Source organism: Mycobacterium sp. MFM001 (assembly GCF_003402475.1).
Lineage (GTDB): Bacteria > Actinomycetota > Actinomycetes > Mycobacteriales > Mycobacteriaceae > Mycobacterium.
On sequence record NZ_BFAB01000002.1, the window covers coordinates 374,594 to 430,697 of the forward strand.

General features: G+C 66.9%; 56 protein-coding genes, 1 tRNA gene and 1 pseudogene (1 of these 58 only partly in view). 33 read left to right on the forward strand and 25 right to left on the reverse strand.

Annotated elements, in window-relative coordinates; genetic code table 11:
• Window positions 1–41 precede the first annotated feature (41 nt).
• The 4 genes from MFM001_RS05280 to MFM001_RS05295 all read left to right on the forward strand — a co-directional run bounded on the left by MFM001_RS05280 (window position 42) and on the right by MFM001_RS05295 (window position 1,516).
• Window positions 42–326, forward strand: a complete 285-nt coding sequence (locus MFM001_RS05280) for a WXG100 family type VII secretion target (RefSeq protein ID WP_045384667.1) — start codon at window positions 42–44, stop codon at window positions 324–326.
• 180 nt (window positions 327–506) lie between these two features.
• Entirely contained in the window at window positions 507–806 is a 300-nt protein-coding gene (locus MFM001_RS05285) for a PE family protein (RefSeq protein WP_116374199.1), read from the forward strand.
• A 117-nt stretch (window positions 807–923) separates the two neighbouring features.
• Complete coding sequence (locus MFM001_RS05290; protein WP_116374200.1) at window positions 924–1,220, forward strand: WXG100 family type VII secretion target; 297 nt, start codon at window positions 924–926, stop codon at window positions 1,218–1,220.
• A gap of 11 nt (window positions 1,221–1,231) precedes the next feature.
• Window positions 1,232–1,516, forward strand: coding sequence for a WXG100 family type VII secretion target (locus tag MFM001_RS05295; RefSeq protein WP_045384667.1), 285 nt, complete (start codon window positions 1,232–1,234; stop codon window positions 1,514–1,516).
• Window positions 1,517–1,577: 61 nt separating this feature from the next.
• On the opposite strand, the gene MFM001_RS05300 is transcribed toward MFM001_RS05295, so the two are convergent.
• Both MFM001_RS05300 and MFM001_RS05305 read right to left on the reverse strand, forming a co-directional pair.
• Complete coding sequence (locus MFM001_RS05300) at window positions 1,578–2,921, reverse strand: PPE family protein (RefSeq protein WP_116374201.1); 1,344 nt, start codon at window positions 2,919–2,921, stop codon at window positions 1,578–1,580.
• 32 nt (window positions 2,922–2,953) lie between these two features.
• Window positions 2,954–3,259, reverse strand: coding sequence for a PE family protein (locus MFM001_RS05305; RefSeq protein WP_116374202.1), 306 nt, complete (start codon window positions 3,257–3,259; stop codon window positions 2,954–2,956).
• A gap of 337 nt (window positions 3,260–3,596) precedes the next feature.
• Here MFM001_RS05305 and MFM001_RS05310 point away from each other — a divergent pair, with 337 nt between their 5' ends.
• The 3 genes and pseudogenes from MFM001_RS05310 to MFM001_RS24755 all read left to right on the forward strand — a co-directional run.
• Window positions 3,597–4,370 carry a response regulator transcription factor gene (locus tag MFM001_RS05310; RefSeq protein WP_116374203.1) on the forward strand — a complete coding sequence of 258 codons (774 nt, stop codon included), beginning with the start codon at window positions 3,597–3,599 and terminating at the stop codon, window positions 4,368–4,370.
• A complete protein-coding gene (locus MFM001_RS05315; RefSeq protein WP_116374204.1) occupies window positions 4,367–5,869 on the forward strand; it encodes a cell wall metabolism sensor histidine kinase WalK in 1,503 nt (500 codons plus the stop codon). Before MFM001_RS05310 ends, MFM001_RS05315 begins: the two co-directional genes overlap by 4 nt.
• A 52-nt stretch (window positions 5,870–5,921) precedes the next feature.
• Window positions 5,922–6,299, forward strand: a pseudogene (locus tag MFM001_RS24755) (DNA-binding protein); the annotation flags it as partial.
• Between the two features lie 19 nt (window positions 6,300–6,318).
• Here MFM001_RS24755 and MFM001_RS05325 read toward each other — a convergent pair.
• Window positions 6,319–6,762, reverse strand: coding sequence for a CBS domain-containing protein (locus MFM001_RS05325; protein WP_116374205.1), 444 nt, complete (start codon window positions 6,760–6,762; stop codon window positions 6,319–6,321).
• Window positions 6,763–7,056: 294 nt separating this feature from the next.
• Between MFM001_RS05325 and MFM001_RS24760 the strand changes: the two genes are divergently transcribed.
• The 7 genes from MFM001_RS24760 (at window position 7,057) to MFM001_RS05360 (ending at window position 15,742) form a co-directional block, all read left to right on the forward strand.
• Window positions 7,057–7,146, forward strand: a complete 90-nt coding sequence (locus MFM001_RS24760) for a potassium-transporting ATPase subunit F (protein WP_116374206.1) — start codon at window positions 7,057–7,059, stop codon at window positions 7,144–7,146.
• Complete coding sequence (kdpA, locus tag MFM001_RS05335) at window positions 7,146–8,816, forward strand: potassium-transporting ATPase subunit KdpA (RefSeq protein WP_116374207.1); 1,671 nt, start codon at window positions 7,146–7,148, stop codon at window positions 8,814–8,816. The genes MFM001_RS24760 and kdpA overlap by 1 nt, the downstream gene beginning before the upstream one ends.
• A 1-nt stretch (window position 8,817) precedes the next feature.
• Window positions 8,818–10,971 (forward strand): potassium-transporting ATPase subunit KdpB, encoded by a 2,154-nt coding sequence (gene kdpB / locus MFM001_RS05340; RefSeq protein ID WP_116374208.1) that lies wholly within the window; start codon window positions 8,818–8,820, stop codon window positions 10,969–10,971.
• A gap of 1 nt (window position 10,972) precedes the next feature.
• Window positions 10,973–11,848 carry a potassium-transporting ATPase subunit C gene (locus MFM001_RS05345; RefSeq protein ID WP_116374209.1) on the forward strand — a complete coding sequence of 292 codons (876 nt, stop codon included), beginning with the start codon at window positions 10,973–10,975 and terminating at the stop codon, window positions 11,846–11,848.
• On the forward strand, window positions 11,845–14,412 hold the full coding sequence (locus MFM001_RS05350; RefSeq protein WP_116374210.1) for a sensor histidine kinase KdpD: 2,568 nt from the start codon (window positions 11,845–11,847) through the stop codon (window positions 14,410–14,412). The genes MFM001_RS05345 and MFM001_RS05350 overlap by 4 nt, the downstream gene beginning before the upstream one ends.
• Window positions 14,409–15,086 (forward strand): response regulator, encoded by a 678-nt coding sequence (locus tag MFM001_RS05355; protein WP_116374211.1) that lies wholly within the window; start codon window positions 14,409–14,411, stop codon window positions 15,084–15,086. Before MFM001_RS05350 ends, MFM001_RS05355 begins: the two co-directional genes overlap by 4 nt.
• A gap of 200 nt (window positions 15,087–15,286) precedes the next feature.
• Window positions 15,287–15,742 (forward strand): DUF1942 domain-containing protein, encoded by a 456-nt coding sequence (locus MFM001_RS05360; protein WP_116374212.1) that lies wholly within the window; start codon window positions 15,287–15,289, stop codon window positions 15,740–15,742.
• Window positions 15,743–15,748: 6 nt separating this feature from the next.
• Here MFM001_RS05360 and MFM001_RS05365 read toward each other — a convergent pair whose 3' ends face one another.
• The 3 genes from MFM001_RS05365 to MFM001_RS05375 are packed head-to-tail and all read right to left on the reverse strand — an operon-like array spanning window position 15,749 to window position 18,210.
• Window positions 15,749–16,558, reverse strand: a complete 810-nt coding sequence (locus MFM001_RS05365) for an alpha/beta fold hydrolase (protein WP_116374213.1) — start codon at window positions 16,556–16,558, stop codon at window positions 15,749–15,751.
• Window positions 16,559–16,582: 24 nt separating this feature from the next.
• Window positions 16,583–17,440 carry an LLM class flavin-dependent oxidoreductase gene (locus MFM001_RS05370; protein WP_116374214.1) on the reverse strand — a complete coding sequence of 286 codons (858 nt, stop codon included), beginning with the start codon at window positions 17,438–17,440 and terminating at the stop codon, window positions 16,583–16,585.
• A 23-nt stretch (window positions 17,441–17,463) separates the two neighbouring features.
• Window positions 17,464–18,210 (reverse strand): SDR family oxidoreductase, encoded by a 747-nt coding sequence (locus MFM001_RS05375; RefSeq protein ID WP_116374388.1) that lies wholly within the window; start codon window positions 18,208–18,210, stop codon window positions 17,464–17,466.
• A gap of 122 nt (window positions 18,211–18,332) precedes the next feature.
• Between MFM001_RS05375 and MFM001_RS05380 the strand changes: the two genes are divergently transcribed.
• On the forward strand, window positions 18,333–19,331 hold the full coding sequence (locus MFM001_RS05380) for an Lrp/AsnC family transcriptional regulator (RefSeq protein ID WP_116374215.1): 999 nt from the start codon (window positions 18,333–18,335) through the stop codon (window positions 19,329–19,331).
• A gap of 81 nt (window positions 19,332–19,412) precedes the next feature.
• Here the strand turns inward: MFM001_RS05380 and MFM001_RS05385 are convergent, their stop codons facing one another.
• The 6 genes from MFM001_RS05385 to MFM001_RS05410 form a co-directional block, all read right to left on the reverse strand.
• Entirely contained in the window at window positions 19,413–20,333 is a 921-nt protein-coding gene (locus MFM001_RS05385; RefSeq protein WP_116374216.1) for a Ppx/GppA phosphatase family protein, read from the reverse strand.
• Entirely contained in the window at window positions 20,330–20,821 is a 492-nt protein-coding gene (locus tag MFM001_RS05390) for a DUF501 domain-containing protein (RefSeq protein WP_116374217.1), read from the reverse strand. The genes MFM001_RS05385 and MFM001_RS05390 overlap by 4 nt, the downstream gene beginning before the upstream one ends.
• On the reverse strand, window positions 20,814–21,446 hold the full coding sequence (locus MFM001_RS05395; RefSeq protein WP_116374218.1) for a septum formation initiator family protein: 633 nt from the start codon (window positions 21,444–21,446) through the stop codon (window positions 20,814–20,816). The genes MFM001_RS05390 and MFM001_RS05395 overlap by 8 nt, the downstream gene beginning before the upstream one ends.
• Before the next feature lie 9 nt (window positions 21,447–21,455).
• Entirely contained in the window at window positions 21,456–22,745 is a 1,290-nt protein-coding gene (gene eno / locus MFM001_RS05400; RefSeq protein WP_116374219.1) for a phosphopyruvate hydratase, read from the reverse strand.
• A gap of 153 nt (window positions 22,746–22,898) precedes the next feature.
• Window positions 22,899–23,630 (reverse strand): lytic transglycosylase domain-containing protein, encoded by a 732-nt coding sequence (locus MFM001_RS05405; RefSeq protein ID WP_116374220.1) that lies wholly within the window; start codon window positions 23,628–23,630, stop codon window positions 22,899–22,901.
• Window positions 23,631–23,857: 227 nt separating this feature from the next.
• Window positions 23,858–24,256, reverse strand: a complete 399-nt coding sequence (locus tag MFM001_RS05410) for a VOC family protein (RefSeq protein ID WP_116374221.1) — start codon at window positions 24,254–24,256, stop codon at window positions 23,858–23,860.
• 219 nt (window positions 24,257–24,475) lie between these two features.
• Between MFM001_RS05410 and MFM001_RS05415 the strand changes: the two genes are divergently transcribed.
• On the forward strand, window positions 24,476–25,723 hold the full coding sequence (locus MFM001_RS05415) for an HNH endonuclease signature motif containing protein (protein ID WP_116374222.1): 1,248 nt from the start codon (window positions 24,476–24,478) through the stop codon (window positions 25,721–25,723).
• A 68-nt stretch (window positions 25,724–25,791) separates the two neighbouring features.
• Here MFM001_RS05415 and MFM001_RS05420 read toward each other — a convergent pair whose 3' ends face one another.
• Both MFM001_RS05420 and mfd read right to left on the reverse strand, forming a co-directional pair.
• Entirely contained in the window at window positions 25,792–26,835 is a 1,044-nt protein-coding gene (locus MFM001_RS05420) for a nucleoside triphosphate pyrophosphohydrolase (RefSeq protein WP_116374223.1), read from the reverse strand.
• Window positions 26,832–30,446: a transcription-repair coupling factor gene (gene mfd / locus MFM001_RS05425; RefSeq protein ID WP_116374224.1), complete on the reverse strand. Its 3,615-nt coding sequence runs from the start codon at window positions 30,444–30,446 to the stop codon at window positions 26,832–26,834. Before mfd ends, MFM001_RS05420 begins: the two co-directional genes overlap by 4 nt.
• Window positions 30,447–30,606: 160 nt before the next feature.
• Here mfd and lysA point away from each other — a divergent pair, with 160 nt between their 5' ends.
• A complete protein-coding gene (gene lysA / locus MFM001_RS05430) occupies window positions 30,607–31,953 on the forward strand; it encodes a diaminopimelate decarboxylase (RefSeq protein ID WP_116374389.1) in 1,347 nt (448 codons plus the stop codon).
• Between the two features lie 24 nt (window positions 31,954–31,977).
• Here the strand turns inward: lysA and MFM001_RS05435 are convergent, their stop codons facing one another.
• Window positions 31,978–32,571, reverse strand: coding sequence for a TetR/AcrR family transcriptional regulator (locus MFM001_RS05435; protein WP_139799488.1), 594 nt, complete (start codon window positions 32,569–32,571; stop codon window positions 31,978–31,980).
• A gap of 145 nt (window positions 32,572–32,716) precedes the next feature.
• Here MFM001_RS05435 and MFM001_RS05440 point away from each other — a divergent pair.
• A tRNA-Gln gene (locus tag MFM001_RS05440) sits at window positions 32,717–32,788 on the forward strand.
• On the opposite strand, the gene MFM001_RS05445 is transcribed toward MFM001_RS05440, so the two are convergent.
• The gene (locus MFM001_RS05445) at window positions 32,764–33,459 is read right to left on the reverse strand and encodes a class I SAM-dependent methyltransferase (protein ID WP_116374226.1); all 696 of its coding nucleotides are present in this window, start codon (window positions 33,457–33,459) and stop codon (window positions 32,764–32,766) included. The genes MFM001_RS05440 and MFM001_RS05445 overlap by 25 nt on opposite strands.
• A gap of 90 nt (window positions 33,460–33,549) precedes the next feature.
• On the opposite strand from MFM001_RS05445, the gene glmU reads away from it, so the two are divergent.
• From glmU to pth, 7 genes are all read left to right on the forward strand, one after another.
• Entirely contained in the window at window positions 33,550–35,007 is a 1,458-nt protein-coding gene (gene glmU / locus MFM001_RS05450; protein WP_116374227.1) for a bifunctional UDP-N-acetylglucosamine diphosphorylase/glucosamine-1-phosphate N-acetyltransferase GlmU, read from the forward strand.
• A 108-nt stretch (window positions 35,008–35,115) separates the two neighbouring features.
• Window positions 35,116–36,096: a ribose-phosphate diphosphokinase gene (locus MFM001_RS05455; RefSeq protein ID WP_116374228.1), complete on the forward strand. Its 981-nt coding sequence runs from the start codon at window positions 35,116–35,118 to the stop codon at window positions 36,094–36,096.
• Window positions 36,097–36,441, forward strand: a complete 345-nt coding sequence (gene arsC / locus MFM001_RS05460; RefSeq protein WP_116374229.1) for an arsenate reductase (glutaredoxin) — start codon at window positions 36,097–36,099, stop codon at window positions 36,439–36,441.
• Window positions 36,438–37,076 carry an LpqN/LpqT family lipoprotein gene (locus tag MFM001_RS05465; protein WP_116374230.1) on the forward strand — a complete coding sequence of 213 codons (639 nt, stop codon included), beginning with the start codon at window positions 36,438–36,440 and terminating at the stop codon, window positions 37,074–37,076. The genes arsC and MFM001_RS05465 overlap by 4 nt, the downstream gene beginning before the upstream one ends.
• A 26-nt stretch (window positions 37,077–37,102) precedes the next feature.
• Window positions 37,103–37,969, forward strand: a complete 867-nt coding sequence (locus MFM001_RS05470; protein WP_116374231.1) for an oxidoreductase — start codon at window positions 37,103–37,105, stop codon at window positions 37,967–37,969.
• Between the two features lie 125 nt (window positions 37,970–38,094).
• Window positions 38,095–38,769 (forward strand): 50S ribosomal protein L25/general stress protein Ctc, encoded by a 675-nt coding sequence (locus MFM001_RS05475; protein WP_116374232.1) that lies wholly within the window; start codon window positions 38,095–38,097, stop codon window positions 38,767–38,769.
• Between the two features lie 3 nt (window positions 38,770–38,772).
• Window positions 38,773–39,348 (forward strand): aminoacyl-tRNA hydrolase, encoded by a 576-nt coding sequence (gene pth, locus MFM001_RS05480; protein WP_116374233.1) that lies wholly within the window; start codon window positions 38,773–38,775, stop codon window positions 39,346–39,348.
• On the opposite strand, the gene MFM001_RS05485 is transcribed toward pth, so the two are convergent.
• From MFM001_RS05485 to MFM001_RS05495, 3 genes are all read right to left on the reverse strand, one after another.
• A complete protein-coding gene (locus MFM001_RS05485; RefSeq protein WP_142760674.1) occupies window positions 39,295–40,500 on the reverse strand; it encodes a sensor domain-containing diguanylate cyclase in 1,206 nt (401 codons plus the stop codon). The genes pth and MFM001_RS05485 overlap by 54 nt on opposite strands.
• 97 nt (window positions 40,501–40,597) lie before the next feature.
• Window positions 40,598–42,232: a fatty acyl-AMP ligase gene (locus MFM001_RS05490; protein ID WP_116374235.1), complete on the reverse strand. Its 1,635-nt coding sequence runs from the start codon at window positions 42,230–42,232 to the stop codon at window positions 40,598–40,600.
• 303 nt (window positions 42,233–42,535) lie between these two features.
• A complete protein-coding gene (locus MFM001_RS05495; protein WP_192886851.1) occupies window positions 42,536–43,492 on the reverse strand; it encodes a 4-(cytidine 5'-diphospho)-2-C-methyl-D-erythritol kinase in 957 nt (318 codons plus the stop codon).
• A 48-nt stretch (window positions 43,493–43,540) separates the two neighbouring features.
• Here MFM001_RS05495 and MFM001_RS05500 point away from each other — a divergent pair, with 48 nt between their 5' ends.
• The gene (locus MFM001_RS05500; RefSeq protein ID WP_116374236.1) at window positions 43,541–44,341 is read left to right on the forward strand and encodes a serine/threonine-protein kinase; all 801 of its coding nucleotides are present in this window, start codon (window positions 43,541–43,543) and stop codon (window positions 44,339–44,341) included.
• Here the strand turns inward: MFM001_RS05500 and rsmA are convergent.
• The 3 genes from rsmA to MFM001_RS05515 form a co-directional block, all read right to left on the reverse strand.
• Complete coding sequence (gene rsmA, locus MFM001_RS05505) at window positions 44,338–45,258, reverse strand: 16S rRNA (adenine(1518)-N(6)/adenine(1519)-N(6))-dimethyltransferase RsmA (RefSeq protein WP_371685251.1); 921 nt, start codon at window positions 45,256–45,258, stop codon at window positions 44,338–44,340. The genes MFM001_RS05500 and rsmA overlap by 4 nt on opposite strands.
• Window positions 45,222–46,349 (reverse strand): resuscitation-promoting factor, encoded by a 1,128-nt coding sequence (locus MFM001_RS05510; RefSeq protein WP_202864130.1) that lies wholly within the window; start codon window positions 46,347–46,349, stop codon window positions 45,222–45,224. Before MFM001_RS05510 ends, rsmA begins: the two co-directional genes overlap by 37 nt.
• A 149-nt stretch (window positions 46,350–46,498) precedes the next feature.
• Window positions 46,499–47,344: a TatD family hydrolase gene (locus MFM001_RS05515; RefSeq protein WP_116374237.1), complete on the reverse strand. Its 846-nt coding sequence runs from the start codon at window positions 47,342–47,344 to the stop codon at window positions 46,499–46,501.
• Between the two features lie 18 nt (window positions 47,345–47,362).
• Here MFM001_RS05515 and metG point away from each other — a divergent pair, with 18 nt between their 5' ends.
• The 5 genes from metG (at window position 47,363) to MFM001_RS05540 (ending at window position 51,139) form a co-directional block, all read left to right on the forward strand.
• Window positions 47,363–48,913 (forward strand): methionine--tRNA ligase, encoded by a 1,551-nt coding sequence (gene metG / locus MFM001_RS05520; RefSeq protein ID WP_116374238.1) that lies wholly within the window; start codon window positions 47,363–47,365, stop codon window positions 48,911–48,913.
• Between the two features lie 189 nt (window positions 48,914–49,102).
• A complete protein-coding gene (locus MFM001_RS05525; RefSeq protein WP_116374239.1) occupies window positions 49,103–49,408 on the forward strand; it encodes a hypothetical protein in 306 nt (101 codons plus the stop codon).
• 134 nt (window positions 49,409–49,542) lie between these two features.
• Window positions 49,543–49,905: a PAS domain S-box protein gene (locus MFM001_RS05530; protein WP_116374393.1), complete on the forward strand. Its 363-nt coding sequence runs from the start codon at window positions 49,543–49,545 to the stop codon at window positions 49,903–49,905.
• Between the two features lie 61 nt (window positions 49,906–49,966).
• Entirely contained in the window at window positions 49,967–50,521 is a 555-nt protein-coding gene (locus tag MFM001_RS05535; protein WP_116374240.1) for a serine acetyltransferase, read from the forward strand.
• 66 nt (window positions 50,522–50,587) lie between these two features.
• Window positions 50,588–51,139 (forward strand): serine acetyltransferase, encoded by a 552-nt coding sequence (locus MFM001_RS05540; protein WP_116374241.1) that lies wholly within the window; start codon window positions 50,588–50,590, stop codon window positions 51,137–51,139.
• A 142-nt stretch (window positions 51,140–51,281) separates the two neighbouring features.
• Here MFM001_RS05540 and MFM001_RS05550 read toward each other — a convergent pair whose 3' ends face one another.
• Window positions 51,282–52,475 carry an alkane 1-monooxygenase gene (locus MFM001_RS05550; RefSeq protein WP_238158925.1) on the reverse strand — a complete coding sequence of 398 codons (1,194 nt, stop codon included), beginning with the start codon at window positions 52,473–52,475 and terminating at the stop codon, window positions 51,282–51,284.
• 205 nt (window positions 52,476–52,680) lie between these two features.
• On the opposite strand from MFM001_RS05550, the gene MFM001_RS05555 reads away from it, so the two are divergent.
• The gene (locus tag MFM001_RS05555) at window positions 52,681–54,303 is read left to right on the forward strand and encodes a GMC oxidoreductase (protein ID WP_116374242.1); all 1,623 of its coding nucleotides are present in this window, start codon (window positions 52,681–52,683) and stop codon (window positions 54,301–54,303) included.
• Here the strand turns inward: MFM001_RS05555 and MFM001_RS05560 are convergent.
• Both MFM001_RS05560 and MFM001_RS05565 read right to left on the reverse strand, forming a co-directional pair.
• Window positions 54,297–54,956, reverse strand: a complete 660-nt coding sequence (locus MFM001_RS05560; protein WP_116374395.1) for a TetR/AcrR family transcriptional regulator — start codon at window positions 54,954–54,956, stop codon at window positions 54,297–54,299. The genes MFM001_RS05555 and MFM001_RS05560 overlap by 7 nt on opposite strands.
• 81 nt (window positions 54,957–55,037) lie before the next feature.
• On the reverse strand, window positions 55,038–55,703 hold the full coding sequence (locus MFM001_RS05565) for a TetR/AcrR family transcriptional regulator (RefSeq protein ID WP_116374243.1): 666 nt from the start codon (window positions 55,701–55,703) through the stop codon (window positions 55,038–55,040).
• A 274-nt stretch (window positions 55,704–55,977) separates the two neighbouring features.
• Here MFM001_RS05565 and MFM001_RS05570 point away from each other — a divergent pair, with 274 nt between their 5' ends.
• A protein-coding gene (locus MFM001_RS05570) for a PE family protein (protein WP_116374244.1) crosses the window boundary here: on the forward strand, window positions 55,978–56,104 show its 5' end (the start). It continues 173 nt past the right edge of the window; only the first 127 of its 300 coding nucleotides appear in the window; its start codon is at window positions 55,978–55,980; its stop codon lies off the right edge, out of view.

Here is a 56,104-nt window from a genome sequence, read left to right on the forward strand (position 1 = left end):
GCCTCCCAGCAGATCCTGTCGAGCTAGAAGGAGCACCGACGATGACGATCAACTACCAGTTTGGCGACGTCGACGCCCACGGCGCACTGATCCGCGCCCAAGCCGCCTCCCTGGAGGCCGAGCACCAGGCCATCATCCGCGATGTGCTTGCCGCCGGCGACTTTTGGGGCGGCGCCGGCTCGACGGCCTGCCAAGAGTTCATCACCCAGTTAGGCCGCAACTTCCAGGTCATCTACGAACAGGCCAACGCGCATGGCCAAAAGGTGCAAACCGCCGGCTCCAACATGGCCTCCACCGACTCCGCCGTCGGCTCCAGCTGGGCCTAACCCACACCCCAACAACGTGGCCCGCACACCCCCCGGTGTGCGGGCCACAACACGTTCGCGGCATCAAAGCATCAAGAAATGGGGCTTCGGCGTTAGGAAACCGTTAAGGGCGTTCTACTCGGCCTTTGTGCGGGGCACTGTGGGATGAGTGGAATCGGTAGTGCGACATCAGGAGAAGCCATGTCTTTCGTGACCACACAGCCCGAGGACCTGACGGCTGCAGCCGCCAGCCTGCAAGGCATCGGCTCGGTGATGGCGTCACAGAACGCCGCCGCGGCGGCACCCACCACCGGTGTGGTTCCCGCGGCCGCCGACGAGGTTTCGGCGCTCACGGCAACACAGTTCGCCGCGCACGCCGCCATGTATCAGTCGGTCAGTGCCCAAGCCGAGGCGATTCACGAGATGTTCGTCAACACACTGGGCACCAGCGCCGGGTCGTATGCGGCCACCGAGGCCGCCAATGCGATCGCGGCCGGCTAGGCGGACAACGGAGACAACTTGTCACATGTTTGAAGCCGGCTGTTAAAACGCAGGTCGTAACCTGTACCCCAGGACGACCAGCGCAGCACCCACCCGTCAACCACAAAGGAGAATTTCATGCCTACCCGGTTTATGACCGACCCGCACGCCATGCGGGACATGGCGGGCCGTTTTGACGTGCACGCCCAAACCGTCGAAGACGAAGCCCGCAAGATGTGGGCCTCAAGCCAAAACATCGCCGGAGCCGGCTGGAGCGGAACCGCCCAGGCCACCTCCTACGACACCATGGGCCAGATGAACACCGCGTTTCGCAACATCGTCAACATGCTCCACGGTGTGCGCGACGGGCTGATCCGCGACGCCAACAACTACGAGGCCCAAGAACAAGCCTCCCAGCAGATCCTGTCCAGCTAGGAGAACCAGAAATGACCATCAACTACCAGTTCGGCGATGTCGACGCCCACGGCGCTTTGATCCGCGCCCAAGCCGCCTCCCTGGAGGCCGAGCACCAGGCCATCATCCGCGATGTGCTTGCCGCCGGCGACTTTTGGGGCGGCGCCGGCTCAACGGCCTGCCAAGAGTTCATCACCCAGTTAGGCCGCAACTTCCAGGTCATCTACGAACAGGCCAACGCGCACGGCCAAAAGGTGCAAACCGCCGGCTCCAACATGGCCTCCACCGACTCCGCCGTCGGCTCCAGCTGGGCCTAACCCACACCCCAACAACGTGGCCCGCACACCCCCCGGTGTGCGGGCCACTACATGTTGACGGCTATCCGGCCATCGGTGAGTGCGGCACCACGCTGGTGCGCAACCCGATCGACCTGACGGCCCCGTCGGCCTCACGTCCAGCCATGCTCGGGAAGGTGACCTTGGGCATCCCCGAGACGCCGGTCGTCGAAACCGCCGGGGCGGCACCGAGATTGGTGCCGGGCAACGGCATTGCGCTGGCCGGGGTCATCGATGCGGCCCAGCTCTGCGGCACGGAGAGCCCGCCGAGCGACGCCGCTTGGCCGATGCTGGCGGAGGCCCCTGCGCCACCGATACCACCCATGTGGCCCGCGCCGCCCAGACCCCCCAGCGGTGACAAGCCACCCAGGCCGCCGAGCGGACCCAGTCCCCCGGACTCGGTCAGCTCGTCGGCACCCAGGAAATCCAGACCCACGCCGAGCACGTCCAAGCCGACGCCACCGCCGTCCAGACCGACCAGCCCGACGCCGTCCATTTCGAGGCCGACGGTGTCCTCGATCAGACCCAGCGATTCGCTACCGCCGAACGCGCCGGCCAAGCCGGACAGCGCCCCGCCGCCGACGTCGGCGGTCTTGCTGGCGCCCTTGATGGCCCCCTTGCCCGATGCGCCGGTCAGGGCGGTGAGTGCGCTTGCCGGGGCCGAGGCCGCGGACGTCGCCGCCGACGTCCCGCTGCCCATCACCATCTGCGACATCCCGGTCCCCGACCCGGTGGGCGACGCCAGTGTCTGCAGTGTCTGCGGGACCGCCGACAGCGACGACGTCATGGTCTGGGCGTGGGTGCCCGCCGAGCTGCCGGCGGACTGGGCCACCGCGGCCGACTGGCCGGCCAGCCCGGCCGGGTTGGTGTTGTGCGGCGGCGGCGTGAACGGGGCCAGCGTGGAGGCGGCCGCCGAACTGGCGGCGTAGCCGTACATCGCTGCGGCGTCCTGCGCCCACATTTCGCCGTAGTGCGCCTCGGTGGCCATGATCGCCGGGGTGTTCTGCCCCAGAAAGTTTGTGGCGACCAGGGCCATCAGCTGCGCGCGGTTGGCGGCGATCACCGGGGGCGGCACCGTCATCGCGAACGCGGCCTCATAGGCGCTCACCGCCGCCCTGGCCTGGTTGGCCACCTGTTCGCATTGGGCGGCGGTCGCGCTCATCCACACCACGTACGGCGCGGCCGCCGCGCCCATCGCCGCCGATGCGGGTCCTTGCCACGGCCCGGCGGTCAGCCCGCTCACGACCGATTGGTACGACGTCGCCGTCGAGTGCAGTTCGCTTGCGAGCCCGTCCCAGCCAGCGGCGGCAGCCAGCATCGGCCCCGGGCCTGCGCCGGCGTACATGCGAGCGGAGTTGATTTCCGGTGGCAAGAGGCCGAAATCCATCGGGAGTGCCTTTCGTCTGTTAGCTGGGCCACTCAGATTCGGGCCGCATTGGCGGCTTCGGTGGCCGCATACGAACCGGCGCTGGTCGCCAACGTGGTGACAAACTGCTGGTGAACCGCCGCCGCCTGGGCGCTGATCGCCTGATACCTGCCGGCGTGGGCGGCGAACTGCGCGGCGGTCAAGGCCGACACCGGGTCGGCGGCGGCCGGAAGGACGCCGCCGGTCGGTGCGGCTGCCGCTGCGTTACCGGCGGACATCGCCGACCCGATGCCGGTCAGATCGCCGGCCGCCGCGCTCAGCAGCTCCGGATGTGTGGTGACAAATGCCGTGAAATGCACTGACTTCTCCTAACTTCCTCTCACCGCAAGCACGCCACGGCCTGGGCTCGGGCCCGTTCGCAAATGTCGTTGGCGATTGGCCAGGCGCAGGCGGCGGCCGCAAAGTAGTTTGCGCGCAATCAGTTTGAGGAGTGCACTCCTCATCTGCAGCGCCGTGCCGATCAACGGCTAAGCACCACAGTATTTTTCGGGCCAGCGCCAGATCAAGCCGACTGATGACATGCATAGAAAACGCATATCTGGCCGAGTCGGGCACCACCTCGGGTGATGCCCGCAACATTTGAGAACGATATGAACTTCGTGACAGAGCGATGTGCGCCCGGGAGAATGTAGGAATATGACGGCTGTGTCGGGTTACGCGCGCGAACAGCGGCCGCGCCAGGCCATCCTCGGGCAGCTGCCGCGGATCAACCGGGCCGACGGATCACCGATCCGGGTTTTGCTGGTCGACGACGAGCCGGCGCTGACCAACCTGGTCAAGATGGCGCTGCACTACGAAGGCTGGATTGTCGACGTCGCGCACAACGGCCGGGAGGCCGTCGCCAAGTTCGACAAGGTCGGCCCCGACGTGCTGGTGCTCGACATCATGCTGCCCGACATGGACGGGCTGCAGATTCTGCAGCGGGTGCGCGAATCAGACGCCTACACCCCGACGCTGTTTCTCACCGCCCGCGATTCGGTGATGGACCGGGTCACCGGCTTGACCGCCGGCGCCGACGACTACATGACCAAGCCGTTCAGCCTAGAGGAGCTGGTGGCCCGGCTGCGCGGGCTGCTTCGCCGCTCCACTCACCTGGCGCCCCCGGCCGAGGAGGAACTGCGGGTCGGCGACCTCACCCTCGACGGCGCCAGCCGGGAAGTCACCCGCGGGGGAACGCCGCTGTCGCTGACGTCGACCGAGTTCGAGCTGCTGCGCTTCCTGATGCGCAACCCGCGCCGGGCGCTGACCCGCACCGAAATACTGGACCGCGTCTGGAATTACGACTTCGCGGGGCGCACCAGCATTGTCGACCTCTACATCTCGTATCTGCGGAAGAAGATCGACGCGGGCCGCGACCCGATGATCCACACCGTGCGAGGTGTCGGATACATGCTGCGACCGCCGGAATGAGCCCGCGCCGCCGAGCCGCGCGGCGGTGGTGGCCGCGATCCCTGCGCCGGCAGTTGGTGCTGGGCGTTTGCGCGGTGGTCTGTGCGGTATTAGTGGCGGTCGACGTGGTGTCGGTGCTGAGCCTGCGCGCGTATGTCACCACGATGAACGACGCCGAAGTCGCCGAATCCCTGCAGGCACTGGAACATTCGTATAGCCGTTACCGCAGCGGCGAAAGTTCGCACAGCGCCTTGCCGATCCAGCAGGCGATGCTGGAGTTCACCGGCCAGACACCGGGTAACCTCATCGCGGTCCTGCACGACGGTGTGGTGGTGGGCTCGGCGGTGTTCTCCGAGGACGAGGCGCAGCCCGCTGCCCCCGACGTGGTCCGGGCCATCGAAGCGCGATCGTGGACCGACGGCCCGCCGCGCACCGACGTGCTGGGCAGCCTGGGCTCCTACCGGGTGGACAGCCGCGCCGAGGGACCGGACCGCCTGCTGGTCGGGGTTTCGCTGAAGCTCGCGAATCGGACCATCGCTCGCCGAACAGTCACCGCCACAGCGCTTTTGGTGGCTGCGCTGCTGCTGACGGCGGCGCTCACGATTACGGTGGTGGGCTATGCGTTGCGTCCATTGCGCCGCGTCGCAGCGACCGCCGCCGAGGTGGCAAGCATGCCGCTCGTGGGCGACGAGCACCGGATCACCACCCGGGTACGGCCCGACGACACCGATCCCGACAACGAGGTCGGCATCGTCGGGCACACGCTGAATCGGTTGCTGGACAACGTCGACAGCGCGCTGGCGCACCGCACCGAATCCGACCGCCGGATGCGGCAATTCCTCACCGACGCCAGCCACGAACTGCGCACCCCGTTGGCCGCGATTCAGGGCTATGCCGAACTCACCCGTCAGGACAGCTCGGCGCTGCCGCCGACGACGGAGTACGCGCTGGCCCGAATCGAGTCCGAGGCGTTGCGGATGACGTCGCTTGTCGACGAGTTGCTGCTGCTGTCGCGGTTGGGTGAAGGCGAGGATCTCGACACCGAGGACGTCGATCTGGCCGATGTGGTGATCCACGCGGTCAACGACGCGGCCGTGGCGGCGCCTACCCACAATTGGGTCAACGACCTGCCGGAGGACCCGGTGTGGGTGCGCGGCGACCGCGACCGGCTGCACCAACTGGTCAGCAACCTGCTGAGCAACGCGCACGTGCACACCCCGCCGGGCGTCACCGTGACAACCGCGATCTCGCGTCACCCGGCCGGCCACGACGGCCCTTATGCGGAGCTGACCGTGACCGACGACGGTCCCGACATCGAGCCGGATCTGCTGCCGCACTTGTTCGAACGATTCGTGCGCGGTGACACGTCGCGATCCAACGGCTCGGGCAACGGATTGGGCTTGCCGATCGTCGACTCGATCGTCAAGGCGCATCACGGCTCGGTCAGCGCGGAGTCCGCCGACGGGCGAACGGTGTTCCGCGTGCGTTTGCCGCTGCTCGAACAGCCGGCCGAAGGGTAATTGCAAGCTTGGAGGCTGGCGGTGCAGTGCGCATCCGGCACATCATCTCCTAGCCAACCTGCGCGGAGTGCGGGAAGCGGGCCGGATATTCGCCGTGCCCGTCTACTCGCCATGCTCACGGTGATGATCGTGACCGGTGTCGTTCGCGAAACCTTCTGGGGCTTACCGCAATACGATCCAGAGCACATTCCGGAAGCGGTGCCGGTGCATCAGGGCAACGGTCTGGTCATGGGTGCGACGATTCTGGTGTTGCTCCGCGCATTCGCCAACGGTGGCACGTCGCTGACCGGAGTGGAAGCGATCGCCGACGCGGTCAACGTCTTTCGTAAGCCCCAGGGCCCCAACGCTCGTCGGGTTCTGACCGCAATGGCCGGTATTCTGGGCTTCTTGCTGCGTCATCTACCTCGTGCACGTCACACACGCCACTCCGCCGCCCAGCTTGCGGGCGATCAAGACTTGAGCACCGCAGCCAGCAGACGTGATGCGGTGATCACACCAAGCAATTTGCCACTCTTGGTGACCGGGATCAGCGGACTTCGCAGCCGCGCCATCACCGCGGCTACCTCGATGATGGTGTCGTCGAAGTTGGCCGGCGGCACGTCGGAAAGGTGCGCGGGCAGCATGTCACCGACCGTCTTGCCTTCCAACCTCTCCGCAATGTGGTCGGCCATCGATTCCTCGAGCACGCCCGACAACAACGGGTCGTCCTGCACGTAACCGGGCACGATGAAGCGGACCACTTGCGAGGCCGGCAGCACCGCGTACGGGCTGCCGGATGCGTCGACGACCAAAACTCCGGGTAGGCGTCGCTCCGCGAGCATGCGGACAGCCTCCAGTGCGGCAGAGTCGGTGGTCAAAACCGGGAAGTCCTCGGCCATGTCCTGGGCACGCATACGGCGAACGGTACTACCGCGGCAAGGCGCACGCAGCGCAGGCGTGCGCGCCGGCCCGACCGTAACGGGCACCGCCACCGTAAAGAAAGCGTTAATGACTGCTGCCCTGGATACCGAACGGGCTTAGCGTCATTGCAGCCCTCATCCCCGAGGGCCCAGTGGGTGCTGCGCGACCGACCGAGCATGACTTGGGCGGTCGTGAAACGGAGGATCAATGTCGGTGCTTGCGTACATCCTGCTGACCGCGGGAGTATTCGCCGTGCTCGGCATGGTGCTGAAGCTGGTCGAGGGGCTGTGAGCGCCGCCAACGGCATCGGTCTGGCACTGGCCGTCCTCATCGCGGTGCTACTCGTTGCGGCCCTGCTCTTTCCGGAACGTTTCTGATGAGCACCACGACAGCCGGGCTGCTGTTCGTTGCGCTCCTAGTGGCAGCACTGGTGATCGTCCATGTGCCGTTGGGTGACTACATGTTCCGGGTCTACAGCACTGAAAAGCACTGGGGTGTAGAGCGATTCATTTACCGCCTGATCGGTGCCAGCCCGCGCTCCGAGCAATCCTGGGCAGCGTATGCGCGCAGCGTCCTCGCCTTCTCCGCGGTCAGCATCCTGTTCTTGTTCTCGCTGCAGCTGATCCAGGGCAAGCTGCCGCTGCACCTGCATGGTCCTGCGTCCCCGATGACTCCGGCTCTGGCCTGGAACACCGCGGTCAGCTTCGTCACAAACACCAACTGGCAGGCCTACTCCGGTGAGTCGACCCAAGGACACCTGGTGCAGATGGCCGGTTTGGCGGTGCAGAACTTCGTGTCCGCCGCCGTCGGGATGGCGGTCGCGGTCGCATTCGTGCGCGGATTCGTCCGCACCCGCACCGGCGAACTCGGCAACTTCTGGGTGGACCTCGTCCGCGGCACGCTGCGCATACTGCTGCCGATCGCCATCCTCGGCGCGGTGGTGCTGGTCGCCGGCGGCGTCATCCAGAACTTCCACCTGCACGACCAGCTGGTCACCACGCTGGCCGGCTCGCAGCAGACCATCCCCGGCGGCCCGGTGGCCAGCCAGGAGGTGATCAAAGAACTCGGCACCAACGGCGGCGGCTTCTACAACGCCAACTCCGCCCACCCGTTCGAGAACCCGACCACGTGGACCAACTGGGTGGAGATCTTTTTGCTGTTGGTGATCAGCTTTTCACTGCCGCGCACCTTCGGCCGGTTGGTGGGCAGCAAGAAGCAGGGCTATGCGATCGTCGCCGTGATGGGCGTGATCGCCGCGATCAGCGTCACCGTGACGATGCTGGTTCAGTTGCAGCACCACGGCACCGTGCCCAGCGCGGTGGGCGCCGCGTCGGAGGGGGTCGAGCAGCGATTCGGCGTCGCCGACTCCGCGATCTTCGCCAACGCCACGACGTTGACGTCAACTGGCGCCGTCGATTCCGCGCACGACTCGTATACCAGCCTCGGCGGCATGATGACGATGTTCAACATGCAGCTCGGCGAGGTCGCACCCGGCGGCACCGGCTCGGGCCTGTACGGCATCCTCGTCCTGGCCGTGATCACCGTGTTCGTCGCGGGGCTGATGGTCGGCCGCACCCCCGAATACCTGGGCAAGAAGATCACTCCGCGCGAGATCAAGTTCGCGGCCAGCTACTTCTTGGTGACCCCGCTCATCGTGCTGCTCGGCACCGCGATCGCGATGGCGCTGCCGCCAGAGCGCGCCGGGATGGCCAACACCGGACCACACGGCCTGTCCGAGGTGCTGTATGCGTTCACCTCGGCGGCCAACAACAACGGCTCGGCATTCGCCGGGCTGTCGGCCAACACCACCTGGTACAACACGGCTTTGGGGCTGGCGATGGCCTTCGGCAGGTTCCTGCCGATGATCCTGTTGCTCGCGCTGGCCGGCTCACTGGCCCGGCAGGGTACGACGCCGGAGTCCGCCGGCACGCTGCCCACCCACAAGCCTCAATTTGTCGGCCTGGTCGTGGGAGTGACCGTCATTCTGGTTGCCCTCACCTTCCTGCCCGCGCTGGCGCTGGGGCCCCTCGCGGAGGGGATCCACTGAAATGGTCTCGTCCACAATGGATTTCGCCAAGGCGCCGCACACCGCGCCGGTGGAGCGGGTTCAGGGCGGCCTGCTCGACCCCAAGATGCTGGCCAAGTCGCTGCCCGGCGCGCTGAAAAAACTCGATCCCCGCACGCTGTGGCGCAACCCGGTGATGTTCATCGTCGAAATCGGCGCCGCGTGGTCCACGGTGCTGGCGATCGGCGATCCGAGCTGGTTCGGCAGGCTGATCGTGTTCTGGCTCTGGCTCACAGTGTTGTTCGCAAACCTGGCCGAGGCCGTCGCCGAGGGGCGCGGCAAGGCGCAGGCCGATGCGTTGCGAAAATCCAAGGCGGACACCATCGCCCGCCGGCTGCGCGATTGGGCACCCGGCGCACGCGCCGTCGAGGAGAAGGTGCCGGCGCCGCTGCTGCAACAAGGCGACATCGTCGTCGTCGAAGCTGGCCAGACCATCCCCGGCGACGGCGACGTCGTGGAAGGCATTGCGTCCGTGGATGAATCGGCCATTACCGGCGAATCCGCACCGGTGATCCGGGAATCCGGCGGCGACCGCTCGGCGGTGACCGGCGGCACCACCGTCCTGTCGGATCGCATCGTCGTCAAGATCACCCAGAAGCCCGGCCAAAGCTTCGTGGACCGGATGATCGCACTGGTCGAGGGCGCCAACCGCCAGAAGACACCGAACGAGCTCGCGCTGAACATCCTGCTGGCGGCGCTGACCATCATCTTTGTGTTCGCGGTGGCCACGCTGCAGCCGCTGGCCGTCTACTCCAAGGCCAACAATCCCGGCGTGCCGGACACCCAGGCGCTGGACAGCAACGGGGTCACCGGCATCGTCCTGGTCGCGCTCTTGGTGTGCCTGATTCCCACCACCATCGGCGCGCTGCTGTCGGCCATCGGGATCGCCGGGATGGACCGGCTGGTGCAGCGCAATGTGCTGGCCATGTCCGGGCGTGCGGTCGAGGCGGCAGGCGACGTCAACACCCTGCTGCTGGACAAGACCGGAACGATCACGCTCGGCAATCGCGAGGCCGCAGAGTTCATTCCGGTCAGCGGAGTGAGCGAGCGGGAGCTTGCGGACGCCGCTCAGCTGTCCAGCCTCGCCGACGAGACGCCCGAGGGTCGCTCCGTCGTCGTCTACGCCAAAGATGCCTACGGATTGCGTGCGCGGACACCCGGCGAACTCGCCAACGCATCCTGGGTGGAATTCACTGCGGTGACCCGGATGTCCGGGGTGGACATCAACGGACGGCAACTGCGCAAGGGCGCGGCGAACTCCGTGGCGGAGTGGATCCGGCTCAACGGCGGGACACCGCCGACCATCCTCGGCGAGATAGTCGACGGCATCGCCGCTGCCGGCGGCACCCCATTGGTGGTAGGCCAGGTTTCCAACGGCGCCGCCGGCAAGAAAGCCGAAGTGCTGGGCGTCATCTATCTCAAGGACGTGGTCAAGCACGGCATGCGTGAGCGCTTCGACGCGATGCGCCGGATGGGCATCCGCACAGTGATGATCACCGGCGACAATCCGTTGACCGCCAGTGCGATTGCGGCAGAGGCCGGTGTCGACGACTTCCTCGCCGAGGCCACCCCCGAAGACAAGATGGTACTGATCAAACGCGAGCAGGAGGGCGGGCGCCTTGTCGCGATGACCGGCGACGGCACCAACGACGCGCCGGCCCTTGCCCAGGCCGATGTCGGGGTGGCGATGAACACCGGCACCACCGCCGCCAAGGAAGCCGGCAACATGGTGGATCTGGACTCCGATCCGACCAAGCTCATCGAGATCGTCGAGATCGGCAAGCAGCTGTTGATCACCCGCGGAGCGCTGACGACATTCTCGATCGCCAACGACATCGCCAAGTATTTCGCGATCATCCCGGCGATGTTCGTCGCGATCTTCCCGGGTCTGGACCTGGTGAACGTCATGCGGCTGCACAGCCCGGAGTCGGCGATCCTGTCGGCGGTGATCTTCAACGCGATCATCATCGCCGCGCTGATTCCGTTGGCGCTGCGGGGTGTTCGCTACACGCCGAGCAGCGCCGCGAAGTTGCTCAGCCGCAACCTCTACGTCTATGGGCTGGGCGGGATCGTCAGCCCGTTCATCGGAATCAAGCTCATCGACCTGATTGTTCAACTGCTCCCGGGGATGGGCTGAGATGAGTTTCGCCAATCTGGTTCGCCAGCACTGGGCCGCGCTGCGCGCGCTGCTCGTTTTCACCGTGATCCTCGGCGCCGGCTATCCGTTGCTTGTCTGGGCGGTCGCGCAGCTGCCCGGCCTGCACGACAAAGCGGAGGGCTCGATCATTCGGGTCGAGGGTAAACCGGTCGGCAGCAGCCTGATCGGCCAGTTGTTCACCGACACCGCCGGCCGTCCACTGCCCCAGTACTTCCAGAGCAGACCGCCGGCGGCCGGCGACGGATACGACCCCCTGGCCAGTGGTGCCAGCAACCTCGGGCCGGAAAGCATCGTCGATGCCCCGGACACACCCAGCCTGCTCACCCAGGTGTGTTCACGCAGTAAGGCAGTCGGGGAGCGTGACGGGGTGGACGGGTCGCGTCCGTTTTGCACCGGAGGCGGCGTCGGCGCCGTGTTGTCGGTGATTGGCCCTCGCGACGCACGCGGCAACGTCGTCCACCCCACCAGGGTTGTCAGCGTCAACGAGCCGTGCTCGACCACGGCCCAGACGTTCTTGACCAGCTACGACGGAGTTCGGGTGGAGTGCGCGCAATCCGGTGAGGACTACGCCATCGGCCAGCTGGTGCCGATCCGGGGTGCCGCACCACAGAGCCCGCGGGTACCGGCCGATGCCGTCACCGCAAGCGGCAGCGGTCTGGACCCGGACATCTCCGAGGCCTACGCCGATGTCCAGGTGGCCCGAGTCGCCAGGGCGCGCCACGTCAGTGCCGATCAGGTCCGAGAGGTGGTGCGGGCCAACCGCCGCGGCCGCGACCTCGGGTTCTTCGGCGAACCGCGTGTCAACGTGCTGGCCGTCAACCTGCAACTCGACCACAAGTATCCGGTCACCAGATGACGACTCTGGTGGATGATGATCACGTGAGTGTCGTCGACCACCGACGCAAACGCGGAGAACTGCGTATCTACCTCGGCGCGGCACCCGGCGTCGGCAAGACGTACGCGATGCTGTCCGAGGCGCACCGCCGACTGGAACGCGGCACCGACCTGGTGGCGGCCGTGGTCGAGACACACGGGCGTCGCAAAGTCGCTGAGCTCCTTGAAGGTATCGAGGTCATTCCGCGCCGAACCATCGAATATCGCGGCAGCCGGTTCACCGAGCTCGACGTCCCGGCGGTGCTCGCCCGCAGCCCGCAGGTGGTACTAGTCGACGAACTCGCGCATACCAACGTGCCCGGCAGCAAGAACCAGAAACGCTGGCAGGACGTCGAGGAGCTGCTCGACGCCGGTATCACGGTGATTTCCACCGTGAACATCCAACATCTGGAAAGCCTCAACGACGTCGTCGCGCAGATCACCGGGATCGTCCAGCAGGAAACGGTCCCGGACTCCGTCGTTCGGCAAGCCGCTCAAATCGAACTCATCGACATCACGCCGGAGGCGTTGCGACGCAGACTTTCCCATGGCAATGTCTACGCGCCGGAGAAGATCGACGCGGCCTTGTCCAACTACTTCCGCAGCGGAAACCTCACCGCGCTAAGGGAACTCGCGCTGCTATGGCTGGCCGACCAAGTCGACGCCGCACTGGCGAAATACCGCGCGGAGAAAAGGATCACAGATACTTGGGAGGCGCGGGAGCGAGTCGTCGTCGCCGTCACCGGCGGACCGGAATCGGAAACGTTGGTGCGGCGGGCTTCACGGATCGCGACGAAGTCCAGCGCCGAGTTGATGGTGGTGCACGTCTTGCGCGGCGACGGGCTTTCCGGTGCGTCGGCGCCCCGCATAGGCAAGGTCCGCGAACTCGCGACCAGCCTTGACGCGTCCATGCACATCGTCGTTGGTGACGATGTGGCCACGGCGCTGCTCGATTTCGCACGCGAAATCAACGCCACGCAGCTGGTGATAGGGACCTCTCGGCGATCGCGATGGGCACGCATCGTGGACGAGGGCATTGGCGCGCGGATCGTGCAGCGGTCCGGCAAGATCGACGTACACATCGTCACCCATGGTGAATCGAACCGGGGATACCGACGAAACCCGATCTCTCCCCGGCAGCGACGCGCCGGATCATGGCTGGCGGCGGTCGTCGTCCCGTCGGCGATCTGCGCGATCACGCTGACCTGGCTGGACAGGATCCTCAACACCAGTGGGGAAAGCGCGATGTTCTTCGTCGGTGTGCTGGCTGTCGCGTTGCTGGGAGGCGTTGCGCCGGCAGCGCTTTCGGCAGTGCTGTCCGGATTGCTGTTGAACTACTACCTGACCGCTCCAAGGCACAGCTTCACCATCGCCGAACCCGACGCCGCCGTCACGGAACTGGTCCTGCTGGTGGTCGCGGTGGCAGTCGCGGTTCTGGTCGACGGCGCCGCCAAACGAGCCCGAGAAGCCGGCCGCGCATCGCAGGAGGCAGAACTGCTGACGCTGTTCGCGGGATCGGTGCTGCGCGGCGCGGACCTCGAGACACTTCTCGAACGGGTGCGGGAGACTTACTCACAGCGTGCAGTCAGTATTTTGCGCGAACAAAGCGAAGACGATCAGCTCCGGACGAGCATCGTCGCCTCGGTCGGCAAAGACCCGTGCACCACAGTCGATTCCGCCGACACCGCAATCGAGGTCGGCGACGACGAATTCTGGATGCTGATGACCGGCCGCAAGCTGGCCGCCCGTGACCGACGGGTGCTTTCCGCCGTGGCCAAACAGGCCGCGGGTCTGATCCGCCAACGCGAGCTCGCCGAAGACGCCAGCCGGGCGGAGGCCATTGGGCGGGCCGATGAGTTACGGCGGTCTTTGTTGTCCGCGGTCAGCCATGACCTACGCACTCCGCTGGCGGCGGCCAAAGTGGCGGTGTCAAGCCTGCGCGCCGAGGACATCGACTTCTCTCCGGAAGACACCGCCGAATTGCTGGCCACCATCGAGGAGTCGATCGATCACCTCACCGCGTTGGTCGGCAACCTTCTCGACTCGTCGCGATTGGCGGCCGGAGTCGTTCGGCCAGAGCTGCGACGGGTGTACCTGGAGGAGACCGTGCAGCGCGCTCTGGTCAGTATCGGCAAGGGCGCCACAGGCTTTTTCCGCTCCGCGCTCGACCGCGTCAAAGTCGACGTCGGCGGCACGGTGGTGCTGGCCGACGCCGGATTGCTCGAGCGCGTGCTGGCCAACCTCATCGACAACGCGTTGCGCTACGCACCCAACTGCGTGGTACGAGTCAATGCCGGACAAGTCGGTGAGCGGGTGCTGATCAATGTCATCGACGAGGGACCCGGAATCCCGCATGGCAGTGCGGAACAACTCTTCGAAGCCTTTCAGCGGCTGGGCGATCACGACAACACCAGCGGCGTGGGCCTGGGATTGTCGGTGGCGCGGGGTTTCGTCGAGGCGATGGGCGGCACAATTCAGGCCACTGACACGCCCGGCGGCGGTCTCACCATCGTCGTGGACTTGGCGGCGCCGGAGGGCAATCAGTGACTCGGGTACTGGTCATTGACGACGAGCCGCACATCCTGCGGGCACTGCGCATCAACCTCTCGGTCCGCGGCTATGACGTCACCACCGCGGCCACCGGCGCCGGCGCGTTACGCGCCGCCGCCGAACATCGTCCGGACGTGGTGATTCTCGACCTGGGCCTGCCGGACATTTCGGGCATCGAGGTGTTGGCCGGGCTGCGCGGCTGGCTCAACGCACCAGTGATCGTCCTCTCGGCCCGAACCGATTCGTCGGACAAGGTTGAGGCGCTGGACGCCGGCGCCGACGACTACGTCACAAAACCGTTCGGCATGGATGAGTTTCTGGCCCGGTTGCGGGCTGCGGTGCGGCGCAACACCGCCTCCGAAGCCGACCAGCCTGTTATCGAAACACCTTCGTTCACAGTCGATTTGGCTGCCAAAAAGGTCACCAAAAACGGTACCGAAGTCCACCTGACGCCGACCGAATGGGGCATGCTCGAGGTGCTCGCCCGCAACCGCGGCAAATTGGTCGGTCGCGAGGAACTCCTCAAGGAGGTGTGGGGACCGGCATACGCCACCGAAACCCATTACCTGCGGGTCTATTTGGCGCAGCTGCGCCGCAAACTCGAAGATGACCCGTCGCGGCCCCGGCATCTGCTGACCGAGGCCGGAATGGGTTATCGCTTCGAGGCATAGCGGTGAGCCCACGCACGATTCGCCGGCCATATCGCACCGTGGCAGGTAAAATCACTCGCGGCATCCACCATTCCCCCGCACGCGCTGCGCAACCCGACTCGATGGCGAACTATCGCTAAATCGTAGGCCTGAGCAGGTTTCAAATCCGCCAGGTTGGGTACAACCCTCGAATTCAACAGGAGCAGCGGAAGGAGCTTGACGTGATGCTCTCCAAGATCGCGATGAAGACGACGGCCGTGGCCGCCGGCATTGCGACGGCAGGGATCCTCGCAGCGACACCGGCGTTGGCGGACCCCCAAGTGGTGTCCCTCGGCCAATCGGCGGAAATTCCCAGCCCGGGCGGCGCCATCAGCTACACCGTCCAGAATCTGCAGCCCAGCGGCCACAACGATGGCATCTGGTACTCGGATGTCACAGCCAAAGCCGTGTCTGGCTCCCCCACCCCGAACATCGCCGACTTCAACGCCCGTGCCGTCAACAGCTCGACCTACGCGGTGATGAAGGGCAACGAGGTGGACGGCCTTCCCAACGCACCCATTGCGACGGGCAGCCAGTCAAGCGGCAGGCTGTACTTCGACGTCAAAAACGGCACAGCGCCCGACAGCGTGGTCTACCGCGACGCCGCCGGTGTTGACAAGGTCGTCTGGAAGAGCTGACGCTGCTCAGCCCGCGCGCCCGATGAAGCCGCTCACAATGCGATAGAACTCGTCCGGTTTCTCGTGCTCGACCAGGTGACCGCACTCGGCGACGATGGCTGACTCGCAGCCGGGGACTGCGTCGGAGATTTCTTCCGAAAGCCCTGGCGGCGTGCAGAAGTCCTGGTCCCCGCAGATCACCAGAGCCGGCTGCGTGATATCGCGCAGGCGCGGCAGCGTGTCGTGGGCGGCAATCATGTCGATGCGTTGTAACGCGATGGCACGGTCCCGCGGACCGTCAGGTTGAGCCGCCGCGCGGTCGATCCACGCCGCTACCCGGTCGGGATGCTCGCGAGCGTATTTCGGGGAGAACAGAAATAGCGCATACGCCGACAGTAGGGCGTGGCGATCCCAGTCGGCCGCCATCTGACGCCGCACAGCGAACTCCCGCGTCATGAACGCGTCGAAGCGCGCGAACGACGCCACCATGGTCAGGCTTCGCACCGTGTGTGGATGGTCCAACGCCATGCATTGCCCGATCGCTCCGCCAGTCGATGCGCCCACAATATGCATCGGCCCCACGTCGAGGTACTCCACCAAGGACGCCGTATCGGCAGCCAATTGCGCAGTGGTGTAGCCGCTTTCAGCGCGACTGGATTCCCCGGTGCCGCGCTGGTCGGGGACGACGACGTAGTAGTCGGCAGCGAACCGGTCGATCTGGCCGATCCAGCTTTTACCGGTGCCGCCCAGGCCCGAGATCAGCAGCACCGGCGGGCCGGCGGGATCACCGTACGTCTCGTAATAGAGCGAGATTTCGTGGGTGTGCAAGGTCGCCATAATTGTCTTTCCTATCGGTGTGAGTCACAGGACGGCATCAGCAAGACGCTCAAGCTGGTCCAGCGACGCGACGCTGGGGTGAAACAGCAGCGCATCGAAGCCGAGGTCGCGGTAGGCGCGCACGGTGGCCACCGCGTCGCGCGGCGAGGCCAGCATGTCGGCCACATTGAGCTCGGCGTAGTCCGGTATGAACCCGTAGTAGTTGCGCAGATTCGCGTGCCCGGCGTGCACCGTGGCCTGGTCGCCGAGCGCGAAATTCACGCTGGCGTTCAGCCGCGGCTTACCTGTGCGGCCCGCCTGCTTCCAGGCCGCGCGCACCCGGTCGGCAAACGATGACTGGTTCGGATAGTCGCGGACTGCACCGGCCGCCCAGCCATCCCCCACCGCAGCTACCCGCCGGAGCGTTGCCTGAGACTTACCGCCGAACAGTAGTGGGATCTGCACCGGCGCAGGGCAGATCGCGCTGCCGCCAGTGACCACTTCGGCCTGCCACGTCCGATGCATCAACTTCACCGTTTCGTCGAGTACGCGCCCGCGCTGCTCAAAGTCCGCACCGGTCGCCGCGTAGTCGTCAGCCCGAGCACCCACGCCCACACCCACGGTGAGCCGATTACCGGAGATATCGGCCAAACTCGCCAATTGCTTGGCCAACGGTGCCGCTGGATACAGCGGTGCCAGCAGCACGTTGGTGATCAGCCGAAGATCGCTGGTGGCACCGGCCGCAACGGACAAGGCGACTATCGAGTCGAGGCTCGGATAAACCACCCGGTCGATGGTGGTGACCCCGGCGAATCCGTATTGTTCGGCGCGGCGCGCCCACTCGGCGATCAGCGAGCCATCCACCCGGGCAATGTGGTTGGGCAGGCCGATGACGATTTGCATAGCTATCCCTTCTCCTTTGATGGTTACCGTGCCGGGTTGATGGCCGCGTAGAGCCGGCCGTAGCTATCGGCATGCGCGGCCAGCCGACACGGCATGGCCCGCTCCACGACGATCTCGTTGGCGTGCGGCTGGGTCTGCAACTGTGTGATCGTCTCGGCGACAAAGGCTTCCAGTGGCATCGTGTCGGGGCCGTACCCTTGTGTTCCGTGTATTTCGGTCTGCACTCGCGGCGGCGCGATCTCGATTACTTGTACGGTGGTGTCGCGCAACTGGAACCGCAGCGACTCCGTGTAGGAATGCAGCGCCGCTTTGGTTGCGCAGTAGGTGGGAGTGATCGCCTTGGGCACGAACGCCAGAGCGGACGTGACGTTGATGATCGCCGCGCGTGGTTGGGCGAGCATGGTCGGCAGCAACGCTGCCGTCAGGCGGATCGGCCCTAGCAGATTGGTCGTCACCACCGCTTCCGCCGCGGCAACCTCACCAGCGGTGAGGTCCTCCACGCGCATGATGGCGGCGTTGTTGATCACGACGTTCAAACCCGGGTACCGGGCATAGAGTTCGGTGGCGAATCGCCGGATGTCGCCTGGATCGGCCTGATCAATTTGCAGGTGACCCATGCCAGGATTGGCGTCGACGACGGCTTGCAGCGGCGCGCGACGTCGCCCCGCGATGACGACCTGGTTCCCTAACCGGTGCAGCGCCTCGGCAAGGCCGCGGCCGATCCCGGTGCCGCCGCCGGTCACCAGGATGGTGTTGTCGGTCCACTGCATGGCATTGCCTTTCGCTCGATCCCCGTGGTCCAGCGTCGCAACCATCGTCCCGAGGTGCCCACACGTGCTGGCAAAATCGCTATATACCGCCATCATCCCGGGGTGAAATGCATACTTTCCTCATGGCAGACCGTCTAGACGCGCAAATCCTCCACGCGTTGGAGCTATCGCCGCGAGTGTCGTTTCGCCGTCTCGCCACCGTCGTCGGCGCATCCGAGCAAACCGTCGCCCGCCGCTACCAGCGGTTGCGTCGCGAGGGTGTGCTGCGCGTCGTCGGTCTGGTCAACCCCCGGGTTCACGGCGAGGCGCAGTGGGTGGCACGCATCCGCGCCAAGCCCGACCGCATCTCGCAACTGGGCGACGCGCTGGCGCGGCGATCCGATGTCACCCACGCCAATATCCTGTCGGGGTGGACCGAATTGGTCTGTGTCATCCGCGCGCCGGTGCGCGAGAGTCGGGAAAGCCCGCTGCTGCAACAACTCCCACGAACCACATCGGTACTCGACATCAGCGTCGAGTTGGTGCTGCACGCGTTCGGCGAGCCGACGACCGCGCAGTGGGCCGGTTACGGCCACAAACTCAGCGCCGAGCAAACCACCCAAATCCTCGACGACGCAGCCAGTCAGGCCGCGACCGGTCCCCTCATCACGCCCACCGCGCAAGACCAGCCGCTGCTGGACGCGCTCGCCGAGGATGGCCGCGCCACCCAGGCGCACCTGGCCGACCGCACCGGATGGTCGGCGGCCCGGGTAGCTCGGCGGATGGCAGCCCTGGAGGCCTCGGGCGCCTTGGTCTACGACGTCGACGTGCTCGGTGAGCGGCTCGGGTTTCAGCTCAACGCGATGTTGTGGCTCACCGTCGCGCCCAGACACCTCAGCCGGGTAGGCGAACAGGTCGCCGCCCACGACGAGGTCGCGTTCGTCGCCGCGCTCAGCGGACACCACAATCTCATGGCCGTGCTCATCTGCCGCGACGCCGACGACCTGTACCGCTACCTCACCGAAAACCTTGCCGCTATCGACGAAGTCCACGGCTATGACATCAGTGTCCGGGCACAGCGGCTCAAGCAATCGGGATCGCTGGTCGCCAGCGGCCGTCTGGTCGCCCCCCGCCGCGCGTGAGCGGCCCACCCACGCCGAAACGTCCGCTCACGGCGGAAAATCCGCGAAAATCCGGCCGCCAGTACACCTTCGGCGACGGGGTCACGCAATGGACAGGGCAATCCCGTCCAGGATGTCGTGTTCGCTGACCACCAACTCTTCGATGCCGGCGCGCTCGCGTAGCGCGAACGCCAACTCCTCCACGACGATTGCCCCGGCCCCGATCACGTCGGCGCGGCCTTCGTGCATCGGCCCCAACGCGGCTCGCTGTGCGCGGGTCATCGCGATCAACCCATCGCAGACCTGCAGCAGCCCGTCGATGCCGACACGCGAAAGATGAATGGCCGCAGAGTCATACGTCGTCATGTCGTGGGCCAGCGCGGCGAGCGTTGTCATGGTCCCGGCCACCCCGACCCAGGTGCGGGCCTGCTGCACGGGAACCGCGCGCAGCGCCTCGCCGAGCCGCTCACGGACCAGCTCCCGGGCGGCGGCCACCTCGCCGGCGGTCGGCGGGTCGGTGTGCAGGCAGCGTTCGGTCACCCGCACGCAGCCGATGTCCGCGGAAAAGCTCGCCGTCACCCGATCGGTGCCCAGCACGATCTCGGTGGAGCCGCCGCCGAGATCGACTACCACGAAAGGCGCTCCGGCCGAATCTAATTCGTTCACGGCGCCGCGGAAAGACAGTTCGGCCTCCTCGGCGCCGGTGATCACTTCGGCGCTCACGCCCAGCACGTCGGTCGTCATCGCGAAGAAGACGTCGCGGTTGGCGGCGTCGCGAGCGGCCGACGTGGCGACCATCCGCACTCGCTCGGCGCCGTGGTTGGCGCACAGGGCGGCGTAGTCCACCAGCGCAGCGCGGGTACGGTCCAGCGCGTCGGGCGCAAACCTACCGGTTGCGTCGACCCCCTGGCCGAGCCGCACGATGCGCATCTCGCGATGCACATCACGCAGGTGCCCGTCGACCCGCTCGGCGATCAGCAACCGAATCGAGTTGGTACCACAGTCGATTGCCCCAACCCTCATGTCCACTGCTCCGCCACCAGGATTCCCGCCATCGCCGGCTCAGCGGCCAGCACCGCCAGCGCCTCGTCACCGAGCGGATTCACACCGGGGCCCTTGGCCAGCGAATGCGCGATCAGCACGTGCAGACACTTGACCCGGTCGGGCATGCCGCCCGCGGAAAACGTTGTGCCCAACGGCTCGATCGCATCACGCTCGGCCAGGTACGACTCGTGGGCGCGCCGGTACGCCGCCGCAAGATCGGCGTCGTGCCGCAGCCGCTCGGTCATTTCGCGCATCATCCCCGATGTCTCCAGCCGGCTCGCGGCGGCGGTCAGCGCCGGATGCGTCAGGTAGTAGAGGGTCGGAAACGGTGTTCCGTCAGGCAGTTTCGGCGCTGTCTTCACCACACCGGGTTCACCGTTGGGGCAGCGGTAGGCAATCTCGAGTACGCCGCGCGGTTCGCGGCCAAGCTGGCGCGCCACCGCGTCGAGGTCGACACGGTCAACCACCGGGCTGCGGCGGGCTCGGCGGCGCGGGTGGCGCCTGCGACGGCGGACCGTGCGGAGTGTCGGCGATGGTGTGCCACAACGCCGTATACCACGGGTCCCCCGACGCGGTCGTCGGGACTTCCGGGCCCGGCTGCGTGGGGACGGCCGCCGACGGCGGCAGCTGCACCTGATACGGAACCTCGCCGGGCATCACGAAACCGAGTCGCTCGCGGGCCTGGGCGGCGATGTAGGCCGGGTCGGCCAGCTTGGCCTTCTGCTGCTCGAGGTCGGCGATCTGGCGTCGCAGCGCGGCTTCGGACGCCGCGAGCTGTTTCATCTCGGTGCGCTGCGCGAAATAGGTGCGTACCGGGCCGGCGATCGTCAGCGTCAGCACGCAGACCACGGCCGCCAGGATCGCCGCCCGCCGCGCGGTCAGACCCAGCCGCTGCTCGGATCGCTCCTCGGCCCTTTCCTGGGCCGCAGCGACGATCGGTCGTTCGACGGCCTCCGGCTGCGCGCGTGGCCCGTTCGGCCCGCGGCGGCCGGCTGGCGACTTGCGCGGACGGCCCTGGCCCGAATCACCGGCCTTGCCCGGTCGCGGCGCCGGTGCGCGCCGCTTCGGGTCGGGCCGTTTGGCTTCGGGCATGACGGCCGGCTACTTGGCTTCCAGGCCGTATCGGGGGAATGCCAGATCGCCGGCATAGCGGGCGGCGTCGCCGAGCGCTTCCTCGATGCGCAGCAGCTGGTTGTATTTGGCGACACGCTCGCTGCGCGCCGGCGCGCCGGTCTTGATCTGCCCGCACCCCACGGCCACCGCGAGATCGGCAATCGTGGTGTCCTCCGTCTCGCCGCTGCGGTGGCTCATCATCGTGCGGTACCCGCTGTGGTGGGCCAGCGCCACCGCGTCGAGCGTCTCAGTCAACGTTCCGATCTGGTTTACCTTGACCAGTAAGGCATTTGCCGCACCCTTGTCGATACCCTCTTCGAGCCGTTCGGGATTGGTGACAAACAGGTCGTCGCCGACGATCTGCACCCGGTCCCCGATCGCCGTCGTCAACGCAATCCAACCGTCCCAGTCGTCTTCGGACAGCGGATCCTCAATGGACACAAGCGGATACGAGTCCAGCAGTTCGGCGTAGAAGCGGGTCATCTCGTCGGCGCTACGGGTGCTGTTCTCGAAGCTGTAGCCGGTGCCGTCGGCGTAGAACTCGGTGGCCGCCGCGTCGAGCGCCAACGCCACGTCTGCGCCGAGTTTGAAACCCGCGGATTCGATCGCCAGGCCGATCACGTCCAGCGCCGCCTTGGTGCCCGGCACGTCGGGGGCGAAACCGCCCTCGTCGCCGAGGCCGGTGGACAAACCCTGCTTCTTCAGTTCCGCTTTGAGCGCGTGGTAGACCTCCGCGCCCCAGCGCAGCGCCTCGGAGAAGCTCGCGGCGCCGATCGGGGCCACCATGAATTCCTGAATGTCCACACCGGTGTCGGCGTGCGCGCCGCCGTTGAGGATGTTCATCATCGGCACCGGAAGGATGTGCGCGTTGGGCCCGCCGAGGTAGCGGAATAGTGGTAGCTCGGCCGAGTCGGCGGCGGCCTTGGCGACGGCCAGCGAGACGCCGAGGATCGCGTTGGCACCCAGCCGGGACTTGTCCGGGGTGCCGTCAAGGTCCACCAGTGCCTGGTCGACCAGCCGCTGGTCGTCGGCGGACAGTCCGATCACGGCCGGCGCGATCTCGTCGAGCACGACCTGCACGGCCTTCTTCACGCCCTTGCCGCCGTAGCGCTCGCCGCCGTCGCGCAGTTCGACGGCCTCGTGCTCCCCGGTCGACGCTCCGGAGGGCACCGCTGCCCGCGCGAATGTCCCGTCCATCAGGGCCACCTCGACCTCGACGGTCGGATTGCCGCGGGAATCGAGGATCTCGCGGGCCCCGACCTGCTCGATAATGGGCACTGGCTTCTCCTTGTTTTGCTAGCTGCGGATCGGGTCCAAGCCTAAAGGCGATCGCAAGCGCGGCGGAGCCGGGCGCTGGGGGACGCCGACCATCAGCCTAGAGGCGATCGCTAGCGCGGCGGAGCCGGGCGCAGCGGGTCGCCGACCATGAACCTAGAGCGGGCTGCCCGCCGCATAGGCGGTGGCCCAATCCCGCACCGCACGCGCGTACTGGTCGGAGTTGTTGTAGGCCCGTAGCGCGGTGATCCACCCTCGCGGTGTGGCGAGATCCTTTCCGCGCCAACATAAATAGCCCGCTGCCGACAGCGCGGCGTCGTCGATGTTGTCGACGCTGACTATTCCGTCGTTGTTGGCGTCCACCCCGTAGAGGCGCCACGTCTCCGGAATGAACTGCATGGGGCCCATGGCCCGTATCGTGCCGTCGTCGTCGGCGAGGCCGCCGGCCTCACTGTCGACGATGTGGAGCGTGCCGCCGCTGCCGTCGAGGCGCACGCCCCGGATCGGCGGACGCACATCGCCGTTGGGCGCAATCGTCGCGTGGCGATAGGTGCCGTGATGGCTCTCGATCTCGCCGATGCCGGCCAGCGTCGTCCACGACATGTGGCAGTTGGGGTTCTCGACTTCGGCAACCCGAGCGGCGTAGGCGTAGGCCTCCAGCGCGATGACCGGGATTTCCAGCCTCGCCGCACGCTCGACCGCCCACTCGTAGAGCTGGTCGGCCGGCCGGCCTTTGGCGTGGGTATCCACGGCCGGCACGGGATCCCCTGCCGGTGGCGGCACGCCCTTGGGAATCGGTGTGCCCAGTTGCCACGTGCAACTCGATGCCAGCAGCAGGGCCGTCGCCCCCACGACGGCGACCGCGCGTAGCCAACGCACCGGCGACACGGAACTCCCTTGATACTCCCCTGGACCACGTTTCCTTCGACCATGGTCCCACGGGAAACGATCGGGCCTCCCCGTCACGGCTGCCGACAGCGCGCTGTGTCCTGGATTTCGAGGCCGAATAGGGACCGGTTGAGGCTGATGGGACAGATACTTCGGCCACCATTGTGTCCGTCGCCACGGCGCTCACCTCAGTTGTCGATCTCGTGGACTGCGGCAGCCTCCGATCGTCAAAGTCCGAACTTGACCCGAGCCTCCTGCGTGACCGGAGTGAACAGGTTGACGAGATTCCCATCTGGGTCGCGGAACAACAGCGCGCGGTTCCCCCACGGCATGGTTGTCGGTTCTGTCACCACTTCGCCCACCCGCCCGCGAAGTCGCTCGTACTCGGCATCCACGTCGTCGACGATGAACTCCACAATCGCGCTGCGGTTGGCTGCAGGCTCGGCGGATCCTTCTCCGAACAGTGGGACGGTCTTGTCGCTACCGATAGCCAGCGTGCCAATCGGCGTCGGAATCTCGGCGAACAGTTCGTTTCCCCATACCGCGGAGGTTTCGGTGACCAACTCGTAGAAATCGACGAGCCGATTGACGTCGGCCGTGATGATTCGGGTCGAAATGAACTTCATGAAGCTCTCCTTACGGGTCGTGGTGGATGGGTCGTGGTGGCCGTTGGGTTCGTGATGTTATGCGGTGGCACCGACAATTCCGGCGGTGCTGCTAGCGGAGTCGAGGGTGTGATGGGTTTGGCGGCCAATCAGGCTGTGCCGCTTGGCAGATGATGACGCCCAGCCCCGCCGCGGATTGAGCGGCCGAGACTTGTCAGACCTGGGTGCGATGATGCGGTTATGTCTTCGATCAGCGCTTCGGCTGCCGCAGAGGTGCGCCCTATTGATCGCCTTGAGGTGCTTTTTGAGGAGTTGGCGGAGTTGGCCGGTCAGCGCAACGCCATTGATGCCCGGGTGGTGCAGATCGCTGCGGAGATGGAGCGCGACGAGCTGTGGGGGATGACCGGGGTGCGCTCACTGGCGGCGCTGGTGGCCTGGAAGCTGGGCTTGTCCTCGGGCAGCGCGCACACCATCGCCACGGTGGCGCGCCGGCTCGAGGAGTTTCCGCGCTGCGCTGCCGGGATGGCCGAGGGCCGGCTGTCGCTAGATCAGCTCGGGGTGATCGCCGCGCGGGCGGGGGAGGGCTCGGATGAGCATTACGCGCAGCTAGCGGCGGTGGCCACGGTCAGCCAACTGCGCACCGCGGTCAAACTCGAACCACGACCCGACCCCGATTCGCGGCCGGAGCCGCAGCCCTCGATCACCAAAACCTGCGATGAGCAGTTGACGTGTTGGCGGATCAAACTCGCCCACGACCAGGCGGCCAAGTTCGACGCGGCGCTGGCCTCGCATCGCGATGCGCTATTCGCCGAGTGGAAAGCCGACCGCGATGGCGGGCGGGTCTCCGAGACTGCGCCGCCGCCGCCCACCACCCTGGAGGCGTTCATGCGCCTGGTCGAATCCGGCTGGGACACCGAGGTCACCCGGCGCCCGCACGGCCAGCACACCACCGTGGTGGCCCACCTCGACGTCGAGCAGCAGGTGGCGGCGCTGCATCTGGGTCCGCTGCTCTGCGATGCCGACCGCCAATACCTGACCTGTGACGCCACTTGTGAGGTGTGGTTCGAACGCAACGGCCAGCCCATCGGGGCCGGGCGCACCACCCGGGTGATCAGCCGGCGGCTACGCCGTGCGCTCGAGCATCGCGACCACTGCTGCGTGGTGCCCGGCTGTGGGGCCACCCGCGGCCTGCACGCCCACCACATCCGGCATTGGGAAGACGGCGGGCCCACCGAGTTGTGCAACCTGGTGCTGGTCTGCCCCTACCATCATCGGCTGCACCACCGCGGCGAGATCACCATCAGCGGCACCGCCAAGGATCTGATCGTCACCGACAGCGACGGCCAACGCCTCAGCTCAGCATCACTCGCACGGCCCCCGACCCAGCCCCCACCGAATGTCCCACCATGGTCAGGGCCCCTCGGCGAACGCGCCGACTGGTGGTGGTACGACCCCTTCCAACCCCAACCCCCACCAACACCCAACTGAGGTTTGGCTATCGAAGCCCAAACACGTTGAGGTGTAAACGAATTCGTTTGCCAGATTTTGACGATGCCCTAATCTGAATCGTCGGATGAAGGTCCTTCGATGCTTTCGTCGTCGTCCGCGAAGCGTTCCATTGCGGCGTCGTGCGGTTCCGCAGCCTCGTCGTCGACGATCTCCTCGGGTACCGCCGGCGGCCAGTAAGCCCGCCACTCCTCCTCGGTGACCGTCCCGAGCGGAGCGGCGTCGAGCTCCTCGGGGACGTCATCGCCGCGACGCCCGGCGGCGATCGCCTTCTCCGTATAGCGAACGGTGTCCATGAACTCCAGAACCGCCGTGCGCAAAGCATTTTCGGCGTCGACGTCGGCGCCGATCGTGACCGAGGTGATGTCGGGCGGAATCAGGTCAGCGGGAACTCCGGCCCGGGCGGCTCGCTGAACAACCTTCTGAGCCAGCGCCAAAGCCGGCTGCGCCGTGGGCACGTTGTCCATCACCGAATTCCGCGGCTTCTCGGCAGCTTTGCGCTCCTCCCACTGCGCCAGCTGTTCGTCCAGCGAAATCTCTTCTCCGGCAAGAACTCCCGGGACGCGGTTGCCGAGCTTACGCACCAGCGTGTCGGCGACGTCGTCGATGGTGAAGGGATGCTGCGGCGCGTCCTCGGCGATGCGGGCGTGAAAGAGCACCTGCAGCAACACATCGCCGAGTTCCTCGCGCAGCTCGTCGGCGTTACCGCCGCGCACCGCGTCGAACAGCTCGTAGGTCTCCTCGAGCAGAAACCGCCGCAGCGAGTCGTGCGTTTGCTCGCTTTCCCACGGCCCCGTCGTGCGCAGCTTGTCCATCATCGCGACGGCGTCGACAAGGCGCTCGCCGGGCTGGTGATCCGGTGCCGCAATGAGCCGCTCGCCAGCGGCCAGGCGGGCGGTGACCGCCGGATGCTCGGGGTCCGACGACAGCAGCACCGGAGCGTCGTCGCCGGTGTGGGCCGGCCGTGCCGCAGGCAGCGTCCACGGGACCGCGACAGGCATCTCCTCGGTGTATTGCACCTCGCCCATGAGCAGTTCGATGGCTTCGACCGGAATCAGCGAGGGGCGGCGAGGGTCGACCAGGACGACAGTCACTGAGCACCACTCACGGAGCTCGTTATACCAACCGGTTTCCCGTTGAGCGCCGATATCAGATCGGCCACCATGCCGACCAGTTCGAGATCACGGATCCGCGGCGCACCGACACCGCCGGCCCGCGGAATCGGCACCTGCACCGTCGCCGTCGTCGCGCGGTACCGCGCCGCGGGATAAAGACGCTTGAGCCGCACCTGGGCGGAGTCGGGCAGCACCATCGGCGCCAGCCGCACCGTCGCCTCCGACACCGAGGAGACTTCGGTGATGCCGGCCTCGCGGCACAGCAACCGCAGCCGAGCCACCGCCACCAACCGCTGCGCCGGCTCGGGCAGCGCGCCGTAGCGGTCCGTGAGCTCTTCCACGACGGCGGCGATCTCGTCGTCGGAGCCCGCCGCGGCCAGCCGCCGGTAGCCCTCCAGCCGCAGGCGGTCGCTGGGAATGTAGTCCGGCGGCAGGTGGGCATCCACCGGCAGATCAATCCGCACTTCCTTGGGTTCCTCGGAGCTGGTGACGGTCTTGCCGTCGGCGGCAGCGCGATACGCCTCGACCGCCTCGCCCACCAGCCGCACGTACAGGTCGAAACCCACGCCGGCGACGTGGCCGGACTGCTCGACACCCAGCACGTTGCCCGCGCCGCGAATCTCCAGGTCCTTCATCGCCACCGCCATGCCGGCGCCCAGTTCGTTGTTCTGCGCGATCGTGGCCAGCCGGTCATAGGCGGTTTCGGTCAGCGGGGCGTGCTGCGGATACAGGAAATAGGCGTAGCCGCGCTCCCGGCTGCGCCCGACTCGGCCCCGCAGCTGGTGCAGCTGGGACAGCCCGAACGTGTCGGCCCGCTCGACGATCAGCGTGTTGGCGTTGGAGATGTCCAGGCCGGTCTCGACGATCGTGGTGCACACCAGGATGTCGTATTCGCGGTTCCAGAACCCCTGCACAGTGCGTTCCAGCAGATCCTCGTTCATCTGGCCGTGGGCGACGACGACGCGGGCCTCGGGCACCAGCGAGCGCACCCGGGCGGCGGCGGCGTCGATGGAGCTGACCCGGTTGTGCACGTAGAAGGCCTGGCCTTCGCGCAGCAACTCGCGCCGTAGCGCGGCGGCGATCTGCTTGTCGTCGTGCGGGCCCACATAGGTCAGCACCGGGTAACGCTCTTCCGGCGGGGTCAAGATCGTCGACATCTCCCGGATGCCGGCCAGGCTCATCTCCAGCGTGCGCGGGATCGGCGTGGCGCTCATCGTCAGCACGTCGACGTGGGTACGCAGGCTCTTGATGTGCTCCTTGTGCTCGACGCCGAACCGCTGTTCCTCGTCGACAACCACCAGGCCGAGGTCTTTCCAGCGCACGCCGGTCTGCAGCAGCCGGTGGGTGCCGATCACGATGTCGACGGACCCGTCGGCCATCCCGTCGATCACGGCGCGCGACTCGGCGGGATCGGTGAATCGGGACAGCCCCTTGACGGTCACCGGGAACCCGGCCATCCGCTCCCGGAACGTCTCCAGATGCTGGTCGGCCAGCAGTGTCGTCGGCACCAGCACCGCGACCTGCTTGCCGTCCTGGACTGCCTTGAACGCCGCCCGCACCGCGATTTCGGTCTTGCCGTAGCCGACGTCGCCGCAGATCACCCGGTCCATCGGGACCGGTTTTTCCATGTCGGCCTTGACCTCGGTGATCGCCGTGAGCTGGTCATGCGTTTCGGTGAACCCGAACGCGTCTTCCATCTCGGCCTGCCATGGCGTGTCCGGTCCGAACGCGTATCCCGGCGCGGCCTGACGCTTGGCGTACAGCGACACCAGCTCGCCGGCGATCTCGCGAACTGCTTTGCGCGCCTTGGTTTTTGTGTTAGCCCAGTCGCTGCCGCCGAGCCTTGACAACGCCGGCGCCTGCCCGCCGACATACCGCGACAGCTGGTCCAGCGAGTCCATTGGGACATAAAGCTTGTCGGAGCCACCGCCCCGTTTGCTCGACGCGTACTCAAGCACCAGGTATTCGCGCCGAGCACCGCCGACGATGCGTTCGGTCATCTCGACGAACCGCCCGATGCCGTGCTGGTCGTGGACCACCAGGTCGCCGGCGGTCAGCGCCAACGGGTCGACGACGTTGCGGCGCTTGGCCGCCAGCCGCTTGCCCTCGGTGGCGGTGACGCGGTTTCCGGTCAGGTCGGTCTCGGTGATGATCACCAGCGCCGCACCCGGGATGACCACGCCGTCGTGCAGAGGTCCCTTGAGCACGCAGACGACGCCGGGCTTCGGCTCCGCTCCGGGATCCAATAGCGTTGCGGGCGTGTCGGATTCGGCGAGCTGTTCGACGACGCGGTGCGCGGTTCCGGTTCCGGGTGCGACGACGGCGGCGCATCCACCGGTCGCGACGTGGCCGCGTAGCATCGCGAAGATCTCGTCGATGTCGCGCTGGTGGCCGCGGGCCGAGGGCGCGGAGCGCACGTCCAGTTCGATCGCCGACTCGTCGGAGAGCTGGCTCAACGTCCACCACGCGTGCCCGGATGCCCGTGCCGCGTCGCGAACCTCGTCGAAGCCGCGGAAGCCTGAGCCGCCCAGTTGCTCGACGTCGATCGGCGCGTCTGACCCCAGCGCCGCCACCGACCAGGACGCCTCGAGAAACTCGCGACCAGTCTTGATCAGGTCCGCGGCGCGGGTGCGGACCTTTTCCGGGTCGCAGACCAGCACCGGGGTGCCGTCGGCGAGCTGATCAGTGAGCAGCGACAGGTCGTCGGGCCGCAGCACCGGCAGCAGTGCTTCCATGCCGTCGACCGGAATGCCCTCGGCGAGCTTGGCCAGTATGTCCGCGACGCTGCCGGTGACAGTGTCCTCTCTCGGGGGATGCTGCGCGCTCAGCTCGGCGGCGCGGCGGCGGACGTCGTCGGTCAGCAGCAGTTCCCGGCAGGCCACGGCGACCACGGTGTCGACGTCGATTTCGGGGATGGAACGCTGGTCGGCGACGGCGAACATCCGCATTTCGCTGACTTCGTCGCCCCAGAACTCGACGCGCACGGGGTGCTCGGCGGTCGGCGGGAAGACGTCGAGAATGCCGCCGCGGACGGCGAATTCGCCGCGCCGGCCGACCATGTCGACCCGGGTGTAGGCCAGCTCGACCAGCCGGGCGATCACGTCTTCGAACGCGATCTCGTCGCCGATGGCCAGGGTCAGCGGTTCCAGCTGACCCAGCTGCGGCGTCATCGGCTGCAGCAGCGAACGCACCGAAGTGACGACCACCTGCAGCGGCGGGCCCAGGCGGGCGTCGTCGGGATGGGCCAGCCGGCGCAGCAGCATCAGCCGGGCGCCGACGGTGTCGACGCCGGGCGAGAGCCGCTCGTGCGGCAGCGTCTCCCAGGACGGGAACATCGCCGCCGCGTCGCCGAACACGCCGCGCAACTCTGCGGTCAGGTCGTCGGCTTCCCGGCCGGTGGCCGTGACCACCAGCAGCGGACCCTGACGAGCCAGCGCGGCGGCGACGAACAGCCGGGCGCTGGCCGGTCCGACCAGCGTCAATTCGGCGGGTCGATCGGCGCTCTGCTCGATGAGTTGGGCAAACGTTGGCGCGCGCAGCGCCAACTCCACCAGCCCCGCGATCGGGGTTTCGGTCATGATGGCCGCCATTGTATGCGGCGACCGATTCACGTTGCGGCACTGGCCAACCCGGGTGATCGGCGCCACATCGGCTGGGGCGCCCATCGAACGTCGTCAATTTCGGCCTCGGCGCCGTCAAGGATTCGTAAGGATCGCGGCGCCCGGCGACGCTCCGGCGTTGATTGAAAGCATGACAACAACATTGGTGGACATCCTTCCGTCCATCGGTTACGCGGCCCCGCCGCGGTTCCATCCGGCGGTGTGGCCGTTGACTGCGCACGCCGACGACGAGGGCCGGCTGTGCATCGGAGAGGTACCGCTCACCGATATCGCCGACGAGTTCCGCACCCCGGCCTACGTGCTCGACGAGGCCGACTTCCGGGCGCGGGCCCGCCGTTACCGGCACGCGCTGCGCGACGCGGAGGTCGTCTATGCGGGCAAGTCACTGCTGACCATCGCGGTGGCGCGTTGGGCGCGCGAAGAGGGCCTGTCTGTCGACGTCTGCTCGGCCGGTGAGCTCGCCACCGCCCTGGCGGCCGGAGTGAAACCGGCTCGCCTCATCATGCACGGCAACGCGAAATCCGACGACGAGTTGCGCAGCGCGGTGCGCGTCGGGGTCGGGCGCATCGTGGTGGATTCCTGCATCGAGATCGCCTACCTCGCCGGGCTGGTGACCCGGCGCCAGCGGGTGCTGGTCCGGGTCACGCCCGACATCGACATTCACGGGCACCGCGCCGTCACCACCGGTGTCAGCGACCAGAAGTTCGGGTTCACGCTCGACGCCGGCCGGGCGGCGGAAGCGGTGGCCCGAGTGCTGGCCCACCCCAACCTCGACCTGATCGGGCTGCACTGCCATATCGGCTCACAGGTCGCCGACGCGGCGCTGTACGGCGAAGCGATTCGCCGGATGATCGCCGCGATGGCCGACATCCGGGCCCGGCACGGCGTAATCCTCACCGAACTCAACATCGGTGGCGGCCACGCGATCCCTTACCTGCCGGGCGATCCGGAGCTCGACCTCGACGAGCTGGCAGGCGTCATCGATGACGCGCTCGATGCGGCCTGTGCCGCCGAACATTTCCCCCGACCGGCGATCGTCGTCGAGCCCGGCCGGGCGATCAGTGCCCGCGCCGGCGTCACGCTCTACGAGGTGCAAGCCGTCAAGACTCAGCCCGGGGGGCGGACCTTCGTCGCCGTCGACGGCGGCATGAGCGACAACCCGCGGGTGGCCCTGTACGACGCGAAATACACTGTGGCACTGGCGAACCGGCACTCGTTGGCGCCGCGCCAGCGCGTCACCGTTGCGGGCCGGCACTGCGAATCCGGTGACGAGATCGCCCGCGACGTCGAGCTGCCGGCCGACGTGCATCCCGGCGACCTGCTTGCCGTGGCGTGCACCGGCGCATACCACCACAGCATGGCGTCGAACTACAACATGGTCGGCCGGCCGCCGCTGGTGGCGGTCAAAGACGGCCGGGCCCGCGAACTGGTCCGCCGCGAAACGATCGCCGACCTGTTAGCGCGCGACCGCGGCTGATTGCGGCGACCCGCCGCGGGCTGACTACTCGTCCTGCAGGTGCGGGTCGGCTTCCAGATGGGTCAGGCCGTTCCACATCAGGTTCACCAGATGCGCCGCAACGACTTCTTTCTTGGGTTCCCGGGTGTCGAGCCACCACTGCGCGGTCATCGACACCGAGCCGACCAGCGCCTGGGCATATAGCGGAGCCAGTTCCGGGTCCAGGCCGCGACGGGCGAAGTCGCCGGCCAGGATCGAGCTGACCTGGCTGACGGCGTCATTGAGCAGGCTGGAGTAGGTGCCCGAGCTGATGGACGCCGGCGAGTCGCGGATCATGATCCGGAAGCCGTCGGTGCGCTCCTCGACGTAGGTCAGCAGCGCCAGCGCCACCCGTTCGACACGCACCCGGGACCGGTTGTTGGTCAGCGATGACGTGATGCCGTCCAGCAACGCCGACATCTCCCGGTCGACGACGACGGCGTACAGCCCTTCCTTGCCGCCGAAATGCTCGTAGACCACCGGCTTGGACACGTTGGCCCGCAGCGCGATCTCCTCGATCGAGGTGCCGTCGTAGCCGCGTTCGGCGAACAGCGAGCGTGCGATGTCGATCAGCTGATGGCGGCGCTCGCTACCGGTCATTCTGGCGCGCGGCGCGCGCACCTCTTTGTCCGGCGCAGCCACGTCTATCAGCCTATCCGCTTGCATGGGCCCAATCGCCCGACTCTCCCCCATCGCGCTTCGCGCTCTGCATCGCCTTCGGGCTAGAGTCGTCGCTGGCGAACAGTCCGTCGTGGTGTAATCGGCAGCACATCAGATTTTGGTTCTGAGAGTTCAGGTTCGAGTCCTGGCGACGGAGCTGGGCCGCGCTTCCAGCCACAAAAACAGCGGCATCCGCGTCCACTGCTCCATGCGCTCGTAGGCGGGATCGGGTATCGGTTCGCGCAGCGCGGTGATGGCCAGCCCGGCATCCGTCAGCGCCGCGGTGTAAGCCTCCAACGGCTGCGACCAGCCGGCGAAACGCATCTGCAGGCCGTCGCGCTCCTCCACTCCTTCGAATCGCCGCCGATCGAAGTAGCCGTCCGTATCGGTGAACGGGTGCACGACTGAGACGACCAGTCGTCCCGCGGATCGCATGACCCGCCGGATCTCCCGCACCGCGCCGGGCAGGTCGTCGACGTCCATGAGCATGTTGTAGGCGACGACGAGATCGAAGCTGGCGTCGGCGAACGGCAACCGGCTGGCTTCGGCCACCACATAGCTGTGTGCGGACTGCGCATCAACGGCCGCGTCGACCATCGCCTCCACCGCATCGGCTGCGGTGACCCGATAGCCCAGCGCCACCAACTCGCGCGACACCCGCCCCTCGCCGCACCCGACGTCCAGAGCAACACCGCTGCCGCGACCGATGAAGGCGGTCAGCGACTGCCGATACGCCCAGAACGCGTCGTGGTCCGGGGTGCGGGCCCACGCCACCCAGTCCTGTGCGACGCGCGACCAGTGTCGACGGTCGTCCCCCGTGTTGGTCATGGATGCATCTTTTTGCGGCGAGCGTGCGGATAATGACACGCTGAACGGCGTGTCGGCGTACAAACACGCACACTCGCGGCAGGAGTCCTCATGACAGCTCACGGCGACACCGCGGTCCTGGTCCTGGCGGCGGGGGCCGGCACCCGGATGCGCTCGGATACCCCCAAGGTGCTGCACCCGATCGCCGGCCGCAGCATGCTGGCCCATTGCCTGCACGCGATCGCCAAGCTTGCACCGCAACACCTGGTCGTGGTGCTCGGTCAAAACCACGACCGCATCGCCCCGGTGGTGGCCGAGCTGGCCGACACGCTGGGCCGGCCCGTCGACGTGGCGATGCAGGACCAGCAGCTGGGCACCGGGCACGCGGTGCTGTGCGGATTGTCGGCCCTGCCCGACGACTTCGGCGGCGTCGTCGTCGTGACTTCCGGCGACATCCCGCTGCTCGACGCCGACACGCTGGCCGACCTGATCGCCACGCACAACTCGGGATCGGCGGCGGTGACGATGCTGACCACCACCCTCGACGACCCGACGGGCTACGGCCGCATCCTGCGCACCCAGGACCGCGAGGTGATCGCGATCGTCGAGCAGGCCGACGCCACCCCGTCGCAGCAGCAGATCCGCGAGGTCAACGCCGGGGTCTACGCCTTCGACATCGCCCCGCTGCGCTCGGCGCTGAGCCGGCTATCCGCCGACAACGCCCAACACGAGCTCTACCTCACCGACGTCGTTTCCATCGTCCGCCAGGACGGCCAGGTCGTCCACGCCCGGCACGTCGACGACAGCACGCTGGTGGCCGGCGTTAACAACCGGGTTCAGCTGGCCGAGCTGGCCGCCGAACTCAACCGCCGGATCGTGGCCACCCACCAGCTCGCCGGGGTTACCGTCGTCGACCCCGCCACCACCTGGATCGACGTCGACGTGGCGATCGGCCGCGACACCGTCATCGCACCCGGCACCCAGCTGCTGGGCCGCACCCGCATCGGCGGGCGCGCCACGATCGGCCCCGACACGACGCTGACCGACGTCACCGTCGGCGACGGCGCGTCGGTGATCCGCACCCACGGCACCTCATCGATCATCGGCGACGGCGCCGTTGTCGGGCCGTTCACCTACCTGCGGCCGGGTAGCGTGCTGGGCGCCGACGGCAAGCTGGGCGCGTTCGTCGAAACCAAGAACTCCACGATCGGCACCGGCACCAAGGTGCCGCACCTGACCTACGTCGGCGACGCCGATATCGGCGAGCACAGCAACATCGGCGCCTCCAGCGTATTCGTCAACTACGACGGCGAGTCCAAGGCACGCACCACGATCGGCTCGCACGTGCGCACCGGCTCGGACACCATGTTCGTCGCCCCGGTCACCGTCGGGGACGGCGCATACACCGGGGCCGGCACCGTCGTGCGCGACGACGTCCCGCCCGGAGCCCTGGCGGTGTCCGCCGGCCCGCAGCGCAACATCGAGAACTGGGTGCAGCGCAAGCGGCCGGGCAGCGCCGCCGCCCAGGCCGCCGAGAAGGCACAACAGCGGCCCGATCCCACGCCTTGACGGTTTCCTCTTTACTATTAGGCCACCATCTCGATCCGAACGGCGGGGGCATCACGTGAGCCGCGCCGGCGACGATGCAGAGCGGAGCGATGCGGAGGAGCGGCGCACATGAGCCACGACTGGACCGACAACCGCAAAAACCTGATGCTCTTCTCGGGTCGGGCACACCCCGAGCTGGCCGAACAGGTCGCCAAGGAGCTCGACGTCCACGTCACGGCGCAGACCGCGCGTGACTTCGCCAACGGCGAGATCTTCGTCCGCTTCCACGAATCGGTGCGCGGCTGCGACGCGTTCGTGCTGCAGTCCTACCCCGCCCCGGTCAACCAGTGGCTGGTCGAGCAGCTGATCATGATCGACGCGCTCAAGCGGGGCAGCGCCAAGCGGATCACCGCCGTGATGCCGTTCTATCCCTACGCCCGCCAGGACAAGAAGCACCGCGGCCGCGAGCCGATCTCGGCACGACTGGTCGCCGATTTGCTCAAGACCGCCGGAGCGGACCGGATCGTGACCGTCGACCTGCACACCGACCAGATCCAGGGCTTCTTCGACGGGCCGGTCGACCACATGCGCGCGCAGAACCTGCTCACCGGCTACATCAAGGACAACTACCCGGACGGCAACATGGTCGTGGTTTCGCCGGACTCCGGCCGGGTGCGCATCGCCGAGAAGTGGGCCGACTCGCTGGGCGGCGTGCCGCTGGCCTTCATCCACAAGACCCGCGACCCGCGAGTGCCCAACCAGGTGGTGTCCAACCGGGTGGTCGGCGAGGTGGAGGGGCGCACCTGCGTGCTGATCGACGACATGATCGACACCGGCGGCACCATCGCCGGAGCGGTCAAGCTGCTGCGCGACGAGGGCGCCTGTGACGTGATCATCGCGGCCAGCCACGGCGTGCTCTCCGAACCGGCGTCGCAGCGGCTGGCCGAATGCGGTGCCCGCGAGGTGATCGTCACCAACACGCTGCCTATCGAAGAGGACAAGCGGTTCGGCCAGCTCACTGTGCTCTCGATCGCCCCGCTGCTGGCCAGCACTATCCGCGCGGTCTTCGAAAACGGTTCTGTCACCGGCCTTTTCGATGGAGACGCGTAGATGCCGGACACCGTCATCTACCACAACCCGCGCTGCTCGACCTCCCGTAAGACACTGGAGTTGTTGCGCGACAATGGGATCGAGCCCACCGTCGTTGAGTATCTCAAGTCGCCGCCCAGCCGTGCGGAGCTGGCCACGATGATCCGCGATGCGGGTACCGGCGTGCGCGACGCGGTGCGCAAAAACGAAGACACGTACCGCCAGCTGGGGCTCGACGGCGCGAGCGACGACGAGCTGTTGGACGCCATGGCCGCCAACCCGATCCTGATCCAGCGTCCGTTCGTCGTGACCGCCAAGGGAACCCGACTGGGACGCCCGGTCGACGCGGTGCGCGAAATTCTGTGAAACGCCTGCTCGTCGCGGCCGCTCTGGTACTGCTGACCGCTGGGTGCGGGCCGAAAACGCCTGACTACCAATCTATCTGGACAACCAGCGCCACCTCCACCACGCCGACAAGCGCCGTCGCGCCGATTCCGTTCCCCAAGTACCTGGAACAACTCGGCGTCGGCGAACAGCCGGTGGCGCCCGACACGCTGACCGACCTGACCGTGTCGATACCCACACCGCCGGGCTGGTCGAAACACACCAGTCCCGCCATCCCGCCGTCGACCGAAGTAATCACCAAGGACGGTCCGTATCCGAACGCGATGCTGATCGTCGTGCGGCTGTTCGGGGAGTTCGATCCCCGCGACGCGATCAAGCACGGCAATGCCGATGCCGCGCGCGCGGAGAACTACCGGCAGCTCGACGCGTCCGACGCCGACTTCCACGGTTTTCCGTCGTCGATGATCCAGGGCAGCTACGACCTCGACGGCAAGCGGCTGCACACCTACAACCGGGTAGTCATCGCCACCGGCTCACCGCCCGACAGCCAGCGCTATCTGGTCCAGCTGGCGATCACGAGCCTGGCCGAGCAGGCCGTCACCGAGGCCGGGGACATCGAGAAGATCATCAACGGGTTCACAGTCGCGGCCAAGTAGCGCCCGGCATTACTAGGCTGACTGCCATGACTGCCTGGACCGCCGCAGATCTGCCCTCGTTCGCCGGACGCAGCGTGATCGTCACCGGCGCCAACAGCGGCCTCGGCGCGGTGACGGCCCGCGAGCTGGCCCGCGTCGGCGCGCAGGTGATCCTGGCCGTGCGCAACACCGGCAAGGGTGAGGCGGCCGCAGCGCAGATGACCGGTGACGTCGAGGTGCGCCGGCTGGACCTGCAGGATCTGGCCTCGGTGCGCCAGTTCGCCGACGGAGTGGACGCCGTCGACGTGCTGATCAACAACGCCGGCATCATGGCCACCCCGCACGCGGTGACGGCCGATGGCTTCGAAAGCCAGATCGGCACCAACCACCTCGGCCATTTCGCGTTGACCAACCTGCTGCTGCCCAAGCTGACCGACCGCGTGGTGACGGTGTCGTCGATGATGCACTGGATGGGCCACATCAGCCTCAAAGACCTCAACTGGACGTCGCGGCCGTACTCGCCATGGCTGGCCTACGGTCAGTCCAAGCTCGCCAATTTGCTGTTCACCAACGAGTTGCAGCGCCGCCTGACCGCGGCCGGCTCACCGTTGCGGGCGCTGGCCTGCCACCCCGGCTACTCGAACACGAACCTGCAGGGCCATTCCGGGCGCAGAATCAGCGACGCGCTGATGGCCATCGGCGCTCGGCTGGCCACCGACGCGGACTTCGGCGCACGGCAAACGCTCTACGCCGCCTCGCAGGACGTACCGGGCAACTCGTTCATCGGCCCGCGCTTCGGCATGGTCGGCCGCACTCAGCCGGTGGGCCGCAGCCCGCTGGCGAAACGCCAGGAGACGGCCGAGGCGCTCTGGGACCTCTCCGAACGGCTGACGGACACCAAATTTCCGCTGTGAGGCGCTGATGCGCTAACCTGGCCGGGCGTCACGGCGAGGGTGGCCTTTGCAGCCACCGTTATCGACGGGGACCTTCTGGTTGTCGCGATGCTGGCCGTGCCCCGACCAGACCCAGGAGCGACACCATGGCCAAATCGGCAACTTCGTCCGCTAACAAGCTTCCCGTCTCGGTGCGTACCGAAACCGGCAAAGGCGCGTCGCGCCGGGCCCGCCGTGCCGGCAAGATTCCCGCCGTCCTCTACGGTCACGGCACCGACCCGCAGCACCTGGAGCTGCCCGGACACGACTTCGCCGCGGTTCTGCGCCACTCCGGCACCAACGCGGTGCTCGCGCTCGACATCGACGGCAAGGAGCAGCTGGCGCTGACCAAGGCGCTCGACATCCACCCGATCCGTCGCACCATCCAGCACGCCGACCTGCTCGTGGTCCGTCGCGGCGAGAAGGTGGTCGTCGAGGTCACCGTCGAGGTCGTGGGCGACGCCGCGCCGGGCACCCTGGTCACCCAGGAGACCAGCACCATCGAGATCGAGGCCGAGGCGCTGTCGATCCCCGAGCAGTTGACGGTCTCGGTCCAGGACGCCGAACCGGGCACCCAGTTCGCCGCGGGCCAGATCGAGCTACCGCGCGGCGTCACGCTGATTTCCGACCCGGAGATGCTGGTCGTCAACGTGGTGAACGCGCCGACCGCCGAGGAGCTCGAGGCCGAGGGCGCCGGCGAGGTGCCCGAGGCGGCAGCCGAGGAGCCGGCCGAGGAGGCCGCCGAAGCCGAGGCCGCCGAGGCCCCGCCCGAGTCCGAATAGCGCATGGCCGAGCCGCTTTTGGTGGTCGGCCTCGGCAACCCGGGTTCCAACTACGCCGCGACCCGGCACAATCTGGGGTTCATGGTCGCCGACCTGCTCGCCGCGCGGTTGGGTTCAAAGTTCAAGGCGCACAAGCGCTCCGGCGCGGAGGTGGTCAGCGGTCGGCTCGGCGGGCGGTCGGTGGTGCTGGCCAAGCCGCGCAGCTACATGAACGAGTCCGGTCGCCAGGTGGGTCCGCTGGCCAAGTTCTACTCGGTGCCCGCCGCCGACGTCGTCGTCATCCACGACGACCTCGACCTCGACTTCGGCCGGGTCCGGCTCAAGATCGGTGGCGGCGAGGGCGGCCACAACGGGCTGCGCTCGGTGGCAGCGTCGTTGGGCACCAAGGATTTTCAGCGGGTGCGGATTGGCATCGGGCGCCCGCCCGGCCGCAAGGATCCGGCTGCGTTCGTGCTGGAGAACTTCGCCGCGGCCGAGCGTAAAGAAGTTCCCGCGATCTGCGAGCAGGCCGCCGACGCCACCGAGTTACTGATCGAGCTGGGTCTGGAGCCCGCCCAGAACATCGTGCACGCCTGGTAGGGCGCGCGACCATCGCGGCGGCCGGCGCTCCTGCGCGTCAGCGGTTGAGGAAGGGTGGATCGCAATAGTGTTGCCGCCCTGCCGTTTTGCGTGGTACATGGCGGCGTCGGCGCACGCGATCATGGTGGTTATCTCACCTTTGTCCGGCTGACGGTGCGCTGCGGCGACGGCAACACCGACACTTGCGGTCACCGACGGCTCGGCCCGGTCGGCGATGGCCTCCCGCAGGTGCTCGGCGACGTGGGGCACCGTGGGTGCGTCGAGGAGGTCGATAACGACGAACTCCTCGCCACCGACTCGGGCTATCAGCGCGCCCGGGCCCATTGTGTTGCGGATATGTGCGGCAGTCCTTTTCAGGACCAGATCGCCGGTGTGGTGACCGTAGCGATCGTTGACAGTCTTGAAGTTGTCCAGGTCGATCACCATCACACACACCGACGATTTCCCGGCGTAGAAGGAGGCCCGATCCAATCGACGGTCGAAGCCGCGCCGGTTGGCCACCCCGGTGAGCGGATCGATCAGCGAATCCGTGGCGTCGTGGCGCATCAGCCAGAACCCGAGCTGCAGCACCGGCAGGATGCCCACGATCACCATCAAGGCGAGGAGGGCTTTCGCGGCGGCCAGCGACCATCCGGTGGGCCCGCCCGCCATACCCATCGCCGCCGTGAGTGTCCCGATAGTCAGCACCGCCCACGCCACGTGGGCCGCTTGAGCTTTGGGGCCGTGCAAGCACGTCACATAGATGCCGGTCAGCACGAACGCGGTGGTTCCGGTCAGCCCGGCCAATCGATCGGAATCCAGCCAGCACCCCAACGTGATTGCACAATCCGCCAGCGCGGCCAGCCACGCGGATGCCCGGAGGGTCGGCCATGGCAGCAGCCACCAGCGCAGCGCCCACCCCAGCGCTCCGAGCGCGATCACCCCGCACAGCAGTCGTCCTACGGTGTGCTGCGGACCCGCCGGCGAACACATCGCCAGCGCCGCGACCACCGCCAAAAGCGCGCCGCCGGCAGCAATGACTCGCTTGGTCCAGTCCAGCAGGTCGCGCGACTCCAGGAAGTCCAGCAACCAGCGATCCGCCGTGCTGCCCCACCAGCTGTGCACCAGCTGCTTGAGATTCCCCCGCAAACCAGCCCCCGTGAGTTGCGTCACCCCTTCAGGGGGCCAGCTTGTTTATACGCCACTAACGAGGGATTGACAAATACCTGCTTTTTGTCCAGACGGTCGATGATCGGCAGGTTATCGCACGCTATGTGACCAGCGTGACCGAGTTGGCCCGCCGCAGCTTTCCCGAGGGCGTCTTCGGAATCGTGCCCGGGCCCAGCACCACGACGTTGCGCGGCCGTACGTCGACCTCGGTGACGACCTCGTGGGCGACCTCGTGCTCGATGCGACGCACTTCGGCGGGGTCCTCGAAGGCGTTGGATTCGACTGCGACAGCGAATGTTTCGCGCGAATGCCCGGCGTCGAGGCGCACGGCCACCGCGCAGCCCGGCCGGACACCCTGCACCCGGGACGCCGCGCGCTCGATGTCGGTCGGGTAGATGTTGCGGCCGGCCATGATGATGACGTCCTTGACGCGACCGCACACCACGACGTGGCCGTCCTCCGTCATGTAGCCGAGATCGCCGGTGTCATACCAACCGTGCTCGTCCTGCGCCGGGATGAAGCCGCCCATCGTGATGTAGCCGGGCGTGATCGGCTCACCGCGCAACTCGATCACCCCGACGCCGCGCGGCGGCAGCACAGCGCCGTCCTCGTCGACGACGCGGGCCTCGATCCCGTCGAGCACCGGTCCGAGCGACGCGAGCCGACGGGTGTTGCCTTTATTTGCCGGCACCGCGCGGCGCAGCGCCGCCAGCAGGTCGGCATCCACCTCGTCGACCATCAGTCCTTGTTCGACCGGCGAGAACGCGGCCGCCAGCGTGGTCTCGGCCATGCCGTAGGCGGGCAGGATGGCCTCCGGCCTCAGCCCGAACGGGCGGCCCGCGTCGATCAGGTCTTCGACATCGGCCGGGTCCACCGGTTCGGCGCCCGACATCGCGATCCGCAGCGTGGACAGGTCGAATTGGCCGGGCTTGGCCTGCTTGCGCAGCCGCTTGGCGAACAGCGAGTAGGCGAAGTTCGGGCCGCAGATGAACGTGCCCTTGTACTTGTCGACAAGCTTGGCCCACAGCAGCGTGTCGCGCAGGAAGTCCATCGGGGTGACCTTGACCAGCTCGGCGCCGAAGTACATCGGCACGGTCAAGAAGCCGATCATGCCCATGTCGTGGAAGCAGGGCAGCCAGCTGATCATCACATCGGTTTCGAGGTTGTACTTCACGCCGACGAACATCGCCTCGACGTTGGAGTACACGTTGCGGTGGGTGATCTGGACCGCCTTGGGCGACCCCGTCGACCCCGACGTCAGCTGCATCAGCGCCAGGTCGTCCTCACCGGTCTCGACCGGATCGATCGGATCGGCTGCCAGCAGCTCCTCGACCGTCAGCACCTTGACGCCGCGCTGTTCCAGCACCGGCGCCGCCGGCATGAACGGGTCGGAGACGATCACCACTTTCGCCTCGATCATGTCGACGACGGTGGTGGTGTCCTGCGCCCACACCGCCAGATCGGTGCGGGGGGTCGGCTGGTGCAGCATCGTCAGGCTGGCGCCGCGCATCCACAGCCCCTGTGCCGTCGGCGCGATTTCCACGGGCTGGCCCACCAGCACTCCGACCGCGTCCCCGTGGCCGACTCCGGCCGCGGCCAGGCCACCGGCCACCCGCCGTGCTCGCTCGTGAACCTCAAGCCAGGTGTGCCGCACTGGCTCGTGCGGTTCGCCGGTAACCATCCCGCGGGGGCTGGTGTGCGCGTTGCGGAACATGTTGTCGGTAAACCTGCTCACGAAAACCTCCTCGGTTCCAGCGCGACACCCCTGGATCCCAGATTGCCCCTGCTAGGGGGCACTTCACAGTAGGCACGCGCACACAATTGGGGAGCGGTTACGTCTCGAATCAGTGATGAACCAGTAACCTCGCGCAACGTTGCGGACTCGGCGAGGACACGGCGGCCGCTACGACTGAAAGACCGCCCGCCGGCATGCTCGGCGGGCGGGACATTCGGGCGCACTTTTTGACCGCTACTCGTCACCGCCGATCATCTTAAACTCCTCTTAAGTAACCACCAAACTTTGACGTCAATCCCCGCCCTAAACGCCGCTGACCGGCGCGGGGACCACCCGGGCGCCGTGGACCGGCCCGCTGGCCACCCGCACGGTGCGGCACACCCCAGCGCCGGACAACTGGGTACCGACGTCGATCGCCTCGGGCGCCGAGCGGCACAGGAACGCGCACGTCGGCCCGGAACCCGACACGATGCCCGCCAGCGCCCCGGCCTCCACCCCGGCGCGCAGGACGCGACGCAGCGCCGGATCCTTGCTCACCGCGGCCGCCTGTAATTCGTTGCCCAACAACGGCGCCAGCTGCTCGGGCTCGCCGGCGGCCAGCGCCGCCAACACCGGTCCGGGCTCGCCGAGCCGCGGCGGAGACCCGGCCTCACGCAGCCGGTCGAGCTCTCGGAAGACCTCGGGGGTGGACAGCCCGCCGTCGGCAAACGCCAGCACCCAGTGGAAGGTGTTGCGGGCCAGCACGGTGGCCAGCTCCTCGCCGCGACCGGTGCCCAGCGCGGTCCCGCCGTGCAGCGCGAACGGCACGTCGCTGCCCAGCTGCGCGGCCAGCGTGTTCAAGTCGCGGCGCGGCACACCCAACTCCCACAGCGCGTTGATCGCCACCAGCACGGCGGCGGCGTCGGCGCTGCCGCCGCCCATCCCGCCGGCGACCGGGATGGACTTGTCGATCGTGATCGACACGTCGGGTGCCCGGCCCACGTGGTCGGCCATCAGCTCGGCGGCCTGCCAGGCCAGGTTGCGCTCGTCGTCGGGCAGCTGGTCGGCGCCTTCACCGGAGAGTTCCAGCGACAGCACGTCGGCGTTCCGGACCGTCACCTCGTCGACCAGGGAGACGGCGTGGAAGACGGTGGTCAGCTCGTGATAGTCGTCGTCGCGGCGATCGCCCACGGCCAGGTACAGGTTGATCTTGCCGGGCACCCGGACGGTGACCGAACCAGTGGGCACCCATTGAGCAGCGATGCTTCCGTCCAACGGCACCGCACGAGACTATCGCCGGAACCTACGCTGTGGGCATGGTTGACGGCCATGGTTGACGCCGGCGGGCATCTGGGCGGCTACGTCGTCGACCGTGAGGTCGGCCGCGGCGGCCACGCTACGGTGTATCGGGCGCACGTTGCGGCGCACCCGGAGCGGCCCGTTGCGCTCAAGGTGCTCGGCGAGGAGCACCGCGGCCCGGCGCAGCAGGCCAGGCTGTCCCGCGAATTCGACTTCGCGCACCGGCTGCGCCATCCGCACATCGTGACGATGTACGAGCGCGGGCCGTTCTGGCTGGCGATGCAATTCGTCGACGGCGGCAAATCCACCGACCTGCAGCGGATCGAGGACCGGCTGACCGCGCTCGCGCAGATCGCCGATGCGCTGGACTACGTGCACCGGGAGGGCATCGTGCACAGCGATGTCAAACCGACCAACATCCTTGTCGCCAAGGACTTTTCCCGCACCGGCGCGTGCCTGATCGACTTCAGCGTGGCGCACGCCGTCGTCGACGATGTCTTCCGTCGCCCCAAGGAGCTGCACGCGTCGCTGCCGTATGTGGCGCCGGAGATGCTGCGCGGGCACTCCCCCACGGCCGCCACCGACGAGTACGCGCTGGCGTGCTGCGCGGTCGAATTGCTCACCGGCGCACCGCCATTCGCGGCCGACACTTCCGAGGAACTGGTCAAGGCGCATCTGCGTGGCATCCCGCCGCGGATATCGTGCAGGGTCGACTGGGGGTCGCGCGCATTCGACACGGTGGTGGCCAGGGCGATGGCCCGAGACCCCGAGGTGCGCTACCAGTCCTGCGCGGAGTTCGTCGAGCACATCACCCGCGCGGTAGCTGCTTAGCTTGCCGAGGCGTGCGGCTGCGTGGTGCCCCCGGAACGCTGGTAGAGCCGCACGAAGTCCTCGATGGTCAGCGTCTCACCGCGGCGCGCCGGGTCGATGCTGGCCGCCAGCAGCCGGGTCGCCGACTCGTTTCCCGAGCCCGCCCACTCGGCGAACGCGTTGCGGGATGTCTTGCGCCGCTGGGCAAATGCGATGTCGATCAGCTGGAAGACACTGCGGCGGAAGGCGTCGTCGGTGGGCCACGGCGAGGTTTCGTAGCGGTCGATGCGGACCAATCCGGAATACACGCGCGGGATGGGCCAGAAGACGGTCGGCGAGACCATGCCGTGGCGGCGGATCCGCCCGAAGAACCGGACCTTCACGCTGGGCACGCCGTATTCCTTGCCGCCGGGTTCGGCGGCCAGCCGTTCGGCGACCTCGGCCTGCACCATCACCATCACCGTGCGGATCGACGGGAACTCGGCAAGCAGGTGCAGCAGCGCCGGCACGGCCACGTTGTACGGCAGGTTGGCCACCACCGCCGACGGCTCGCCCTCGAGGTCGGCCGGACCGATCGACAGCACGTCGCGGTTGAGCACCCGCAACCGGTCGACTTCGCTGTGCGAGTGTTCGGCGACGGTTTGTGGTAGCCGGCCGGCCAGCACCGGGTCGATCTCGACGGCGCTGACCGTGGCGCCGCGGTCGAGCAGCGCCAGCGTCAGCGAACCCAGACCCGGGCCGACCTCGAGGACATGGTCGTTGCGGTGCACGCCCGACGACGACGCCACCCGGCGCACGGTATTGGCGTCATGGACGAAGTTCTGTCCCAGAGATTTCCGTGGCCGAAACTCGAGTTCTTTGGCCAGCCGCCTGATCTCGGTGCGCCCGAGCAGCCGAATGGTCAGCGCGCACCCGCTCTGCCGCTGCACACCGGCCACGCCCCCCAGCCCTGGCGTGCCCGCGTCACCTCGGCCACAGCGATCTGCTCTTCGCGGGTGGCGAGGTCGGCACGCGGAGCAAAGCGCAACCCGCCGTTGCGCTCCCAGGTGCTCTGGTCGAATTGCACACCGCCGTAATACCCGTTTCCGGTGTTGATCGCCCAGTTTCCACCGGCCTCACACCGCGATATCGCGTCCCAGATGTCGCCGTTGGTCACTTCCGGAACGTCGGTGCCCGGTTTGGTGCCGACCCGAACGACCGCTTCGCGGGCCGGGGTGATCACCGTGTTGGCGACCGGCAACCGGCCGGTCTCGACGCCGTTGACCTTGGCCACCGCGAACGTGACGTCCTGGACGCCCGGGGTGCCGGGGTCTTCGAGGACCTCCCGGCTGATGTTCATCTCCGGGTCCTCGATACGACGCCTGGGCGGGTCCAGCGGCACTCGCTCGGTGACCTTTTCGATGCGGTTGCGGGTCACCTGGATGTGCATCCCGTCGACGACCGGCGCCGTCGCGCCGGGGTTGACCTGGTCGCTGGGCTCCAGCGGCGTACCGGCGCGCCTCAGCAGGTCTCCGACGTTGGCCGCGGCCAGGTGCACGTTGTGCACGTTGCCGCCGTCGTCGACCTCGACCGTCTTGGCGCTGACGACCGGCAGGGCCATCCCGGCCAGCGGCACCCGGCTGCCGCGGGAGGCCGCGGCCGGAGCGGTGTCGGTCATCGCCAGTTGGGCCAGCGCCTCGTCGACGGTGGACGCCGTGGTCCATACCTGCTTGGTGTCCTTGCCGTCGAGCGAGATCTCCAGCGGCCGGCTGCGGCGCAGCACGATGGACTCGGCGTCGTGTACCCGCTCGCTACCGGCCGGGTAGAGGTCGTCGCGCTCGGCGACGTCGAAGCCGTTCTCCTTGATGATGTCGATGACCCGTGACTTCATCGTCGTCACCTTCATCACCGTGCCGTCGACGCTGAGCGTCACGGTCTTGTAAGCGGCGATCGCCATGCCCCCGGCAACGGCCAGCACCAACAGCAGCGCGGCGACAAGGAGCCGCAGAATCGGTGATGGGGTCTGGTGCAGCCTGGTGAGTACGTTCAACACGCGTGTAAATCCCCGACCTCAGCAACAACTCCGGCAACAACCCACTGACACAGCAAAGGGGCCTTTCGGCCCCACCCGTACGATCACAAGACGGTAACGAACCGGCCTACATACGGCAACTCCAGAGACACGCTCTTACTGGACTCTTAACTAACGGTTGCCAACCCGTAGGCGCGGCGCGCGTTGGCCGTGGTGACCCGCGCGAGTTCCTCGGCGGGGCGGCCCAGCAAGTCGGCCAACGATCGGACAGTGTAAGGCAGGCAATACGGTTCGTTGGGAGCGCCACGGTAGGGATGCGGCGCCAGAAACGGCGCGTCGGTCTCCACCAGCAGCTGCCCGACCGGAACCAGCGGGACGGCTTCCCGCAGGGCGCGGGCGTTGCGGAAGCTCACCGTGCCGGACAGGCTGACCAGCCAGCCGCCGTCGACGCAGGCGCGTGCCATCGCGGCATCCGACGAGAAGCAGTGGAAGATCACCGTCTCGGGCGGGCCCTCGGCGCGCAGCACGTCGAGCACCTCGGCGTCGGCGTCGCGGTTGTGGATCATCAGCGGTTTGCCGGTCCGTTTGGCCAGGTCGATGTGCCACGCGAAGGCCTCGCGCTGGACGTCCGGCTCCGCGCAGCCGTCCAGCCGGCCCGGCCAATACAGGTCCATGCCGGTCTCGCCGATTGCCACCACCCGCGGGTGAGCGGCCAGTCGCTCGATCTCGGCGCGGGCGGTGTCGGTGAGCGCGTCGGCCCGGGTCGGGTGCAGCGCCACCGCGGCGAACACCCGCGGGTCCCACTCGGCGGCCTGCGTCACCCAGCGCGCCGACGCCAGGTCGTCGGCGATAGTGACCACCGCTTCGACGCCGACGGCCGCGGCGCGGTCGACGATCGCACGGACCCCGTCGGCGTCGGCAGCACCGCACGCGTCGAGGTGGGTGTGCGCGTCGACCAAGGGCGTCAGCGGCTCCGGAGGCGGCGGCGCCGGACGGTTGGAACCCACGCGCACACAATAGGGTGATTTCCGATGAGGCCTTACTACGTCACCACGGCGATCACCTACCCGAACGGCGAACCGCACGTCGGGCACGCCTACGAGTACATCGCCACCGACGCGATCGCCCGGTTCAAACGACTCGACGGTTTCGACGTCCGTTTTCTGACCGGCACCGACGAGCACGGCCTCAAGATGGTGGAGACGGCCGCCGCCGAGGGCATTCCGACCGCCGAGTTGGCTCGGCGCAATTCGGACGTGTTCCAGGCCTTGCAGGCACGGTTGAATATCTCCTTCGACCGGTTCATCCGCACCACCGACCCGGACCACCTGGAAGCCTCCAAGGCGATCTGGCAGCGGATGGCCGACGCGGGCGACATCTATCTGGACACCTACTCCGGGTGGTACTCGGTGCGCGACGAGCGGTTCGTCACCGAGTCGGAGACCAGGCTGCTCGACGACGGCTCCCGGGTCGCTATCGAGAGCAGTGCTCCGGTGACGTGGACCGAGGAGCAGACCTACTTCTTTCGGCTGTCCGCCTATGCCGACAAACTGCTGGCCCACTACGAGGCCAATCCCGACTTCATCGCACCGGAGGTGCGTCGCAACGAGGTGGTCAGCTTCGTCTCGGGCGGGCTGCGGGATTTGTCGATCTCGCGCACGTCGTTCGACTGGGGTGTGCCGGTGCCCGAGCATCCCGACCACGTCATGTACGTCTGGGTCGACGCGCTGACCAACTACCTGACCGGCGTCGGTTATCCCGACACCGAGTCCGAGTTGTTCCGCCGCTACTGGCCGGCCGATCTGCACATGATCGGCAAGGACATCATCCGGTTCCACACGGTGTTCTGGCCGGCGTTTTTGATGTCGGCCGGAATCGAGCTTCCCCGAAGGGTTTTCGCGCACGGCTTTCTACTCAACCGTGGCGAGAAGATGAGCAAGTCGGTGGGCAACGTCGTGGACCCGCTTGCGCTGGTCGACACGTTCGGGGTCGACCAGGTGCGCTATTTTCTGCTGCGCGAGGTGCCGTTCGGCCAGGACGGCAGCTACAGCGACGAGGCAATGATCACCCGGATCAACACCGACCTGGCCAACGAGCTGGGCAACCTGGCGCAGCGCTCGCTGTCGATGGTGGCCAAAAACCTCGACGGCGTGGTGCCCGAGCCCGGTGAGTTCAGCGCCGACGACCGGGAGCTGTTGGCGACGGCCGACGGGCTGCTGGATCGGGTGCGCGCCGAATTCGACGCGCAGGCAATGCATTTGGCGCTCGAAGCGGTCTGGCTGATGCTCGGCGCGGCGAACAAGTATTTTTCCGCGCAACAGCCGTGGGTGCTGCGCAAAAGCGAGTCGACGGCGGACCAGGCACGGTTTGCCACCGTGCTGTACGTGACGTGCGAGGCGGTGCGCATCGCGGCGCTGCTGATTCAGCCGGTACTGCCCGAGTCGGCGGGCAAGCTGCTCGACCTGCTCGGCCAGCCGCCCGAGCAACGGACGTTCGCCGCGATCGGCACCCGGCTGGCGCCCGGCACCCGGCTGCCGGCACCGACCGCGGTGTTCCCGCGCTACCAAACCGACGAGACATAGGCGCACAGCGGCTATCGACGCGGTGCCAATACTGGGCGCTATGCAATCCCTTGTATATCGTTCATATGGTATGTCATAGTGCCTTCTGAGTGTCCTGGTCACTCCCATCACTAAAGCGACGAACTTCGGTCCGTTCCGCTCGCGGCGCCGCACACCTGCGGGGAACGGACTCGACGCGAGGGGGCTGACATGGCCACCGTTGAGCGGTCAACTCTGCAGCATGACCTGGACAACCTGCTGGCGGAATTGGACACCGGCTGGGAATCGGCGTCGGTCAGGTACGGCAGGGGCGGCTGCGTGATGGCCTGCATGGTGCGGATGCTGCGCAGACAGTGCGCCCACGATGTGCAGGCCCGCAAGGACGCGATGGTGGCCGCGCTGGGATTCCAAAGCACTGACGGCCCTGCCTATGAGGCCATGTTCAGATGGAACGACGTGCAAGCTCACCCTGACGCCGTCAAACGACGTATCAAGGACGCGCTGAACACGCTATGAGAGATGACTTCTGCCGAGATCGATCGACCGAGTCACCGGACATGTGGATCCGGCGAATTGCGGTGATGGGTGCTTCCGGCATGCCCGATAATCATTGGGTGGAGCGGCGACAAAACTGGCCCAGCCAATCACCGATGGTCACCCTGGAGCAGTTGCCCGCCCCGGTCGTGCTGGAGCGTATCCCGATTCCCGTTCTCGCCGTCACGCAGGACGGGACCATTCTGTTCGCCAACACCGCGTTCGCAGAGATGTTGGGCTACAGCACGGAAGAAGTCCTGTCGTTGAAGTTCGAGCAGATCTTTCACCACGTGCCGGCGGCCGAGTCCGTGCTTTCCGTCGTGCACGCATTGGCCAACATGGTCGTCGAACTGGCACACCGCGATGGCTCGACGGTCAGGGCGCTGATGAGCAGGTCGGCACTGCGGCGCTCCGATGACAAGGTCGCGCTCGCGACGTTCCAGGACCTGACCGAGCAACTCTGGGCCGAGGAACGCTGAAAGCCGACAAACCGTAAGTTGTAGTTAACGCCGATAATCGTACTTCTAGTACTGTTCGGGTGTGATCCAGACTCGGCGAGACCTGCGGGCTTACCTCGCGGCGGATATGGCCGCCCACGGCCTGCGGCGTTGGCGAGTACGCGACCGGTTCTTGCACCGGCCCGCCCATTTCCAGCGGTTGTTGCGCCGGTCCGAGTACTGGTCGAACACGGCCCGCACACCGGCCGGGCGGGTCGTGGTGCTGTGGTTCAAACTGCGGACGCGGCTGGTGGGTGAACGCCTCGGATTCATGATCCCGCGCAACGTATTCGGGCCGGGCCTGTCGATCGCCGAGCCCGGCGGCATCTGGGTGCACTACCAGGCGCGCGTCGGCGCCAATTGCCGCCTCCACCAGGGCGTGACGATCGGGGAAGCGAAAGGCAAGGTCCCGGTCATCGGCGACGACGTCACGATTCATCCGCTCGCAATGGTCGTCGGTGCCGACATCGGCAACCGAGTTCGCATCCGGGCGCGCGCCGTGGTCACCCAAACGGTTCCCGACGACGTCGACGTGGCCGGGGTGCCGGCTCGGATCGTCCCGACCGCACCCCGCGCCGGCGCGGTCGTGGCAGGCTGAGGCCGCGCATATCCGACCTGAAGTATCACTATGGCGCTATTGGAATACTTGTAGTACGGTAGCCCGGTGATCAGGACCCGTGAGGACCTGAAGGCCTATCTCGCAGCGGATATGAAAGCCAACGGCCTCGAACGATGGCGGTTTCGTGACCGCTTCCTGCAGCGGCCGGCCTACTTCCAGCGCTTGCTGCGCAAGTCGGAGTATTGGACGAACACAGCCCGGACCCCGTTCGGGCGGGCAGTCGCCGCCTGGCTGCAACTGCGGACCAAGCTGCTCGGTGAACGGTTCGGTTTCTACATATCCCGCAACGTGTGCGGTCCCGGTCTGTCGATCGCCCACCCGGGTCCGGTCTGGGTGCATTGCAATGCGCGCATCGGCGCCAATTGCCGCATCCACCAAGGGGTGACGATCGGGGAAGCCAAGGGCAAGGTCCCAGTCATCGGAGACGACGTCTACCTCTATCCGCTCGCAATGGTCCTCGGAGCAGACATCGGCAGTCGTGTCGGTGTCCGGGCGGGCGCAGTGGTCACCAAATCCGTTCCCGACGACGTGGAGGTAGCCGGCGTTCCGGCCCGGATCGTCAGGACACACCGCCCGATCGCCGCCATCGCGGACTAGTAGCCGGCCGGTCAGCGTTGGATGGCTGCGCTTCTTCTCGGGTGAGTGCGAATGTGGCCGCGGTTCCAGCGCAGCGAAATCTGCACCCGCGCTTCGTAAGCCAACCACTGCAGGCCGCGAAAGAGCCGCAACCAGTCCGACATCAGGAGACGCACGATCGCTCGGCGCCGGCGGACGCCGGCAGATAGCGCGCCAGCAGCCGCTTTTCGTGTCGCGGGCACAGGCCGGCGAGACGGATGTCGCCGCCGTAGTGATCGAGCACCCGCGGGTCCATCACGCGGCGCCACAACGGGGGCAGCAGGGCCAACAGCAGCATGGTCCCGTAGCCGCCCGGGAATTGCGGTGCTTCGTCGGTGTGGCGCAGTGCCTGATAGCGGCGCAACGGGTGAGCATGGTGATCGGAATGCCGCTGCAGATGGAACAGGCACACGTTGGCAATCACCGTGTTGCTGTTCCAGCTGTGCGAGGCACGCACCCGTTCGTATCGTCCGTTGGGCAGCTTCTGACGTTGCAGCCCATAGTGTTCCATGTAGTTGACCATCTCGAGCAGGCAGAAACTGATCACCGCCTGTCCGATCAGCCAGGGCACCACGACAGCACCGAACCAGACAGTCAGCACAGCGAACAACGCAAAGCTGGCCAGCCAGGCGCTGAGCACGTCGTTCTTGAGAGTCCACCGCGACTGCCCCGCCCGCGCCCAGCGCTCACTTTCCAGCCGCCAGGCGGAGCGGACGCCGCCCGCGACCGATCGCGGAATAAAGAAGTACAGCGTCTCTCCCATCCGCGAGCTTGCCGGGTCGTCGGCCGTCGCGACCCGCACGTGATGTCCGCGGTTGTGCTCGACGAAGAAATGTCCGTACCAACTCTGCACGAGTGCCAGCTTGGACAATCGCTTCTCGGCCTGAGGTCGCTTGTGCCCCAACTCATGTGCGACGTTGATCGCGACACCGCCGATGATTCCGACCGTCGCCATCAACCCCAGCTTGTCGACGAACGTCATGGTGAGCCAGCCGCCACCGGCCCACAACCAGCAGGCGAAAAGCAGCGACAGGTATTGGCTGGGCAGGTAAAGGTAAGTGGCCCAACGGTAGAAGCGGTCGTCCTCCAGTTGCGCGACGACGCTGTCGGGCGGGTTGTCCGCGTCGGGACCGACCACGTGGTCGAGGACGGGAATGATCCCGAATGTCACGATCGGGGCGATCCACCAAAACACGCCAAGCCCGCTGATCTGCACGGCAAGCCATGATGCGGCGACGAACCCCGGCACTATCGACCCCAGGAGCCACAAGTACTTCTTGGCGTCGCGCCAGGCGCGGTTCGAGGTCGCCATGGGCATGGTGCCGGATGGTGTCATTCGATTCAGATAGCCCATTTCTGGAAGTTATCACGACTTGGTTACGCTAAAACACCCTTATTCGATACTATCTGACTGATTATTGGTTAAATCGGAGAGTTTGAGTTGGGTCGCTGGCGAGTCCGTGGGCACCGCGCGGCGACCGCAACCGACTACCGCGAACACTGAATCGGAGCAGGTGGGGCGCATGATGGTTCTCTCCCGACGCCATTTCCTGGGTCTGGGCGCCATGGCCGCGGCGGCGGCCGCCGGTGCCGGAGCCGCCGAGTTCCAACTGAGCCGACATCGGCCGACCGTGCGGCCGCACTATGACGCCATCGTGGTGGGCAGCGGCTACGGCGGCGGGGTGTCGGCCCTGCGGCTCGGCCAGGCCGGTGTCAGGACCCTGATCCTGGAAAAGGGCAGGCTCTGGGACGCCCGCGACGAAGACGGCAAGCGATTCTCGAAGATGTTGCCCCCCGATACCCGCGCGGGCTGGTTCACCCGGCATCCACCGAGCCTGGTCCCGTCGTTTCGCGGGGTCTCGATCAACTCGGTCGCCGACCACGTGCCGTCGCCCCAACCCGTGCAGGCCGGAATCTGCGACAAGGTCGTGCACGGCTCGCACAACGTCTTCCGCGGCATCGCGGTGGGCGGCGGGTCGATGGTCAACGCGGCCATCGCCGCCATCCCCACTGCGGCTCAGGTCCGGGAAACCTTTCCCGACATCGACCCGGCACAGTTCCTGGGACCGTACATGCAGCGGGCCAAGGACATGCTGCTGATCAACCATCGCGACATGCGGTGGTTCGAGCAGACACCGTGTTTCCAGTACGCGCGGGTTGGAAGGCAGTATGCGGCCGCAGCCGGATACTCGGTGGACTACAACGGCAGCGCCTTTTCCTTTCCGTACATCAAATACGAAGAAGCGGGTCAGGTTGAGCGGTCAGCACTCGCATTCGAGCAGCAGTACGGGAACAACAACGGCCGGTTCGGCAGCGTCGACCAGACCTACATCGGCGACGCGCTGGCGACCGGCAAGGTCAGCCTCAAACCCCTGACGGAGGTCACCGATGTCCGCCGGGAGCCCGACGGCGAGTATGTGGTGTCCACCCGCGAGATCGACCGCTGGGGCAACGAGATCGCGCGTGAGGAATTCGGTTGTGACCAGTTGCATCTCAACGCAGGCGTGCTGGGCACGACCAAGATCTTGCTGAAAGCCCGCGACACCGGGACACTGCCCAACCTGAGCGAGGAAATAGGCCGCGGCTACGGCAACAATGGGGACATCATGGTCGCCCACTCGTTGAACGAGAGCGATCCGGCGGGTACCGAGCAATCCCTGATGGGCATGATCAACCTCGACGGCCGCGACGATCCGGATAATCCGGTGTATGCCAGCATGTTCTCACTTCCGTTGCCAGTGGAGACATTCACGCTGGGCTACTACGTGATGGTCAAGACCGGTGACCGTGCCGATATCACCTACGACCGGCGGTCGGACTCGATTAGCATCGACTGGCCGCAAGGCTATACCGAGAACTTGACTTCGAAGGCGCGGGCGGTTTTCGACAAGGTGACCCTGGCGAACGGCGTCGACTACCGCGACGACATATTCGACGGAAACGTATTCGCGCCCAACACCGTTCACCCGATGGGCGGTTGTGTCCGCGGCAGGGCCACGGACAGTTACGGACGGGTCAAGGGATACGACAAGCTCTACGTCAACGACGCGTCGCTACTCCCCGGCTACCTGGGCTGTAATCCCTTCATGTCGATCACCGCACTCGCCGAACGCAACATCGAGGGAATCCTGCAGGGGCGTCAGTGACTTTCATTCGGCGACCCGTTGCGCCGCAGCGCCTCCCGGGCGAGGAATTCACGGAAATACGGCAACGACTCGTCGGCCACGACGGCGGGAAGCAGTAGCTCCCACATTCGGCTCAACTGACCGATGAGGTCGCCATCCGACGTTGCCCTGAACAGCAGCCGGGTGCCCAGCATCGCGCCGACGATCGACTCGCTGACCGCTTCCGGATCGAGGCCTTCTTTCAAGTCGCCTTCCGCGCTTGCCCGGCCGGCCTCAGTAGCCATGGCCTCCAACCAGTTTGCGTAGACGCGGGCGGCCGATTCGTTGAATTCGCCGAGTGCAAACGTCAGTTGCTCGGCGACGCGGGCGACCTTGTCCGATGCCAGTACCTCTGCGGCCGCAAACATCCCGTGGATCATGTTCTCCAGCCCGGGCGACGACGATTCGCACATGGCGCGGAAGGTGCCGAGGACGACACCGGAGCCTTCCTCGATGATGGCGGACGCCAGCGAATCCATCGACTCGAAGTGGTGGTAGAGAGCACCTTTGGTCATTCCCGCGCGCTCGATGATCGCGGCGCGCGCGGCGCTCGCATAGCCGACTTCGCCGAACACCTCGATTGCGGCGTCGAGGATCTTTCGCCGGGTGGCTTCCGATCGAACCTGGCGCGCCATCGCCTGCACCTCCGGAGTTCCGTCCAGCTACTCAAGAATCCGGACCTTCGGCGTCTCACATTCCGGCCGGCGCGGGCAAGCCTAACAGCTGCTGGTCGCGGTGCGGATTGCCAGCGCCGTGCGTCGCCTGACGAATTGGCTGAAGTAGTTGAAACGGTCCGGTTTGACCATGCCGCGCAACAACAGTGCCCAGGTCTTCTCGAGTTCCAGCAGGAATTGCTCCGGCTCGTCGAGATCGCTGACGTGACGCAATCCCAAATACAGCGACACGACCATGCGGCCGACATCCTGCGGATCGCAGTGCTCGGCGATGTCCCCCTCCGTAATCGCACGCCGAACGACGCGGGCCAGCGCGTCAATCCAGTCCTTCAACAGCCTGGCCTGGAACTTCTCGGCCCTGCCCACGGTCTCCAGCAGATGCAAGCCGGCCCGGGCCACGTCCTGGGTGACGTCCTGAACCGCGATCAGGTACGTGAATTCGACGAGGGTCTCCAGTCCAGAAAGCCTCCGGGTGATCAAGTCACGGATGACCGCGGTGCCTGCGACGGCTTGCTCCTCGATGATCGCCAAAGCCAGCGCATGCTTCGAGCGAAAATGGAAATACATTGCGCCCTTGGTCAATTCGGCGTCAGCCAGGATGTCGTCGAGCCCGACATCGTGGTACGGCCGCTGGGCGAATTGGTGTGCAGCCGCCTTCAGAATCTGCTGCCGGGTCGTGTCGGCCCGGCTGTCGGTCGGCTGGCTCATGACGAGACACCCCACGGATCCCCCGCGGCATGGCCGACGATATTCACGGCGACCCTCGGCTTCATGGGTGGCATCTCCCTTGGACACAGCGTGGGGCCAAGTGCTGGCAGCCGCTGGTCGACTGCCACGTCTTAGCTTAGGCGCTCACTCCGCGTCGCCTGGGATACCCTCAGTTACTTTCTAGGCTGTGCAACATCCGAAAAGTATGTAATATGACCTTTCAGCATGTTGTCGGTCTGCCGATCGACCTGGCCCACCCCGTAAGGAGAAGCGCATGTCGTTCGTGACCACCCAGCCGGACGCGTTGACGTCGGCGGCGGCCAACCTGCATGGCACCGGGGTTGCGATGAGCACCCAGAACGCCGCGGCGGCGGCCCCGACCACCGGTGTGGTTCCTGCAG

Excerpts from the sequence above, each read along its gene's own strand:
- MFM001_RS05280 (WP_045384667.1), top strand. The coding sequence starts at position 42 with ATGACGATCAACTACCAGTTTGGCGACGTCGACGCCCACGGCGCACTG.
- MFM001_RS05285 (WP_116374199.1), top strand. The coding sequence starts at position 507 with ATGTCTTTCGTGACCACACAGCCCGAGGACCTGACGGCTGCAGCCGCC.
- MFM001_RS05290 (WP_116374200.1), top strand. The coding sequence starts at position 924 with ATGCCTACCCGGTTTATGACCGACCCGCACGCCATGCGGGACATGGCG.
- MFM001_RS05295 (WP_045384667.1), top strand. The coding sequence starts at position 1,232 with ATGACCATCAACTACCAGTTCGGCGATGTCGACGCCCACGGCGCTTTG.
- MFM001_RS05300 (WP_116374201.1), bottom strand. The coding sequence starts at position 2,921 with ATGGATTTCGGCCTCTTGCCACCGGAAATCAACTCCGCTCGCATGTAC.
- MFM001_RS05310 (WP_116374203.1), top strand. The coding sequence starts at position 3,597 with ATGACGGCTGTGTCGGGTTACGCGCGCGAACAGCGGCCGCGCCAGGCC.
- MFM001_RS05315 (WP_116374204.1), top strand. The coding sequence starts at position 4,367 with ATGAGCCCGCGCCGCCGAGCCGCGCGGCGGTGGTGGCCGCGATCCCTG.
- MFM001_RS05325 (WP_116374205.1), bottom strand. The coding sequence starts at position 6,762 with ATGCGTGCCCAGGACATGGCCGAGGACTTCCCGGTTTTGACCACCGAC.
- kdpA (WP_116374207.1), top strand. The coding sequence starts at position 7,146 with ATGAGCACCACGACAGCCGGGCTGCTGTTCGTTGCGCTCCTAGTGGCA.
- kdpB (WP_116374208.1), top strand. The coding sequence starts at position 8,818 with ATGGTCTCGTCCACAATGGATTTCGCCAAGGCGCCGCACACCGCGCCG.
- MFM001_RS05345 (WP_116374209.1), top strand. The coding sequence starts at position 10,973 with ATGAGTTTCGCCAATCTGGTTCGCCAGCACTGGGCCGCGCTGCGCGCG.
- MFM001_RS05350 (WP_116374210.1), top strand. The coding sequence starts at position 11,845 with ATGACGACTCTGGTGGATGATGATCACGTGAGTGTCGTCGACCACCGA.
- MFM001_RS05365 (WP_116374213.1), bottom strand. The coding sequence starts at position 16,558 with ATGGCGACCTTGCACACCCACGAAATCTCGCTCTATTACGAGACGTAC.
- MFM001_RS05370 (WP_116374214.1), bottom strand. The coding sequence starts at position 17,440 with ATGCAAATCGTCATCGGCCTGCCCAACCACATTGCCCGGGTGGATGGC.
- MFM001_RS05375 (WP_116374388.1), bottom strand. The coding sequence starts at position 18,210 with ATGCAGTGGACCGACAACACCATCCTGGTGACCGGCGGCGGCACCGGG.
- MFM001_RS05380 (WP_116374215.1), top strand. The coding sequence starts at position 18,333 with ATGGCAGACCGTCTAGACGCGCAAATCCTCCACGCGTTGGAGCTATCG.
- MFM001_RS05385 (WP_116374216.1), bottom strand. The coding sequence starts at position 20,333 with ATGAGGGTTGGGGCAATCGACTGTGGTACCAACTCGATTCGGTTGCTG.
- MFM001_RS05395 (WP_116374218.1), bottom strand. The coding sequence starts at position 21,446 with ATGCCCGAAGCCAAACGGCCCGACCCGAAGCGGCGCGCACCGGCGCCG.
- MFM001_RS05410 (WP_116374221.1), bottom strand. The coding sequence starts at position 24,256 with ATGAAGTTCATTTCGACCCGAATCATCACGGCCGACGTCAATCGGCTC.
- MFM001_RS05415 (WP_116374222.1), top strand. The coding sequence starts at position 24,476 with ATGTCTTCGATCAGCGCTTCGGCTGCCGCAGAGGTGCGCCCTATTGAT.
- mfd (WP_116374224.1), bottom strand. The coding sequence starts at position 30,446 with ATGGCGGCCATCATGACCGAAACCCCGATCGCGGGGCTGGTGGAGTTG.
- lysA (WP_116374389.1), top strand. The coding sequence starts at position 30,607 with ATGACAACAACATTGGTGGACATCCTTCCGTCCATCGGTTACGCGGCC.
- MFM001_RS05435 (WP_139799488.1), bottom strand. The coding sequence starts at position 32,571 with ATGACCGGTAGCGAGCGCCGCCATCAGCTGATCGACATCGCACGCTCG.
- MFM001_RS05445 (WP_116374226.1), bottom strand. The coding sequence starts at position 33,459 with ATGACCAACACGGGGGACGACCGTCGACACTGGTCGCGCGTCGCACAG.
- glmU (WP_116374227.1), top strand. The coding sequence starts at position 33,550 with ATGACAGCTCACGGCGACACCGCGGTCCTGGTCCTGGCGGCGGGGGCC.
- MFM001_RS05455 (WP_116374228.1), top strand. The coding sequence starts at position 35,116 with ATGAGCCACGACTGGACCGACAACCGCAAAAACCTGATGCTCTTCTCG.
- arsC (WP_116374229.1), top strand. The coding sequence starts at position 36,097 with ATGCCGGACACCGTCATCTACCACAACCCGCGCTGCTCGACCTCCCGT.
- MFM001_RS05470 (WP_116374231.1), top strand. The coding sequence starts at position 37,103 with ATGACTGCCTGGACCGCCGCAGATCTGCCCTCGTTCGCCGGACGCAGC.
- MFM001_RS05475 (WP_116374232.1), top strand. The coding sequence starts at position 38,095 with ATGGCCAAATCGGCAACTTCGTCCGCTAACAAGCTTCCCGTCTCGGTG.
- pth (WP_116374233.1), top strand. The coding sequence starts at position 38,773 with ATGGCCGAGCCGCTTTTGGTGGTCGGCCTCGGCAACCCGGGTTCCAAC.
- MFM001_RS05500 (WP_116374236.1), top strand. The coding sequence starts at position 43,541 with ATGGTTGACGCCGGCGGGCATCTGGGCGGCTACGTCGTCGACCGTGAG.
- metG (WP_116374238.1), top strand. The coding sequence starts at position 47,363 with ATGAGGCCTTACTACGTCACCACGGCGATCACCTACCCGAACGGCGAA.
- MFM001_RS05525 (WP_116374239.1), top strand. The coding sequence starts at position 49,103 with ATGGCCACCGTTGAGCGGTCAACTCTGCAGCATGACCTGGACAACCTG.
- MFM001_RS05530 (WP_116374393.1), top strand. The coding sequence starts at position 49,543 with ATGGTCACCCTGGAGCAGTTGCCCGCCCCGGTCGTGCTGGAGCGTATC.
- MFM001_RS05550 (WP_238158925.1), bottom strand. The coding sequence starts at position 52,475 with ATGCCCATGGCGACCTCGAACCGCGCCTGGCGCGACGCCAAGAAGTAC.
- MFM001_RS05555 (WP_116374242.1), top strand. The coding sequence starts at position 52,681 with ATGATGGTTCTCTCCCGACGCCATTTCCTGGGTCTGGGCGCCATGGCC.
- MFM001_RS05560 (WP_116374395.1), bottom strand. The coding sequence starts at position 54,956 with ATGGCGCGCCAGGTTCGATCGGAAGCCACCCGGCGAAAGATCCTCGAC.
- MFM001_RS05565 (WP_116374243.1), bottom strand. The coding sequence starts at position 55,703 with ATGAGCCAGCCGACCGACAGCCGGGCCGACACGACCCGGCAGCAGATT.